Annotated in this window: 45 protein-coding genes and 2 tRNA genes (1 of these 47 running past the window's edge); 17 read left to right on the plus strand and 30 right to left on the minus strand. The window is 59.0% G+C overall.

Features of this window, described 5'->3' with window-relative positions; all coding sequences use genetic code 11:
• From infB to rlmE, 11 genes are all read right to left on the minus strand, one after another.
• Positions 1-2315: the 5' portion of a translation initiation factor IF-2 gene (gene infB / locus A9G06_RS04095; RefSeq protein WP_005338806.1), read on the minus strand. The gene continues 379 nt to the left of window position 1, outside the view; 2315 of the gene's 2694 nt are visible here — the first part of the coding sequence; the start codon lies at positions 2313-2315; its stop codon lies beyond the left edge, outside the window.
• 20 nt (positions 2316-2335) lie between these two features.
• Positions 2336-3838, minus strand: coding sequence for a transcription termination factor NusA (gene nusA, locus A9G06_RS04100; RefSeq protein ID WP_005338808.1), 1503 nt, complete (start codon positions 3836-3838; stop codon positions 2336-2338).
• Between the two features lie 14 nt (positions 3839-3852).
• Complete coding sequence (gene rimP / locus A9G06_RS04105; protein WP_005338809.1) at positions 3853-4311, minus strand: ribosome maturation factor RimP; 459 nt, start codon at positions 4309-4311, stop codon at positions 3853-3855.
• Between the two features lie 166 nt (positions 4312-4477).
• A tRNA-Met gene (locus A9G06_RS04110) sits at positions 4478-4554 on the minus strand.
• A gap of 92 nt (positions 4555-4646) precedes the next feature.
• Positions 4647-4731: transfer RNA gene (locus A9G06_RS04115), tRNA-Leu, on the minus strand.
• A gap of 7 nt (positions 4732-4738) precedes the next feature.
• A complete protein-coding gene (gene secG, locus A9G06_RS04120) occupies positions 4739-5065 on the minus strand; it encodes a preprotein translocase subunit SecG (protein ID WP_069554363.1) in 327 nt (108 codons plus the stop codon).
• On the minus strand, positions 5066-5830 hold the full coding sequence (gene tpiA / locus A9G06_RS04125; protein ID WP_069554364.1) for a triose-phosphate isomerase: 765 nt from the start codon (positions 5828-5830) through the stop codon (positions 5066-5068).
• A 131-nt stretch (positions 5831-5961) separates the two neighbouring features.
• Entirely contained in the window at positions 5962-7296 is a 1335-nt protein-coding gene (gene glmM, locus A9G06_RS04130; RefSeq protein WP_005338823.1) for a phosphoglucosamine mutase, read from the minus strand.
• 15 nt (positions 7297-7311) lie between these two features.
• The gene (folP, locus tag A9G06_RS04135; RefSeq protein WP_069554365.1) at positions 7312-8157 is read right to left on the minus strand and encodes a dihydropteroate synthase; all 846 of its coding nucleotides are present in this window, start codon (positions 8155-8157) and stop codon (positions 7312-7314) included.
• Positions 8158-8216: 59 nt separating this feature from the next.
• On the minus strand, positions 8217-10163 hold the full coding sequence (ftsH, locus tag A9G06_RS04140) for an ATP-dependent zinc metalloprotease FtsH (protein ID WP_069554366.1): 1947 nt from the start codon (positions 10161-10163) through the stop codon (positions 8217-8219).
• Positions 10164-10208: 45 nt separating this feature from the next.
• A complete protein-coding gene (gene rlmE / locus A9G06_RS04145) occupies positions 10209-10838 on the minus strand; it encodes a 23S rRNA (uridine(2552)-2'-O)-methyltransferase RlmE (RefSeq protein WP_005338828.1) in 630 nt (209 codons plus the stop codon).
• A gap of 97 nt (positions 10839-10935) precedes the next feature.
• On the opposite strand from rlmE, the gene yhbY reads away from it, so the two are divergent.
• Together yhbY and A9G06_RS04155 are read left to right on the plus strand one after the other, a co-directional pair.
• Positions 10936-11232, plus strand: a complete 297-nt coding sequence (gene yhbY / locus A9G06_RS04150) for a ribosome assembly RNA-binding protein YhbY (RefSeq protein ID WP_005338829.1) — start codon at positions 10936-10938, stop codon at positions 11230-11232.
• A 103-nt stretch (positions 11233-11335) separates the two neighbouring features.
• Positions 11336-11917, plus strand: coding sequence for a hypothetical protein (locus A9G06_RS04155; protein ID WP_069554367.1), 582 nt, complete (start codon positions 11336-11338; stop codon positions 11915-11917).
• Between the two features lie 76 nt (positions 11918-11993).
• Here the strand turns inward: A9G06_RS04155 and greA are convergent, their stop codons facing one another.
• From greA to pomA, 3 genes are all read right to left on the minus strand, one after another.
• Complete coding sequence (gene greA / locus A9G06_RS04160) at positions 11994-12470, minus strand: transcription elongation factor GreA (protein WP_005338833.1); 477 nt, start codon at positions 12468-12470, stop codon at positions 11994-11996.
• Positions 12471-12626: 156 nt separating this feature from the next.
• Positions 12627-13520, minus strand: a complete 894-nt coding sequence (locus tag A9G06_RS04165) for a flagellar motor protein MotB (RefSeq protein ID WP_005338834.1) — start codon at positions 13518-13520, stop codon at positions 12627-12629.
• Between the two features lie 5 nt (positions 13521-13525).
• Positions 13526-14284, minus strand: coding sequence for a flagellar motor protein PomA (pomA, locus tag A9G06_RS04170; RefSeq protein ID WP_005338837.1), 759 nt, complete (start codon positions 14282-14284; stop codon positions 13526-13528).
• A 211-nt stretch (positions 14285-14495) separates the two neighbouring features.
• Between pomA and xseB the strand changes: the two genes are divergently transcribed.
• From xseB to dxs, 3 genes are read left to right on the plus strand one after another with little or no spacing between them, the layout of a single operon-like run.
• A complete protein-coding gene (gene xseB, locus A9G06_RS04175; RefSeq protein WP_005343524.1) occupies positions 14496-14747 on the plus strand; it encodes an exodeoxyribonuclease VII small subunit in 252 nt (83 codons plus the stop codon).
• Positions 14748-15638, plus strand: a complete 891-nt coding sequence (gene ispA / locus A9G06_RS04180; RefSeq protein ID WP_042080637.1) for a (2E,6E)-farnesyl diphosphate synthase — start codon at positions 14748-14750, stop codon at positions 15636-15638. It abuts the gene before it with no gap.
• Positions 15639-15659: 21 nt separating this feature from the next.
• Positions 15660-17531 carry a 1-deoxy-D-xylulose-5-phosphate synthase gene (dxs, locus tag A9G06_RS04185; RefSeq protein ID WP_069554368.1) on the plus strand — a complete coding sequence of 624 codons (1872 nt, stop codon included), beginning with the start codon at positions 15660-15662 and terminating at the stop codon, positions 17529-17531.
• A 70-nt stretch (positions 17532-17601) separates the two neighbouring features.
• On the opposite strand, the gene A9G06_RS04190 is transcribed toward dxs, so the two are convergent.
• From A9G06_RS04190 to glyA, 13 genes are all read right to left on the minus strand, one after another.
• Entirely contained in the window at positions 17602-18543 is a 942-nt protein-coding gene (locus tag A9G06_RS04190) for an ABC transporter permease (RefSeq protein ID WP_069554369.1), read from the minus strand.
• Positions 18544-18547: 4 nt separating this feature from the next.
• Positions 18548-19522, minus strand: coding sequence for an ABC transporter permease (locus A9G06_RS04195; protein ID WP_069554370.1), 975 nt, complete (start codon positions 19520-19522; stop codon positions 18548-18550).
• Positions 19523-19621: 99 nt separating this feature from the next.
• Positions 19622-21178, minus strand: coding sequence for an ABC transporter substrate-binding protein (locus A9G06_RS04200; RefSeq protein ID WP_069554371.1), 1557 nt, complete (start codon positions 21176-21178; stop codon positions 19622-19624).
• A gap of 70 nt (positions 21179-21248) precedes the next feature.
• Positions 21249-22973: an ABC transporter ATP-binding protein gene (locus A9G06_RS04205; RefSeq protein ID WP_069554372.1), complete on the minus strand. Its 1725-nt coding sequence runs from the start codon at positions 22971-22973 to the stop codon at positions 21249-21251.
• A gap of 487 nt (positions 22974-23460) precedes the next feature.
• Entirely contained in the window at positions 23461-23955 is a 495-nt protein-coding gene (locus tag A9G06_RS04210; RefSeq protein ID WP_069554373.1) for a phosphatidylglycerophosphatase A, read from the minus strand.
• Positions 23952-24911, minus strand: coding sequence for a thiamine-phosphate kinase (gene thiL / locus A9G06_RS04215; protein ID WP_069554392.1), 960 nt, complete (start codon positions 24909-24911; stop codon positions 23952-23954). The genes A9G06_RS04210 and thiL overlap by 4 nt, the downstream gene beginning before the upstream one ends.
• A gap of 57 nt (positions 24912-24968) precedes the next feature.
• The gene (gene nusB, locus A9G06_RS04220) at positions 24969-25382 is read right to left on the minus strand and encodes a transcription antitermination factor NusB (RefSeq protein WP_005343514.1); all 414 of its coding nucleotides are present in this window, start codon (positions 25380-25382) and stop codon (positions 24969-24971) included.
• Positions 25383-25396: 14 nt separating this feature from the next.
• Entirely contained in the window at positions 25397-25867 is a 471-nt protein-coding gene (ribE, locus tag A9G06_RS04225; RefSeq protein ID WP_005338866.1) for a 6,7-dimethyl-8-ribityllumazine synthase, read from the minus strand.
• Positions 25868-26070: 203 nt separating this feature from the next.
• Positions 26071-27180, minus strand: a complete 1110-nt coding sequence (gene ribBA / locus A9G06_RS04230; RefSeq protein WP_005343511.1) for a bifunctional 3,4-dihydroxy-2-butanone-4-phosphate synthase/GTP cyclohydrolase II — start codon at positions 27178-27180, stop codon at positions 26071-26073.
• Between the two features lie 149 nt (positions 27181-27329).
• Entirely contained in the window at positions 27330-27983 is a 654-nt protein-coding gene (locus A9G06_RS04235; RefSeq protein ID WP_069554374.1) for a riboflavin synthase, read from the minus strand.
• 55 nt (positions 27984-28038) lie between these two features.
• Positions 28039-29148 (minus strand): bifunctional diaminohydroxyphosphoribosylaminopyrimidine deaminase/5-amino-6-(5-phosphoribosylamino)uracil reductase RibD, encoded by a 1110-nt coding sequence (gene ribD, locus A9G06_RS04240; RefSeq protein WP_069554375.1) that lies wholly within the window; start codon positions 29146-29148, stop codon positions 28039-28041.
• A 97-nt stretch (positions 29149-29245) separates the two neighbouring features.
• Positions 29246-29695, minus strand: a complete 450-nt coding sequence (nrdR, locus tag A9G06_RS04245; RefSeq protein ID WP_069554376.1) for a transcriptional regulator NrdR — start codon at positions 29693-29695, stop codon at positions 29246-29248.
• A 150-nt stretch (positions 29696-29845) separates the two neighbouring features.
• Positions 29846-31099: a serine hydroxymethyltransferase gene (glyA, locus tag A9G06_RS04250; protein WP_005338884.1), complete on the minus strand. Its 1254-nt coding sequence runs from the start codon at positions 31097-31099 to the stop codon at positions 29846-29848.
• A gap of 324 nt (positions 31100-31423) precedes the next feature.
• Here glyA and A9G06_RS04255 point away from each other — a divergent pair, with 324 nt between their 5' ends.
• On the plus strand, positions 31424-31708 hold the full coding sequence (locus tag A9G06_RS04255; protein ID WP_069554377.1) for a hypothetical protein: 285 nt from the start codon (positions 31424-31426) through the stop codon (positions 31706-31708).
• A gap of 48 nt (positions 31709-31756) precedes the next feature.
• Here A9G06_RS04255 and torS read toward each other — a convergent pair whose 3' ends face one another.
• A complete protein-coding gene (gene torS / locus A9G06_RS04260) occupies positions 31757-34582 on the minus strand; it encodes a TMAO reductase system sensor histidine kinase/response regulator TorS (RefSeq protein ID WP_069554378.1) in 2826 nt (941 codons plus the stop codon).
• Positions 34583-34652: 70 nt separating this feature from the next.
• On the opposite strand from torS, the gene torT reads away from it, so the two are divergent.
• Both torT and A9G06_RS04270 read left to right on the plus strand, forming a co-directional pair.
• The gene (torT, locus tag A9G06_RS04265; RefSeq protein WP_069554379.1) at positions 34653-35699 is read left to right on the plus strand and encodes a TMAO reductase system periplasmic protein TorT; all 1047 of its coding nucleotides are present in this window, start codon (positions 34653-34655) and stop codon (positions 35697-35699) included.
• A 37-nt stretch (positions 35700-35736) separates the two neighbouring features.
• Positions 35737-36141, plus strand: a complete 405-nt coding sequence (locus tag A9G06_RS04270; RefSeq protein ID WP_069554380.1) for a GFA family protein — start codon at positions 35737-35739, stop codon at positions 36139-36141.
• A gap of 36 nt (positions 36142-36177) precedes the next feature.
• Here the strand turns inward: A9G06_RS04270 and torR are convergent, their stop codons facing one another.
• Positions 36178-36891, minus strand: a complete 714-nt coding sequence (gene torR / locus A9G06_RS04275; protein WP_042080622.1) for a two-component system response regulator TorR — start codon at positions 36889-36891, stop codon at positions 36178-36180.
• Positions 36892-37036: 145 nt separating this feature from the next.
• On the opposite strand from torR, the gene torC reads away from it, so the two are divergent.
• From torC to A9G06_RS04300, 5 genes are all read left to right on the plus strand, one after another.
• On the plus strand, positions 37037-38203 hold the full coding sequence (gene torC / locus A9G06_RS04280) for a pentaheme c-type cytochrome TorC (RefSeq protein ID WP_083243727.1): 1167 nt from the start codon (positions 37037-37039) through the stop codon (positions 38201-38203).
• A 27-nt stretch (positions 38204-38230) separates the two neighbouring features.
• Positions 38231-40723 carry a trimethylamine-N-oxide reductase TorA gene (gene torA / locus A9G06_RS04285; protein WP_069554381.1) on the plus strand — a complete coding sequence of 831 codons (2493 nt, stop codon included), beginning with the start codon at positions 38231-38233 and terminating at the stop codon, positions 40721-40723.
• A 99-nt stretch (positions 40724-40822) separates the two neighbouring features.
• Positions 40823-41491, plus strand: a complete 669-nt coding sequence (gene torD / locus A9G06_RS04290; protein WP_069554382.1) for a molecular chaperone TorD — start codon at positions 40823-40825, stop codon at positions 41489-41491.
• A gap of 7 nt (positions 41492-41498) precedes the next feature.
• Entirely contained in the window at positions 41499-41867 is a 369-nt protein-coding gene (locus A9G06_RS04295) for a hypothetical protein (protein ID WP_069554383.1), read from the plus strand.
• A gap of 189 nt (positions 41868-42056) precedes the next feature.
• Complete coding sequence (locus tag A9G06_RS04300) at positions 42057-44465, plus strand: EAL domain-containing protein (RefSeq protein ID WP_253182306.1); 2409 nt, start codon at positions 42057-42059, stop codon at positions 44463-44465.
• Between the two features lie 57 nt (positions 44466-44522).
• Here the strand turns inward: A9G06_RS04300 and A9G06_RS04305 are convergent, their stop codons facing one another.
• Complete coding sequence (locus tag A9G06_RS04305) at positions 44523-44804, minus strand: hypothetical protein (RefSeq protein WP_253182303.1); 282 nt, start codon at positions 44802-44804, stop codon at positions 44523-44525.
• A gap of 166 nt (positions 44805-44970) precedes the next feature.
• On the opposite strand from A9G06_RS04305, the gene acs reads away from it, so the two are divergent.
• The 4 genes from acs (at position 44971) to accC (ending at position 49506) form a co-directional block, all read left to right on the plus strand.
• On the plus strand, positions 44971-46917 hold the full coding sequence (gene acs, locus A9G06_RS04310) for an acetate--CoA ligase (protein WP_069554386.1): 1947 nt from the start codon (positions 44971-44973) through the stop codon (positions 46915-46917).
• Positions 46918-47205: 288 nt separating this feature from the next.
• Positions 47206-47655: a type II 3-dehydroquinate dehydratase gene (aroQ, locus tag A9G06_RS04315; protein WP_005338907.1), complete on the plus strand. Its 450-nt coding sequence runs from the start codon at positions 47206-47208 to the stop codon at positions 47653-47655.
• Between the two features lie 36 nt (positions 47656-47691).
• A complete protein-coding gene (gene accB, locus A9G06_RS04320; RefSeq protein WP_005338908.1) occupies positions 47692-48150 on the plus strand; it encodes an acetyl-CoA carboxylase biotin carboxyl carrier protein in 459 nt (152 codons plus the stop codon).
• A gap of 15 nt (positions 48151-48165) precedes the next feature.
• The gene (gene accC, locus A9G06_RS04325) at positions 48166-49506 is read left to right on the plus strand and encodes an acetyl-CoA carboxylase biotin carboxylase subunit (RefSeq protein WP_005338910.1); all 1341 of its coding nucleotides are present in this window, start codon (positions 48166-48168) and stop codon (positions 49504-49506) included.
• The last annotated feature ends 60 nt before the right edge of the window (positions 49507-49566 follow it).

Genomic DNA, 49566 nt, shown 5'->3' on the forward strand with positions numbered 1-49566 from the left:
TCCAGGCTCTCGGATTCGATGACCTTGCGCGCAGATGCGTCGGCACGGACGTTGAAACCAACCAGGATGGCGCTGGAAGCAGCAGCCAGGGTCGCGTCGGTTTCGGTGATACCACCTACGCCGGAACCCACGATCTTCACCTTCACTTCGTCGGTGGAGAGTTTGACCAGCGCATCGCAGATCGCTTCCACAGAACCTTGTACGTCGGCCTTGATCACCACGTTCACTTCGGACACTTCGCCCTCGGTCATGTTGGCGAACATGTTTTCCAGCTTGGCCTTCTGCTGGCGAGCCAGCTTGACTTCGCGGAACTTGCCCTGACGATAGAGCGCCACTTCACGGGCTTTCTTCTCGTCACGGACAACGGTGGCTTCGTCACCGGCAGAGGGAACGCCGGACAGACCCAGAATTTCCACCGGCAGGGACGGACCCGCCTCCTTGATCTCGCGACCCAGTTCGTCACGCATGGCGCGAACACGGCCGTACTCGAGACCACACAGAACGATGTCGCCCTGACGCAGAGTACCTTCTTGTACCAGTACGGTCGCAACCGGACCACGACCTTTATCCAGGAAGGATTCGATCACGACGCCGTTGGCCATGCCGTCAACCACCGCTTTCAGCTCCAGTACTTCAGCCTGGATCAGGATGGCTTCCAGCAGGTCGTCGATGCCTTCGCCAGACTTGGCGGATACGTGCACGAATTGGCAGTCTCCACCCCAATCTTCGGACATGACGTTGTAACGGGCCAGTTCGGTCTTGACGCGATCCGGATCCGCTTCCGGCTTGTCGATCTTGTTGACTGCAACAACCAGCGGTACACCGGCCGCCTTGGCGTGCTGGATAGCTTCGATGGTTTGCGGCATTACGCCGTCGTCAGCTGCAACAACCAGAACAACGATATCGGTCGCCTTGGCACCACGAGCACGCATGGAGGTAAACGCCGCGTGACCCGGAGTATCCAGGAAGGTGATCATGCCACTGTCAGTCTGGACGTGGTAAGCACCGATATGCTGGGTAATACCACCGGCTTCGCCAGCAGCAACCTTGGCTTTACGAATGTAGTCGAGCAGCGAGGTCTTACCGTGGTCAACGTGACCCATGATGGTAACGACCGGTGCGCGCGGCTTGGCTTCGGAGGTCTCGTCACGATCGGACAGCACCGCCTCTTCCAGCTCGTTCTCACGACGCAGCACAACCTTGTGACCCATCTCCTCGGCGACCAGCTGAGCGGTCTCCTGGTCGATCACCTGGTTGATGGTGGCCATGGCACCCATCTTCATCATCACCTTGATGACTTCAACGCCCTTGACGGCCATCTTGTTGGCCAGCTCGGCCACAGTGATGGTCTCACCGATGACGACGTCGCGGTTCACCACGGCAGCCGGCTTGTTGAAGCCGTGCTTCATGGCGTTCGGCATGGCAACCTTGCCGCGCTTGCCTTTACGGGCACGCGGGTTGCGAGAGTCGCGATCATCTTCACGACGACCGGCTTTCTTCGGTGCCTTGGCAGCTGCGGCAGTGCGGCGGCTGGTCTCTTCTTTCCGATCCAACTCGTCTTCTGCGGCTTGCGCATGCTTGTTGGTGGTCAGATGGTAGTCGCTGCTCTCTTTGGCGCGAGCGGCCTCTTCTTCAGCCCAGCGGGCTGCGTTCTGTTCCGCCATGAGACGAGCCTCTTCGGCTTTCTTCGCGGCGAGTTCTTCAGCTTTTTTCAAAGCTGTTTGTTCCTGTTGGCGCTTCAGTTCTTCTGCTTCGCGCTTGGCCATCTTTTCTGCCTCTTGCTGAGCTGTGCTACTGGCTGCTTTGGCGGGCTGTGAAGCCTGTCGAGCCTTTGATTGTGCCTCGATCCGCGCCTTTTCCTCAGCTTCACGACGAGCTTGCTCAGCCTCACGGCGAGCCTTCTCTTCAGCTTCGAGGCGAGCCTTCTCTTCGGCCTCGCGACGAGCTTTTTCTTCTGCTTCCAAACGCGCTGTTTCCTCGGCTTCCGCCTGACGCTGTTCATCTTCCAGCGCCGAGCGTCTTACATAGGTGCGAGACTTGCGCACTTCTACCTGCACTTCCTTGTTCTTACCGCCAGTCCCCTGAACACTGATGGTGCTCTTGGTCTTGCGCTGCAAGGTCATGCGGGCAGGAGCGGCGACCTCGTCACCTCCATGCTGTTTCTTCAGGTGTGCCAGCAGAGCCTGTTTCTCAGACTCGCTGACCATGTCGTCGGCCTTGCTCTTGCTGATACCGGCATCGACAAACTGCTGGAGAAGACGATCAACCGGTGTGTCGATGTCAGTGGCAAGTTGTTTGACTGATACTTCTGCCATTCATTTTCCTCCGTTTGATCTTACTCGGACTGCTCTTCTCCGAACCAACAGATATTGCGAGCAGCCATAATGAGCTCACCTGCCTTCTCGGCAGTCAGCCCTTCAATATCAGCAAGGTCATCGATACCTTGCTCAGCCAAATCTTCCAGGGTGCCCACACCACGGCCCGCCAGAGCGTAAGCCAGTTCGCGGCTCAGACCGTTCAGATTGAGCAGCTCTTCGGACGGCTCAACGCCATCGAAAGACTCTTCTTTGGCCAGTGCCTTGGTAGTCAGGGCATCTTTCGCGCGCTTGCGCAGCTCTTCGACCATGTCTTCATCCAGACCGTCGATAGCCAGCAGCTCGTTGACCGGTACAAAGGCGATCTCTTCCAGGGTAGAGAAGCCCTCTTCCATCAGCAGACCGGCGAAATCGTCGTCGATGTCCAGGGTGCTGGTGAACAGGTTCATGATGCGGTCGTTTTCGGCCTGGTGCTTGGCACGCATGTCCTCAACGGTCATCACGTTCAGCTCCCAACCGGTCAGCTGGGAGGCCAGACGCACGTTCTGACCATTGCGACCGATGGCCTGAGCCAGGTTGGCAGCTTCCACGGCGATATCCATGGTGTGGTTGTCTTCATCAACGATGATGGAAGCCACATCGGCAGGTGCCATGGCATTGATCACGTACTGGGCTGGGTTGTCATCGTACAGCACGATATCGGCACGCTCACCGCTCAGCTCGGCGGAGACAGCTTGCACACGGGCACCACGCATACCGATACAGGCACCGATCGGGTCGATACGACGATCGTTGGTCTTCACCGCGATCTTGGCGCGGGAACCCGGATCACGGGCGGCGCCCATGATTTCGATCATCTCTTCACCGATCTCCGGTACTTCGATACGGAACAGCTCTTTCAGGAAGTCCGGGCTGGAACGGCTGACAAACAGCTGGGAACCACGGGCTTCCGGGCGTACTGCGTAGAGCAGGCCACGGACACGGTCGCCCGGGCGGAAGGTTTCACGCGGCAGCATGTCATCACGGAAGATCACGGCTTCAGCATTGCTGCCCAGATCCAGGATGACGTTGTCGCGGTTACTCTTCTTGACCACACCACTGATGATGGTGCCTTCTTTATCTTTAAACTGATCAACTACTTGTGAACGCTCGGCTTCACGCACTTTCTGCACGATAACCTGCTTGGCGGTCTGGGTAGTGATACGGTCGAAGGTTACAGAGTCGATCTGGTCTTCAACATACTCACCGATCTGGATCTCCGGCTGATCAATTTGTGCCGCTTCCAGGGTGATTTCAGCATAGGGGTTCTCCATCGCGGCTTGATCCGCAATGACTACCCAGCGGCGATAAGTGTCGTAGTCACCGGTCTTGCGATCGATTTCGACCCGAACTTCAATCTCGCCTTCATATTTCTTCTTGGTCGCAGTCGCCAGCGCGGTTTCCAGAGCCTGGAAGATCTTCTCGCGGGGTACCGCTTTCTCGTTGGATACTGCGTCAACGACCAGCAAAATCTCTTTATTCATATCCGATAGCCTCGTTAACCAAAGTTCGGCACTATGTTCGCTTTTTGGATATTGGTGAAAGCCAACACGTCGTCCTTACCATCTACTGTCAGGGTGATCATGTCGCCTTGCACAGCTTTGATTACGCCTTTGAACTTGCGGCGGTTGTTTGTTGCCATCCGAAGCGTTACCGCCGCCTCTTGGCCAACGTATTTTTCGAAATGGGCAACCTTGAACAGGGGACGATCCAGGCCGGGGGAGGATACCTCGAGGTAATACTCCTCGGTGATGGGATCTTCGACGTCCATGATGGCGCCAACCTGATGGCTGACCTCAGCACAGTTCTCGACAGTCACACCCTGCTCGCCGTCGATATAGACACGCAAGGTGGAGTGTTTACCCGCACGGATAAACTCAATACCCCAAAGTTCAAAACCCAAGGCAACGACCGGAGCCTCGAGCAGATCGGTCAAACGTTGTTCCAACGTAGCCAAAGTCACCCTCCGAAAAACAAAAAAAGGGCATAAAGCCCAGATAGATATCGATTCAGAGTAAATTGCACATAACAAAAAGCCCCGATGTCAAATCGGGGCTTGGCGCTTTACCCTGATTGTCGCCTCGCAGCGACCGCCTTCCTGAGCGTAGGAAATGCGTGAAATTTGGTTGCGGGGGCCGGATTTGAACCGACGACCTTCGGGTTATGAGCCCGACGAGCTACCATGCTGCTCCACCCCGCGTCCGAAATCGTGCGAGATTATAGCCACTTCACTCTCTCGATACAAGACTGACTGACTATAATACACTCGGTTTCCCGAGCTCACTGCTTAATTGGTGCCGTGGGCGGGACTCGAACCCGCACACCCTAGAGCACTACCCCCTCAAGATAGCGTGTCTACCAATTCCACCACCACGGCAAAACTCTTACTCGGGAACGTCAGTATCTTTCTTTACTGGCGATTTGGTCTGCTCAACCTGTTGGGTTTGTTGCAGATTTTCCCACTCACTACCCTGCTTGACCTTGTTGCTGGACATAGATCCGAGCACCAGGCTGATAACGAAAAACAGAGTAGCCAAAATTGCTGTTGTTCGGGTCAGGAAACTGCCTGAACCACCGGAGCCGAATACTGTGTTCGATGCCCCTGCGCCGAAGGAGGCGCCCATATCAGCCCCTTTACCTTGCTGAATCATCACCAGACCAATCAGAGCCAGTGAAACCAGCAGATAAACGACTAAAAGAATCTCGTACATTTAACTTGCACCCTTTGCCGCTTCAACAATTCCTAAAAACGCATCGCTATCGAGGCTTGCTCCGCCAATCAGTCCGCCATCAATGTCGGGCTGGGCAAACAAATCTCTCGCGTTGCTCGGCGTTACGCTCCCACCATAGATGATTCTGACTTTCTCACCTATTACCGGAGTATCCTCCGCCAAGCGACCACGTATAAAGGAATGAACCTCTTGTGCCTGCTCGGGTGTGGCGCATTTACCTGTACCTACAGCCCAAATCGGCTCGTAGGCGATGATAGCATTATCGAAAGCCATCGCGCCATTTTTCTCTATGACGATATCCAGCTCTTCAGCGATCACCTCGAAGGCTCTTCTCGCCTGCCTCGCCGCACCTGATTCACCTAAACAGAGGATGGGAATCAAGCCTGCCAGTCTGGCTGCCGCAAACTTCTCTGCGACGATAAAACTGGTCTCACCAAAGAGACGCCTGCGCTCGGAGTGCCCTACCAATACGTAACGACACCCTGCCTCAACCAGCATCTGACACGAGATTTCTCCAGTGTAAGCGCCAGTCGCGTGCTGACTCACATTCTGAGCCCCCAACTTTATTACTTTCTGCTCGTTGAGCAGTGAAGCGCTAAAGTCGAGATGCACATGGGAAGGACAGAGAACTACATCTACTTTTCCGTCAACGCCGTCTAGGCACTGACTCGTAAACTGCTCTAACTGCGACCTACTACCGTGCAACTTCCAGTTGGCTGCTACAAACGGCTTGCGATGTCCCATCGGCAACTCCCTTGCGAAAGCGGGGCTGATAATATCCAGAGGATGCTCAGCTGACAAGTGCTATTTTTAAATTTTTGAATCGTTTGAACAAGATACAACCAGGGCGGCTAAAAAGCCGCCCTGGTTGTTCATTAAAACGCCGATTCAACCTGCTTGGCGATGCGCTGAGCCATGTCACGCACCTGCTGTTCATGCTCCCCTTCGACCATGACCCGGATCAGCGGTTCGGTACCTGATTTGCGCAACAGTACGCGACCACGGCCAGCCAACTCCTGTTCCACCTTGGCAACCTCAGCCATGACAGCATCAGCGGCCAGCGGATCCTTGCCTTCGGCAAAGCGAACATTCACCAGCACCTGCGGGAACTTGCTCATGCCGGAGCGCAGCTTGGCCAGCGGCATCTCGGCACTGCGCATGGCGGTAAGCACCTGCAAGGCGGCTACGATGCCATCACCCGTAGTGGTTTGATCCAGACAGATTATGTGGCCGGAGTTCTCGCCACCGATGCGCCAGCCCTTCTCTTCCATCATCTCCAGCACATAGCGGTCACCCACCTTGGCACGGGCAAACGGAATGCCCAGGGTTTGCAGCGCCAGCTCCAGACCCATGTTGGCCATCAGGGTGCCGACGACACCGCCTTTGAGGCGACCATTGCGCAGAGCATCGCGTGCGATGATATAGAGCACTTCATCACCGTCGATGAGATAGCCGGTATGGTCAACCATGATCAGACGGTCACCATCACCATCAAAGGCAACCCCCAGATCAGCCTTGCACTCCAGTACCTTGGCAACCAGAGCGTCAGGCGCAGTCGAACCGACACCATCGTTGATGTTGAGACCATCCGGGGCACAGCCCATGGTGATCACTTCAGCACCCAGCTCGCGGAAAACCGACGGCGCAATGTGGTAAGTGGCGCCGTGGCCACAGTCGACCACCATTTTCACCCCATCCAGATTCATGTGGGAGGGGAAGGTGCTTTTGCAAAATTCGATATAGCGACCGGCGGCATCATCAATGCGGACCGCTTTGCCAAGCTCAGCAGATTCGACACACTTGAGCTCGTGATCCAGCTCGGCTTCGATAGCCAGCTCGACATCATCGGGCAGCTTGGTGCCATCGGCGGAGAAGAACTTGATGCCGTTGTCATAGAAGGGGTTGTGTGAGGCGCTGATGACGATGCCAGCTTCGGCACGGAAAGTGCGAGTCAGGTAGGCAACCGCCGGCGTGGGCATCGGCCCCATCAGAATGGCCTTGAGGCCTGCCGCAGAGAGCCCCGCTTCAAGCGCGGATTCCAGCATATAGCCAGAGATGCGGGTATCTTTGCCAATCAGCACCTTTTTGGTGCCCTTCTTGGAGAGCACTTTGCCGGCAGCCCAACCCAATTTCATCACGAAATCAGGGGTGATCGGGTATTCGCCAACCTTGCCGCGCACACCATCGGTACCGAAATACTTTCTTGCCATTGTCTGTTCTCTTTATTATCTGGAAATAAAATCTTGTCCCGTCATTGCCAGCCAACCGACGCGCAATGCGTCCATGGTCTCCCGTACATCGTGTACCCTGATGATGCGGGCTCCATGCTGCATGCCGATAAGGGCGCATGCCAGACTGCCCGCCAGACGCTCATCCACCGGACGGCCCAGCAGGTTGCCTATCATAGACTTTCGCGACATCCCCACCAATAGCGGCAAGCCATATTCAAGCAGTTCCTTTTGAGCCGCCAATAGCTGATAGTTGTGTGCAAGGGTCTTGCCAAAGCCATATCCCGGATCCAGCAACAGCTCATCACGACGGATCCCGGCGGCCAGACAAGCCGCAATGCGTTCATCAAAAAAGGCGCGAACCTCCCCGACCAGATCGTCATAGTGGGGCTCGACCTGCATGGTTCGCGGCTGCCCCTGCATATGCATCAGACAGACTGGAACAGCAGCCTCGGCCGCTGCCTGCAGTGCTCCCGGCTCTTGCAGCGCCCGCACATCGTTGATCAGATGGGCACCCGCCTGGCAACCCTCCCGCATCACCGCCGCTTTGGAAGTATCGAGAGAGATCATCACATCCAGCTCACGGACCATCTGTTCCACGACAGGAATGACCCTGTCCAGCTCCTCCTGCTCGCTCACATCGGGCGCACCAGGGCGGGTAGACTCGCCACCGATGTCGATGAGGGTCGCACCGTCAGAGACCATCTGGCGCGCATGGGCCATGGCCCGTTCAAACTGGTTGAAATTGCCACCATCGGAGAAGGAGTCGGGCGTTACATTGAGGATCCCCATCACATGGGGACGATCGAGAGAGAGGCTAAGCCCCTTGCTGGTTAACTGCATTTTCACGTCCATCTGATAAAGAAAAACCCCGGGCAAGCCCGGGGTTTGGAGAGTCACGATTATTTGGCCGGAGCGTCGTTGGCTTTGTCGATAGTGACATCCGCCACCGGTGCAGCCTCATCGGCCGGCTTGGCCTCTGCAGCCACGGAGGAACCGCCTTGCGGGGTATCACCGTGCTCGTCATGCCAGTTGCTCGGAGCACGTACCTCGCGACGTGCCATCAGATCATCGATCTGTTTGGCATCGATGGTCTCGTACTTCATCAGCGCATCTTTCATGCTGTGCAACACGTCCATATTATCCAGCAGGATCTGCTTGGAACGGGCGTAGTTGCGGTCGATAACCTGCTTGACCTCTGCATCGATAACGCGAGCGGTATCGTCGGACATGTGCTTGGCCTTGGCCATGCTGCGACCGAGGAACACCTCGCCATCTTCTTCCGCATAGAGCATTGGGCCGAGACGCTCGGACATACCCCACTGGGTCACCATCTTGCGTGCAATCTCGGTCGCTCGCTCGATGTCGTTGGACGCGCCAGTCGATACCTTCTCGGCACCGTAGATCAGCTCTTCTGCCAGACGACCGCCATACAGACTGGAGATCATTGACTCCAGATGCTGCTTGGAGTGGCTCCAGCGATCCTGCTCCGGCAGATACATGGTCACACCCAGCGCACGACCGCGCGGAATGATGGAGACCTTGTAAACCGGGTCATGATCCGGAACCAGACGACCAATGATGGCGTGGCCAGCTTCATGATATGCAGTCATCTCTTTCTCGGACTCTTTCATCACCATGGAACGACGCTCCGCACCCATCATGATCTTGTCCTTGGCCTTCTCGAACTCGGCCATGGAGACCACTCGGCGGCTCTCACGGGCAGAGAAGAGGGCTGCTTCGTTGACCAGGTTGGCCAAATCCGCACCGGAGAAACCGGGGGTACCACGGGCGATCAGCGCCGGATTGACGTCATCCGCCAACGGAACTTTGCGCATGTGCACTTTCAGAATTTGCTCGCGGCCACGGACATCCGGCAGACCGACCACAACCTGACGGTCGAAACGGCCCGGACGCAGCAGTGCCGGATCCAGTACGTCAGGACGGTTGGTGGCTGCGATGACGATGATGCCTTCATTGCCTTCAAAACCATCCATCTCGACCAGCATCTGGTTCAGAGTCTGCTCACGTTCATCGTGACCACCACCCAGACCGGCGCCACGCTGGCGACCGACCGCATCAATTTCATCTATGAAGATGATGCAGGGGGAGGATTTCTTGGCCTGTTCGAACATGTCACGCACCCGGGAGGCACCAACACCGACGAACATCTCCACGAAATCGGAACCAGAGATGGTGAAGAACGGCACCTTGGCCTCGCCCGCAATGGCCTTGGCCAGCAAGGTCTTACCGGTACCGGGAGGACCAACCAGCAGCACACCGGTCGGGATCTTGCCACCCAGTTTCTGGAATTTGCTCGGGTCGCGCAGATAGTCGACCAGCTCCTTCACCTCTTCCTTGGCTTCATCGCAACCTGCAACGTCAGCAAAGGTGGTCTTTATCTGATCTTCACTCATCAGGCGAGCCTTGCTCTTGCCGAACGACATGGCACCTTTGCCACCGCCGCCCTGCATCTGGCGCATGAAGAAGACCCAGACACCGATCAGCAACAGCATCGGGAACCAGGAGATGAAGATAGAGGTCAACAGAGACGGCTCTTCCGGCTTCTCGCCCATCACTTTGACATTGTGATTGAGCATGTCGTTGAGCAGCTGGGGATCCGGCGCAGGGATGATGGTGGTGAATCGTTCACCAGTACGCTTGACGCCATTAATGACCTTACCGTCCATCCGCACTTCACGGATCTGCTCTTGGGTCACCTCTTTAACGAAGCTGGAATAGTCCAGCTGGCGACTGGTGGTATCGCTGGGGCTGAAGCTATTGAACACCGACATCAAAACGACGGCGATGACCAGCCACAGGATTAAGTTTTTCGCCATGTCACTCAAATCAGTAACCTCGCAGACTGACAGTTAACGATGAAGGTTAGGGTACTACAGTTTAAAACCGGTAGCCACAATGTAGACTTCCCGTGATCTGGCGCGGGATGAGTCTGGTTTACGAATTTTGACAGCGGAGAAAAGTTTACGAATTTCATTGAGATAGGCATCAAAGCCCTCTCCCTGAAACACCTTCACTACGAAACTGCCGTCACTACGCAATACCTGATTGCACATGTCCAGCGCCAGCTCGACCAGATACATAGCGCGAGCCTGATCCACCTGCTGGGTACCGCTCATGTTGGGCGCCATATCAGACATCACGACATCGACCTTGTCGGGGCCCACTCGTTCCAGCAAGGCGCCGAGTACAGTTTCCTCCCGAAAGTCCCCTTGCAGGAAATCGACACCAGCAATGGGATCCATCGGCAAAATGTCACATGCGATGACGCGACCCGAATCACCAACCTGTTCAACCGCGAACTGGGACCAACCACCGGGGGCTGCACCCAAATCCACTACGGTCATGCCATGTTTCAGCAAGCGATCCTTGCCCTGGATCTCGTCAATCTTGAAAACGGCACGAGAACGCAGGCCCATTTTCTGGGCTTTTTTGACGTATTGATCGTCGAAATGTTCTTTTAACCAGCGAGTTGAACTGGGGGAACGTTTTTTCTGGGTCATGATAATCGACTTTAAAAAACCACAAGGGTTATTAGTATTAAGGGCTAAGTGGGGGTAGAATACGCCCCTTTCAACCCTGACTTATGAAGAAATTGCGATGATTCTCAACAATAAACAGAAACAGTACCTCAAGGGCCTTGCCCATAGCCTCAAGCCTGTCGTCCTGCTGGGTCAGCATGGTCTGACCGAAGGTGTACTGGCCGAGATCGATCTGGCACTGAACCATCACGAGCTGATCAAGGTTAAGGTTGCCTCTGAAGATCGCGAAATGAAACAACTGGTTATGGATGCTATCGTCCGTGAAACCGGTTCAATCAAGGTGCAAAGCATGGGTCATGTGCTGACCATTTATCGTCAAGCCAACGAACCCAAAATCCAGCTGCCCCGCAAGTAAAAGGAAAGAGCATCGCTCTTTCCTTATTCCACTTCTTCCCGAGTCGCTTGCCAAAGTAGTCGCAAAGCCCTTAACCTGCGATGAATACTTCCGGACACGCATTATGGCTCACCATCCTATTCTGACCGACGATGAGCTGGCCATGCTGCGGGACTTGGGGAGCAATCAGGACACCCATGTTCTGAGTGGTTACCTCGATGCCCCCATGCTTGGCTTGCTGCAAAAAGCCGAACACCTTGTACTCGAAGCCCGCTTCGCAGGCCATCAGCTGCGTTTTCCCCTGAGCTTTACCCAAGGGGAAGATGGCTTCGTCGAGCCCCGGTTATCTGCACCGGTCATCAGGGAGCTGGGATTTGCGCAACCGCGCGCCTGGCGTCTCACCCAAAAAGCCAAGCTATGCAGCGAGCTGGGCCTGTTTCAGGTACTCAGCCTCTCCCTCAACGGCCTCATCGTGGAAAATTTGCCAATCGACATGGTGGCCGACACCCCCATCAACGGCGAGCTCTGCATCGAGCAAGAGGCCCCTCTTCCACTGCAGGGACGACTGGTTAGGCGCATTAAAGCCAATGCCGACCATGCTACCTGGGCGCTGAGCTTTCAAATGAGCGAGAGCAACATCGAACGGCTGCGCCACTGGTTGTTTCAGCGTCATCAGGACGCCTTTACCGAGGCGTATCTGTCCTGATTTTTATCAATAATCATATAGATAAAGACAAACAGGGGAGCGCCAGCCCCCCTGTTTCATCGTCTATAGCATTCGCTTAGATATAAGCGACTTCCAGCACTTCGTATTCCACATCACCGCCCGGCGTCTTGACGATTGCAACATCGTCCACTTCCTTGCCAATCAGGGCGCGGGCAATGGGGGAGTTGACAGAGATGAGGTTCTGTTTGATATCAGCCTCATCGTCACCCACGATGCGGTAGACCACCTCTTCCTCTGTCTCGCTCTTGAGCAGAGTCACAGTCGCGCCAAAAATAACGCGGCCGTTGTTGGTCATCTTGGTGACATCGATCACCTGCGCATTGGAGAGCTTGGCTTCAATCTCCTGAATGCGGCCTTCACAGAACCCCTGCTGCTCGCGAGCGGCATGGTATTCGGCGTTTTCCTTCAGATCACCGTGCTCACGGGCATCGGCAATCGCTTCGATAATCTGGGGACGAAGCTCGGTCTTGAGATAATCGAGCTCTTCGCGCAGCTTCTCAGCGCCGCGAACAGTCATCGGAGTATGATTCATAGTCGAAACCTGGGTTGCTTGAAAATAGAAACTGCGGCCATCTGCAAGGAGGCCGCAGCAATCGGTTCGGATGAGGCATCTTAATATGAAGCCAACACAAAATCCACGTCAGCCCCCTGATGCAGATCCCACTTGCGTCATCGACATTCCCCTCGCTTACTTCCCTTCCGGTACGGAAATGGGGGACGAAACAGTCGGTTTGCCCTGCATAATGGCGATCTCCACCCGCCGGTTCATCCGACGATTTTCCGGGGTGGTATTGGGCACCAGTGGTTGGGAGTCCGCCATCCCTTGCACCACCAGTCGCCCCTGATCAAAACCGGGGACCTTCAGCATCTGGTGCGCCACCGCCACCGCCCGTTGCGACGACAGCTCCCAGTTGGACTGGAACAGCTCATCTTCGGTCGCCACGTTGTCGGTGTGACCGGAGATGGTGATTTCACCCGGCACATCCTTAAGCAGGGTCGCTACCTTGCGAATGACTGGCCAGAACTGTGGCTGCAGAAATGCCGAACCGGCCGGGAAAGATGCTTTTTCCCTGATCCGGATGATGATCTGCTGGCCCAACGCTTCAATTTCGATGGCGCCATCCTGGATCTGATCTTTCATCTGCTCGGCGAGTGCTTTGGCCAGCGTATTGGACTGTTCTTGCGCCTTCTTCGCATCCTGCGCGGTATCGCCCCCTGTCTGCTTGCCATCACTCTTGTCCTGACCACCGGCCTGATCCGCCTCACCGGGCAGAAACTCCAGTTCGGTCTGAGTCATATCGATGGTCTGCTGCATCACGGTATCAATCGGCGTGGGTTCCGGGCGACCGGGCCTGAACTCCTGGGCAATCACCGAGGTTCCCTTGGGAATATCTTTCACCTCAAGGATGTTCTGCACTCCGAAAGCATTCTTCATAGAGCCCGCGATCTGCTTGAACTTGAGTACGTCCATCTCGGCAAAGGAGAGCAGCAGCACGAAGAAGCACATCAGCAGCGACATCAGGTCGGCAAAGGTGCCCATATAGGCAGGAAGACCGGGGGGGGGACATTTGCAATCAGACATGGTGCCTACTCCGCGCCGGTATTGCGTTTGGACTGGCTCAGATAGTTCTGCAGCATGGACTGGATCACCCGCGGATTCTGGCCATCCTGAATCCCCATAATGGCATCAAGGATCAGGGTACGACTGAGCTTCTCCTCCCCGCTGCGCAGTTCCAGCTTGTCAGCGATGGGAATCGCTATCATGTTGGCCTCAATCGCACCGTACAGGGTGGTAAGCAAGGCCACCGCCATCGCCGGACCGATCGACTTGGGGTCACTCATATTTGACAACATTGCCACCAGGCCCACCAACGTACCTATCATCCCCATCGCTGGGCCCAGATCCCCAAGGGTACGGAAGACCTTGATGGCAATGACATGGCGCTCGGCTGTCAGGTCGATATCCTTTTCCATCACGGCGCGCACCACTTCGGCATCGTGACCATCCACCAGCATGTCGATCCCTTTTTTCATAAATGCATTGGGGATCTCTGCGGCCTCCAGCGCCAGAAAGCCACCTTTGCGAGCCGCGTCAGCCAGTTCAACGGCTTTGGCGATCAGGTCGTCGAGCTTGTCGCCCTTGTACATAAAGGCTTTGCCCGCCACCTTGAAAGCCAGAAAAAACTGCCCGATATTGAACTTCATCATGGCGATGAAGATTGAGCCAAGAATAGTGATATAGACCGATGGCATATCGATAAACATGCTCAACGAGCCACCAAGGATCATGCCGTAAATCACGACACCAAATCCTAAAACGATACCTAACAAGCTCCCTAGATCCACGTCCCTACTCCTGTCACCGGTTCTTATGCCTAATTATAGTTTGTTGAATTTTCTGCTATTGCGACCCTAGCGGCAAGCATGCATCCACTGAGAATGATGGCTCATTATCGGCCAGTTTAGCGAGAGTTTGAGGAGCCAGTGCTTTTCTGCCTCCCCCCTGTGGACGGTCGATGTTAATATAAGCCGTTTTTTTCAATCCCCGAGGATGGACATGGCCAGTAAAAAAATCGACCGTCTGAGTTTTGATGCCACTCTGGAAGAGCTGGAAACCATCGTTCATCAGTTGGAACAAGGTTCCCTACCCCTGGAAGAGGCACTCAAGCAGTTCGAGCAGGGCGTTCATCTGGTACGGGCCGGTCAGCAGAAGCTGGAGCAAGCCGAACAGAAGATCCAGATCCTGCTCAGTCAAGCCGATGGCAGTGACCAGCTCGCCCCCTTCCAGCCAGAACAAGGAGAGGAGTGAGTGGCGCTGGACCATTTTTCCCGTCTGCATCGTCAGCGTATTGACGACTGTCTGTCAGCACAACTTGAATCCTTGCCCGCCATGGCGCCGCGTCTGCGCGATGCCATGAGTTATGGCCTGCTGCTGGGCGGCAAGCGGGTTCGCCCGTTTCTGGTCTACGCGGTCGGCGAGATGCTGGGCGTCAAGAGCGAACTGCTGGATGGCCCTGCGGCTGCCGTGGAGTGCATCCACGCCTACTCCCTGCTGCACGATGACCTGCCCGCCATGGATAACGACGACCTGCGTCGTGGTCAGCCAACCGTTCACAAGGCGTTTGACGAAGGAACCGCCATTCTGGCCGGTGATGCGCTGCAGACCCTGGCGTTCTCCATTCTGGCCGATCACCCCATGCCCGATACCTTGATGGCCAACCGGGTGCGGATGCTGAGTACCCTCGCCCGCGCCTCCGGCTATCTCGGTATGTGTGGCGGTCAAGCGCTGGATCTGCAGGCCGAAGGGCGCCAGATCACGCTTGCTGAACTGGAGCAGGTACACCGCCACAAGACCGGTGCGCTGATTGAATGCGCCGTGGCACTCGGCGCCCTGTGCAAAGCCGATGTCGATGACGCCACACTGGCAGCACTGCAAACCTACGCCGCTGCGATAGGCCTCGCCTTTCAGGTGCAGGATGACATCCTCGACATCACAGGTGATACCGCCACCCTGGGCAAGCCACAAGGTTCTGACCTGGCGCTGGAGAAAAGTACCTATCCGGCCCTGCTCGGACTCGAAAATGCCCGTGAGCTGGCTCGCGAACTGCATGGGAAAGCCTTAACAGCCCTGCAATCCTTGCCCTACAATACCGACATTCTGGAAGCGTTTGCCGATTACATCATCGAGCGAACCCACTAAACGCTGGATAACAGTAACAATATGAGCGTTGATATTAGCAATTTCCCCAACCTGGCCCTCGCGGACACTCCGGTCGAGCTGCGTTCCTTGCCCAAAGATCGGCTGCCGGTGCTGTGCAACGAGCTGCGCGAATATCTGCTGCGCTCTGTCAGCCGCTCCAGCGGACACTTTGCCTCCGGTCTCGGTACGGTCGAACTGACCGTGGCCCTGCACTACGTCTACAACACCCCGTTCGATCGGCTGATCTGGGACGTGGGCCATCAGGCCTATCCCCACAAGATCCTGACCGGGCGCCGTGATCAGATCCATACCATCCGGCAGAAGGATGGCCTGCACCCCTTCCCCTGGCGCGGCGAGAGCGAGTACGACGTGCTCTCCGTCGGCCACTCCAGCACCTCCATCGGTGCCGCACTCGGTATGGCGGTTGCCGCCGAGAGTGAAGGGCTGGGCCGCAAGGTCGTGGCGGTGATCGGTGATGGCGCCATCACGGCGGGGATGGCCTTTGAAGCACTCAACCACGCCGGCGACGTCCATAAAGACATGCTGGTGATCCTCAACGACAACGAGATGTCCATCTCAGAGAATGTCGGCGCGCTCAACAACCATCTGGCCCGGGTCATGTCCGGCAAGCTCTACACCACCATCCGCGAAGGCGGCAAGAAGGTGCTGGCCGGTCTGCCGCCGGTCAAGGAGCTGGCCAAGCGGGCCGAAGAGCACCTCAAGGGGATGGTGGTGCCCGGCACCCTGTTCGAGGAGTTTGGCTTCAACTACATCGGCCCCATCGACGGTCACGATATAGAAGCGCTGGTCGAGACCCTGCGCAACATGCGCAATCTCAAGGGCCCGCAGCTGCTGCACGTCAAGACCAAGAAGGGCAAGGGCTACGAGCCGGCGGAGAAAGACCCCATCGGTTATCACGCCGTGCCCAAGTTCAATCCGGACGAGTGCGCCCTGCCCAAGGCGAGTAGTGCCAAGCCCACCTTCTCGGCCATCTTCGGCCAGTGGCTGTGTGACATGGCGGCCAAAGACGAGAAGCTGGTCGGCATCACCCCCGCCATGCGTGAAGGCTCCGGGCTGGTGAAATTCAGCCAGCAGTATCCGGATCGCTACTTCGATGTGGCCATTGCCGAGCAGCACGCGGTCACTTTTGCTGCCGGTCTCGCCATCGCCGACAAAAAGCCGGTGGTCGCCATCTATTCGAGCTTCCTGCAACGCGCCTACGATCAGGTGATCCACGACGTAGCGCTGCAAGAGCTGCCTGTGCTGTTCGCCATCGACCGGGCCGGTCTGGTGGGCGCCGATGGCCCGACCCATCAGGGTGCGTTCGACATCAGCTTCCTGCGCACCGTGCCCAACATGGTGGTGATGACGCCATCTGATGAGAATGAGTGCCGCCAGATGCTCTATACCGGCTATCTCCATCAAGGCCCTGCCGCCGTGCGTTACCCGCGCGGCAGCAGCCTGAGCGACGCCCCCATCTCGTCAGAAATGCAGGCACTGGAGCTCGGCAAGGGACGAATCCTGCGAGAGGGCAAGGGCACTGCCATTCTGGCCTTTGGTACTCTGCTGCACCACGCCAAAGCGGCCGCCGAAGTGCTGGATGCCACCTTGGTGGATATGCGCTTTGTCAAACCGATGGATGAGGCACTGGTGCTGTCGCTGGCGGCCAGCCACGATCAGTTCGTCACCATCGAAGACAACGCCATCATGGGCGGCGCCGGTTCGGCGGTGAACGAGCTGCTGATGCGCAGCAAACAGTGCAAGTCGGTGCTCAACCTCGGCCTGCCGGATCGCTTCGTGGAACAGGGTACCCAGCAGGAGATCTATGCCCTGCTCGGTCTGGACGATGCAGGCATCCAGCGCAGCATCGAAAGCTGGCTGCAAGCCTCATAACGCTTAAAGCTATCAAGCAAAAGAAGGGCGCCTCACTGGCGCCCTTCTTATTTTGCGTTTCTGACTTGGATTACCCTTTGTAGATCTTGGGGTTAAACACATCCCGCAGCCAGTCACCCAGCAGGTTGATGACCAGCACCAGCACCACCAGACAGATACCCGGGAAGGCGGTGATCCACCAGGAGCCGGAGAAGATGTAGTTGAAGCCGACGCTGATAAGCGAACCGAGCGAGGGCTGATCAACCGGCATCCCCAGACCGAGGAAGGAGAGCGCCGCTTCACTCATGATGGCGTTGGCCACCTGCACGGTGGAGATCACCAGAATCGGCGACAAACAGTTGGGCAGAATGTGGCGGAACATGATGCGCGGGGCGCGGAACCCCATCACCTTGGCCGCTTCCACATACTCCTTCTTCTTCTCCGCCAGCACAGAGGCGCGCACGGTACGGGCATACTGCGGCCACTCGGCGATACCGATGATCACCACCAGCATCATGATGGCGAACTTCGAGTAGAACTCGGAACCAAAGGTTGCCTGAAAGATGGCGGAGATGATGATCGCCACCATCATGGTGGAGAACGACAGTTGCACATCGGCAAAGCGCATCAGCAGGTTGTCGATACGGCCACCGAAATAACCGGCAATCAGACCGATGACGATACCGAGCACCAGCTGCAGCGCCACCGCAAACAGGCCGATGGTGAGGGAGATACGGGCGCCATAGAGGATGGTGCTCCAGATATCCCGCCCCTGGTTGTCGGTGCCGAGCCAGAAGCGCTCCTCGCCGCCATCCAGCCATGAAGGAGGCAGTTCGGCATCCATCAGGTCGAAGCTGGTCTGGTCATAGACGTTGTGCGGAGCGATCCAGGGGGCCAGCAAGGCGGCCACCACGAACACCACGAACACCGCAAAGCTGAACATGGCTACCTTGTCCCGCAGGAAGTAGTAGACGATGTCGGAGTTCTTGAAACGTGCCCAACGGCTTGGGCTTGCAGTTACAGCATTAGTCATGCGCTTACCCCTTGGCAGTCAGGTTAACGGTCGGGTTGATCAACCCGTAGAGCAGGTCGACCAGGGTGTTGGTCACCACGAAGATCAAGCCCACGAAGATGACGTAGGCGGTGATCAGCGGGGTATCGACCCGGTGGATCGCTTCGAGGAACAGGAAGCCGGTCCCCGGCCACTGGAACACGCTCTCGGTCAGGATGGTGTAGGCCACCATGGTGCCGATCTGCACCCCACCGACGGTAATGACCGGCAGCATGGTGTTTTTGAGGGCGTGCTGATAGTAGACCTTGTTGTTGTCCAGCCCTTTGGCGCGGGCGAATTTGACGTACTCGGAGGAGAGCTGCTCCAGCATCTCGGAGCGTACCAGCCGGATAAACAGCGGCAGCATGATGGAAGAGAGTGACACCGCAGGCAGGATCAGGTGCTTGATGCCGTCCCAGGTGAAGAAGCCCGACTCCCAGCCCATCAGGTTACGGGTCTCGCCACGGCCATAGGCCGGCAGCCAGCCCAGCTGGATGGAGAAGAGGTACATCAGCATGATGGCGGTCAGGAACACAGGGATCGAGATACCGATGCTGCTCCCCGCCATGATGATCTTGGTGGGAATGCTGCGCGGGCGGATCGCCGAATAGACACCGAGTGGAATGGAGACCACCACGATGATGAGTGCGGCAGCAAACACCAGCTCAAGGGTAGCCACCAGCTTGTCGAGGATCACCTCGAGAGCGGGTCGCTTGAAGAAATAGGAGGTGCCCAAATCCCCATGCACCGCATTTTTCAAAAAACGGCTGTATTTGATGAGGAAGGGATCGTTGAGGCCCATCTTCTCGCGCAACTCGTGACGCTGGGCTTCGGAGACGGATTGTCCCACCAGCTCACGCAACGGGTCACCCAGGTTGTCCTGGATGGAGAAGGCGACCAGGCTGATGACGAACATCACTATCACGGCCTGATAGAACCGTTTCAGCAGGAATGTAAACATGCTTGTCCTTCTACGTGGCCTGTGTCGTGGCACAGGCTTCTGTTAGTGGGCGGAGTGGCCAGCTGACCACCCCGCCCCGTCCTTCCTTGCGACGTTCTCTTACTTGCTGACCACCAGGTCACCCAGGTAAGGGAAGTTCATCACGTTGACCACCGGCTTGATATCGACGTTCTTCTTGGCGCCATAGGCCAGATCTTCCCAGTGCAACGGCACGTAGGCAGCATCTTCGATCAGCATGGCTTCGACCTTCTTCAGCATCTCGGCACGCTTGGCCGGATCGGTCTCGGCGTTGGCATCCATCACCAGCTTGTCAGCTTCGGCGTTGGCATAACCGGCGCAGTTGTACTGACCCATACCGGTCTTGGCGTCCTTGGTGAAGGTCAGGAACTCGAAGAAGTTCGCGGTATCTTCGGTGTCGGAGTGCCAGCCGATCAGCTGCATGTCCGCGGCGCACTTGTCAAACTCGGGCCAGTACTGGGCCACCGGCATGGTCTTCAGATCCACCTTGATGTTGATCTTGGCCAGCATGGCGGAGACAGCCTGGGCAATCTTGACGTCGTTGACGTAGCGGGCTGCCGGGGAGATGAAGGTCATCTTGAAGCCTTTCTCGTAACCGGCCTCTTTCATCAGCTCCTTGGCCTTGGCCAGATCATACTGGGGTACCAGCGCCTCGTTGTGACCGGCATAGCCTTTCGGGCTCAGCTGACCAGCAGGGGTACCGAAGCCCTTGTTGATCTTCTCGACGATACCCACCTGGTTGATGGCGTAGTTGATCGCCTGACGCACGCGCTTGTCTTTCAGCGCCGGGTTGGTGTTCTGGTTCAGCTCGATGATGATGGCACGGGTACCGGACAGGGTAACCAGCTGGGAGTCCTTGCCATTCTTCACGCGCTCCAGATCGTTCGGCGCAACCGGATAGATCATGTCCACGTCGCCACCCAGCAGGGCTGCAACACGGGTCGCATCTTCCTTGATGGGCACCACGGTCAGGTTCTCGACGTTACCCTTGGAGGCTTTATCCCAGTAGTTGGCGTTGCGGGCATAATCCAGCTTCACACCCTGCTCGCGGAACTTGACAGTGAACGGGCCAGTACCGGAGACGTGGCTAGAGGCATAGGAGTCGCCGTTTTTGACGATCTCGGCCTTGTCTTTGCCCGCTTCGGTCTTGCCGGTGTAGAACTTGGAGTCCATCGGGAAGATGTAGGTGACGGTCTGCAGCACCAGCGGGAACGGCTTGGCGGTGACGAGATCCACGGTGTAGTCATCGACCTTCTTCACTTCGCTGATGGGATCGAAGATCGCCTTGAAGTCGACGGAGGATTTCAGGCGGTTGACGGTCCACACCACGTCGTCAGCGGTGAAGTCGTTACCGGAGTGGAACTTGACCCCCTTGCGCAGGTGGAAGCGGACGGTCTTGTCATCGACACGCTCGAACTTCTCGGCCAGACGGGGCTCGAACTGCAGGTCCTGGGTGTAACGCATCAGGGGATCGAATACCAGGTGCGACATCTCCAGAGTCTGACCGGAGAGCTGCTCCTGCGGATCCAGCGAAGTGGCGTCAGAGGCGACACCCACCTTGATATCAGCGGCTGAGACACTGAAGGCGAAACCGGCGGCAAACAGCGCCAGGGCAATCTTGGACAATCCTTTCTTCATCTTGTTCTCCATGCTTTTGGCTTTCTTATGACACTTTTTTTGACAAGCAGACCGGCGCACCGGCGCTCTCCTAGCTTGCGATTTCCAGCCCCTCGCGGGACATTCCCTTGAACTCCGGCATGAGGGAGATCAGCTTGCGGCTGTACTCATGCTCGGCATTGGTAAAGAGTTTCTCGGTCTCGGCCACTTCCACCAGATGACCGTGCTGCATCACTCCGATGCGGTCGCACATCTGGCGGATCACCGGCAGATCGTGGCTGATAAACAGCATGGTGAGCTTGAGCTCCTGCTGCAGATCCTTGAGCAGGTTGAGGATCTGGGCCTGCACCGACACATCCAGCGCCGAGGTCGGCTCGTCACAGATGAGGAAGCGCGGGCGAGTGGCCAGGGCGCGGGCAATGGAGATGCGTTGGCGCTGACCGCCGGAGAACTCGTGGGGATACTTGACCCCGGCACCACGACCGAGACCCACGTGATCCAGCAGATCGCCGACAATCCCCTCGATCTGGCTCTCGCTGCTCGCCAGCTGATGGAAGCGGATCGGCTCGGCAATGATGTCGCGCACCTTCATCCGCGGGTTCATCGACGAATAGGGGTTCTGGAACACCATCTGCATCTGGCGACGCAACGGGCGACGCTCGCGCTCGCTCTTGAGGGCGGTCAGATCGATCCCCTCGAAGAAAATCTTGCCGGTATCAGGCGGATAGAGACCGGTGATGGCGCGGGCAATGGTCGATTTGCCGGAGCCCGACTCCCCCACCAGACCGAAGGTCTCCCCTTCGAAGATCTCGAAGCTGATGTTGTTGCAGGCGCGCACATACTGGCGGCGGCTCGGGAAGATGGAGTCCTTGGTGACGAACTTCAGATCGACGTTCTCCACCCGCAACAGCGCCCCTTCATAGGCACGCTCGTCCTGACTCTGGCCGAGCCAGTGGGTCTTGAGGTCGATATTGGTATCCGGCGCACTGGCATCCTCGATATAGGAGACCAGCGGGAAACGCACCAGCTTCACATCGGAGCGGGGTACCGCCGAGATGAGGCTGCGGGTATAGGGGTGATTGGGGCTGCCCAGCACCTGTTCGGTCAGGCCGAACTCCACCAGATCGCCGCGATACATCACCGCCACCTTGTCGGTAACGTTGGAGACCACCCCCATGTCGTGGGTCACCAGCATGCAGCCTACCTGACGCTCTTTGCAGAGGGCGCGGATAAGCTGGAGGATCTGATCCTGAATGGAAACGTCCAGCGCCGTGGTCGGCTCATCGGCGATGATCAGCTCTGGATCGCAGGAGAGCGCGATGGCGATAACCACCCGCTGACGCATGCCACCGGAGAACTGGTGTGGATACTGCTTGATGCGCAGCTCCGGCTGCGGAATCCCCACCGCCCCCATCAGCTCCAATGCCTTGGCAAAAGCGGCTTCGCGAGAGAGGTCGGTATTGGCCAGAATGGTCTCCACCAGCTGATGCTCAACGGTGAACAACGGGTTGAGGGAGGTCATGGGGTCCTGGAAGATGAACCCGATACGGGAGCCACGCATGGCCCGCATCTCATTCTGGCTCTTGCCGGAGATGAGCTCGCCATTGAGATAGATATCGCCACGGGCGATGCGACCCGGCGGGCTCAGCAGATCGATAACGGCGTTGCCGATGGTGGACTTGCCGGCGCCGGATTCACCGACCACCCCGACAATCTCACCCTTTTCGATAGAGAAAGAGAGATCCTTCACCGCGGCCAGTACCCCGTAGCGGGAGGGGTACTCGATCCGCAAGTTCTTTACTTCGAGCAAGGACATGTTTACCTCTGCGGGGGACATCCGTCCCAAATAATTCGTCCGTAAATCAGCCGCAGATGCCGGTTGTTACCTTGGGCAATATTTGCTCAATCCATGAGGCAGCGAAACCAGCGATCCGGGCGGGTTTTTTGCATTTTTTTGGAATAACCCGCGAGTAACTTAGACGGTTTGACCACGGGTGTAAATGATTGAGTTATACAATTCCGCAATGTTTTGTGCAGACAACCATCAATTCGGCAGAGATAAATGATGATTTTCATCACAAAAATGGCCAGTGCGTCCGTACATCTATTGGTATCATTACTTTAATTTCAACAACAACGCAACAAGCAGCATTTATCACTATTTCCAAAACAATCACGAGCCCCGAATGAGTAGTGAATATTTATGTGAAATGGATGATAAACGGCAGCATATGCCGATGAATGAAAATTAAGCAGATATAAATCGGGGGATGCCAGAACGGTCATCCCCCGGAAGGTGGCTCTCAACCGAGCCAGAATACCAGTAATTGCATACAAAACAGGGCGAACAGGCCAGCGATCAGATCGTCCAGCATGATACCCAGGCCACCGTGGATCCGGCGATCAAACCAGGAGATGGGCCAGGGCTTGAGCACGTCAAACAACCGGAACAGCGCGAAGCCCGCCACCACCCACTCCCAACCGGCTGGCGCGGCGATCATGGTGACACCAAAACCGATCACCTCGTCCCAGACGATGGCGCCGTGATCCGGCATGCCGATGGCATCGGTGGCGCTCTGGCAGATACGGATCCCCACAACAAAACCCACCGCCAGCAAGGCGATAAACCAGTGGGTCGGCAGCCCGCTCACCAGCAGATAGAGCGGAATGGCCGCCAGGGTGCCCATGGTGCCCGGCGCTTTGGGGCTGAGACCGGAACCAAACCCCACCGCCAAAAAATGAAGCGGATTTTTCAGATCCAGTCGTGTCAGCTCGGGCTTTATCCTGAACAAACTCATGCGAAGTGATCCCACCCTTTCAGTTGCAACTCGACCGCCTGGTCGCCACGCAGGTAGTCGATGCCCGGCTCGCCCGCCACGATGCGGCCGATGCGGCTGAACTTGACCCCGCTGTGGGCCAACGCCGTATCGAGCGCGCCGCGGTGCTCCTCCGGTACGGTAAAGCAGAGCTCGTAGTCATCGCCACCGGCCAGCGCCAGTTGCCACGCCTCCTGCTCGCTCACCGCATCCTGCAGCACCGGCGAGAGCGGTAGCAGATCGAGATCGATCTGAGCACGTATACCGGAGGCCTTGAGGATATGGCCGAGATCCGATGCCAGCCCGTCGGAGAGATCCAGCGCACTGCCCGCCAGCCCTCGCAGTGCCTGACCGGCCAGAATGCGGGGATGGGGGTGGTCGAGCCGTGGCAGCACAGCTGCCAGCTGGTTCTCGTTGAGGGTGCGTTTGCCCAGCAGGTGGGAAAGCGCCAGCGCGGCATCACCCAGAGTGCCGGTGACATAGATGCCGTCACCCGCTTTGGCACCGCTGCGCATCAGGGCGCGACCGGCAGGCACCGATCCCTTCACCGAGATGGTGATGGAGAGCGGCCCGCGGGTCATGTCTCCACCCACCAGCGCCACATTGTAGTACTCGGCCAGCTCCAGAAACCCTTCGGCAAAACCGGCGACCCAGCCTTCGTTGATGGCAGGCAGGGTCAGCGCCAGCGACACCCAGCGCGGCTCGGCCCCCATGGCGGCGAGATCGGAGAGATTGACCGCCAGCGCCTTGTAGCCGAGATCCACCGGATCCATGTCGGGAAAGAAGTGTACGCCGCTCACCAGAGTGTCGGTGCTCACCGCCAGCTGGGTATCGGGGGGCAGGGTCAGCAGGGCACAGTCATCTCCAGGGCCCATCACCACGTCCTTGCGGGCGTGGGGGACCTTGAAGTACTTATCAATCAGCTCAAATTCACCCATACAGTAAAAAGCCAGCAATAAGCTGGCTCCTCTCTTAGATGCTGACGGACAGCAGGATCAACGCTTGTTCAGCGACTTGATCACCTTGTCCAGTACACCGTTGACAAACTTGTGGCTGTCATCGGCAGCAAAAGCTTTGGCCAGCTCGATCGCTTCGTTGATGACCACGCGCGGCGGTACATCATCACGACGGGTCAGCTCGTAGGTCGCCAGACGCAGGATCGCCTTGTCCACCATGTCCACTTCTTCCAGCGGACGGGAGAGGAAAGGTGCAAACACCTTGTCCAGCTCGCTGCAGTGGAGGGCTACCCCGAACAGCAGATCGCGGAAATAGTTCAGGTCTACACCCTTGGTGTCCTGATCGATCTTGAACTGCTCTTCGATGTCACCCACGTTAGCCTTGGTCATCTGCCACTGGTAGATGGCCTGGGTGGCGCAATGGCGGGCTTTACGGCGCTCAGACGGTTTCAATGTACTTCTCCTCGTTACACGTCCAGTTCTTTCAGGACGTTGATCATTTCGAGCGCTGCCAGTGCAGCCTCTGCACCCTTGTTACCCGCCTTGGTACCTGCACGCTCGATGGCTTGTTCAATGTTTTCAGTGGTCAGCACACCGAAGGCAACGGGAATTTCATATTCCATCATTACCTGGGCCATGCCCTTGCTGTTCTCGTTTGCCACCAGGTCGAAGTGGTAGGTGCCGCCACGGATGACAGTACCGACCGCCACGATGGCGTCGTATTGACCACTCTTGGCCAGCTTCTTGATGACCAATGGCATTTCAACCGCGCCCGGCACTTTTACCAGTGTCAGGTTGCTGTCCTGCACTTGACCTTGACGCTTCAGTACGTCCACCGCGCCGTTCACCAGACTGTCGTTGATGAAGCTGTTGAAACGGGCAACAACAATAGCAACGCGCGCCTCAGGAGCGGCGATATTTCCTTCGATAACCTTCATTGGAAATCCTGTATCTGTGCAATCAAAAGGGCCGGAGTCAAAAGTGCGCACATTCTAGCACAACAGACCCACGACAAAAACCATGGCCGCAATAGACGGCCATGATCGCGATGTAACCAGTCCGGCGCACTTGCTCGCCGGTAAATTCCACGACTTCCAGACCGAAACCGCCCGGAAGGGGATGGTACTTCTCTGGTAGTACGTTACTCGCCGACGTACTCAACCACTTCCAGACCGAAACCGCCGAGGGCATGGTACTTCTTCGGCGAGCTCAGCAGGCGCATCTTGCTTACACCAAGGGCCTTGAGGATCTGGGAACCCACACCAACCCGGCGCGAGGTGCCCTGCCACTTGGCTCCTTCCGGCGCCAACCCCTTGTCGGCGGCTTCAAAACCCTTGACCCGGGCCAGCAGCTCGGCGCCATGGGATTCCGCCCCCAAAATCACCAGCACCCCGCCTTCGTCGGCGATGCGGGCCATGGATTTGGGCAGCGGCCAGCTGCGGGCGGCGTGGCGGTCGGTCAGCAGCAGATCGCTCAGCACATCGTGCAGGTGCACCCGCACCAGGGTCGGCTGGTCGGCCTGCACCTCACCCTTTTTCAGGGCAAAGTGAACCTGATTATCGATGGTGTCGCGGAAGGTGATGAGGTCGAACTCGCCAAATTCGGTGGGCAGCTTGCACTCGGCCACCTTCTCGACCGTGGTCTCGTGCTGGTTGCGGTACTCGATAAGGTCGGCGATGGTGCCAAGCTTGATGCCGTGCTCCTCGGCGAAGATCTCCAGGTCAGGACGGCGCGCCATGGTGCCATCTTCATTGAGGATCTCGACGATGACGGCGGCAGGCTCGAAACCGGCCAGACGGGCCAGATCGCAGCCCGCTTCGGTGTGACCGGCACGGGTCAGCACGCCGCCATCCTGCGCCATCAGCGGGAAGATGTGGCCCGGCTGCACCAGATCGGCCGCCTTGGCATTGGCCGCCACAGCCGCCTGCACGGTCACCGCGCGATCAGCGGCGGAGATACCTGTGGTCACCCCTTCTGCCGCCTCGATGGAGACGGTAAAGGCGGTGGAGAACTGGGCATTGTTGCGATCCACCATCAGCGGCAGCGCCAATTGCTTGCAGCGATCCCGGGTCAGGGTCAGGCAGATGAGGCCACGGCCGTAGCGGGCCATGAAGTTGATATCCTCCGGACGGACACAGGAGGCGGCCATGATGAGGTCCCCTTCGTTCTCCCTGTCTTCGTCATCCATCAGGATCACCATCTTGCCAGCCTTGATATCGGCAATGATTTCCTGGGTTGTGCTCAGCGCCATGGGCTACTCCATCAGTGTGCTTGGGGGTTGAGCCCGCAGGCTCAACGCAAATGCGAGTGTATGTTGCTCTAGATTGGGGCTAGCGGCCCCATTTCAATCAGAGCGGGATCACAGAAAATCGTTTTGGTGGCCAGATTCAGCGCACACCGTCAGAGAAAACCGGCCTTGGCCAGGGTCTCCATAGTCAGGGTCGAGGCGCTGCTCTCCTGACTTTTCCCCATCATCAGCCGCTCCAGATAGCGGGCGATCTGATCCACCTCGAGGTTGACCTTGTGACCCGGCTTCCAGCTGGCGATGGTGGTTTCCTGGGCGGTATGAGGCACTATGGTCAGGCGAAACAGGTCCCCCTGCACCGCGTTGACGGTGAGGCTGATGCCATCCACCGCAATGGAGCCTTTCTCGGCGATATAGCGGGAGAGCTCCCCCGGCGCCTTGATCCAGTACTCGATGGCGCGGCCGCTGCTGGAGACGCTTTTCACTTCCCCTACCCCATCCACGTGGCCGGAGACCAGATGGCCGCCGAGGCGAGAGGTGGGCATCAGCGCCTTCTCGAGGTTGACCCGATCACCCACTCTGGCGGCGGCAAAGCCGGTACGGGAGAGGGTTTCCAGCGACACGTCGGCGGTATAACTCTTGTCGCCCAACGCCACCACGGTGAGGCAGACGCCGTTGGTGGCGATGGAGTCGCCTAGTTTGACGTCACTGAAGTCGAGATGCGGCGCATGGACGATGAGTGCCATGTCGTCGCCCTGACGGCGCAGCTCGGCCAGGGTTCCCACCGCTTCGATAATTCCGGTAAACATGCAGATCACCTTGCTGATGACGGGGGCTGATTATGCCCCCTTGAACATTGATAAATCAGGCTATTTTGGCGGTAATGCGAATATCCGGCCCCACCATGCGCACATCCTTAATGGCGAGCTTGGGGGCCTGGAACAGCCGGGTCAGGCCCGGCAGATGGAACAGGCCGCGCCCCTCGTCGCCCATCAGTTTGGGCGCCTGATAGAGCACCAGCTCATCCACCAGCCCTTTTTCCAGCAGGGCGCCGCACAGCCGCGGGCCAGCCTCAACCAGCACCGAGTTGACGTTCTGCTTGGCCAGCAGCATGAAGAGGCTGACCAGATCCAGCTTGCCATCCAGCAGCGGCAGCTCCAGCTGCTGCACCCACTCGGGCCACTCGCCGGATGCCTTGTGACGGGCCAGCAGCACCGGACTCTCGCTCTGGAATAGCGGCAAGTCGGGAGTGAGGCGGTTTTGTGAATCGACGATGACTCGCAGCGGCTGGCGCAGGGTCTCTTTGGGATAGCTCGCCTTGACCGAGGGGGGCAGCTCGTCCCAACGCACGGTCAGAGAGGCACCATCGGCCAGCACGGTTTCGGCGCTGGAGAGCACCGCATCGTGGCGGGCCCGCAGTCGCTGCACGTCGCGGCGCGCATCCGGGGAGGTGATCCACTGGCTCTCGCCGCTCGCCATGGCGGTGCGGCCATCGAGGCTGGCCCCCAGCTTGACGGTCACCCGCGGGAAGGCGGTCCGCATCCGCTTGAAAAAGCCCGGGTTGAGCGCTTCGGCTTCGCTCGCCAGCAGGCCGAAATCGGTCTTGATCCCCGCTTCGGAGAGCATCCGCAGGCCACGTCCGCCCACCTGGGGATTGGGATCGACCATGGCCGCCACCACCCGGGCCACACCGGCCTTGATCAGCGCCTCGGCGCAGGGGGGAGTACGACCGTGGTGGGAGCAGGGTTCGAGGGTCACATAGGCGGTAGCGCCACGGGCGTTGTCACCGGCGGCGCGCAGGGCGTAAACCTCGGCATGGGGCTCGCCCGCCTTCTGATGCCACCCTTCGCCAACTATCACGCCATCTTTGACCAGCACGGCGCCGACGCAGGGGTTGGGGGCCGTGGTGTAGCGGCCGCGGCGGGCCAGTTCGAGGGCCCGACTCATCCATTGGTAATCATCTTGACTAAACATTCGGGCTCCTTTGACAACACATCTCGACTTTACGCAGTATCGTAGGTTCGATTAGCGCAGCGTAATCGGACGCGGCAACATGGGTGAGAATGGCGGTTTACTTCTCCAGCTTGGCGATCTCTTCACCGAACTCGCGAATATCTTCGAAGCTGCGATAGACGGAGGCAAAGCGGATATAGGCCACCTTGTCCAGACTCTTGAGCTCATCCATCACCAGATTGCCTACCAGCTCGGAGGCGACTTCGCGCTCGCCGGTGGCACGCAGGCGGGATTTGATATGGTTGACCCCCTTTTCGATGGCCTCCATGCTCACCGGCCGCTTCTCCAGCGCTCGCAGGATGCCGGCACGCAGCTTGTCTTCGTTGAACGGCTCGCGGGAACCGTTGGACTTGATGACGCGGGGCATCACCAGCTCGGCCATCTCGAAGGTGGTAAAACGCTCGTGACAGAGCAGACACTCACGACGGCGGCGCACCTGATGGCCTTCTGCCACCAGACGGGAATCGATCACCTTGGTATCAACCGCACTACAGAATGGGCAATGCATCGGACCTCCGGCGTTAATGGAACAGGGACCGGCCCGGCGGGCCAGGATCTAGGTCGGCCAGTGTAGCACGGCCATCCAAAACCGGTAAAAGCCAGAAAAAACAATGCCACCCGCAGGTGGCATTGGTCTCAAACCGGACGGTCTGGTTTATCAGCCATAAACCGGGAAGCGGCGGCAGATATCCAGCACCTTCTCGCGTACGGTGGCCAGCACGGCATCGTTGTCGTGGTTGTCCAGTACGTCGCAGATCCAGTGAGTCAGCTCGATGGACTCGGCTTCCTTGAAACCACGGCGGGTGATGGCCGGGGTACCGATACGCACACCGGAGGTGACGAACGGGGAGCGCGGGTCGTTGGGCACGGAGTTCTTGTTGACGGTGATGTTGGCTTTGCCCAGCGCAGCGTCAGCATCCTTACCGGTCAGCTCGCGGCCGATCAGATCAACCAGCATCAGGTGGTTGTCGGTACCGCCGGAGACGATCTTGTAACCGCGCTCGATAAAGGTCGCAGCCATCGCCTTGGCGTTTTTCACGACCTGAGCCTGATAGGTCTTAAACTCCGGCTCCAGCGCCTCTTTGAAGGCAACGGCTTTACCGGCGATGACGTGCATCAGCGGGCCACCCTGACCACCCGGGAAGACGGCAGAGTTGAGCTTCTTGTAGAGCTCCTCGTCGTCAGCGGCGGAGAGGATCAGACCACCGCGCGGACCGGCCAGGGTCTTGTGGGTGGTGGAGGTGACCACGTGAGCGTGGGGAACCGGGTTCGGGTAGACGCCAGCGGCAATCAGACCAGCCACGTGGGCCATGTCGACGAACAGGTAGGCACCGACCTTGTCGGCGATTTCGCGCATGCGGGCCCAGTCAACGATACCGGAGTAGGCGGAGAAGCCACCGATCATCATCTTCGGCTTGTGCTCGACAGCCTGACGTTCCATGTCGTCGTAGTCGATCTTACCGGACTCATCGATACCGTAAGGCACGATGTTGTACAGCTTGCCGGAGAAGTTGACCGGAGAGCCGTGGGTCAGGTGACCGCCGTGTGCCAGGTTCATGCCCAGTACGGTGTCGCCCGGCTGCAGCAGAGCCATGTAAACGGCGCTGTTGGCCTGAGAGCCGGAGTGCGGCTGCACGTTGGCGTAAGTGGCACCGAACAGCTCTTTGGCGCGCTCGATAGCCAGGGTTTCGACCACATCCACATACTCGCAACCACCGTAGTAACGCTTGGAGGGGTAACCTTCGGCGTACTTGTTGGTCAGCTGGGAGCCCTGGGCTTCCATGACACGGGGGCTGGTGTAGTTCTCAGACGCAATCAGCTCGATATGCTCTTCCTGACGACGGGTTTCGTCTGTGATGGCCTGCCACAATTGCGGATCATAATTGGCGATGGTCATGTCACGTTTCAACATCCGTTTCTCTCCTGAAAATCGTTTGCGCGTTAGGTGAAGTGGGCGCGGGCATTGTAACGTGAGCTGGATCAAAGAGACAGTCCAACCACCTAAAAAAATGTTGAATTTATGTTGTAAAAAACAAGATTCCCTCCCCGTTCAATACCCTGGCCGCTCCGCCAAACGGCACATTTTTCATCCCGCTGCGGGCGGGCAAAACCCGAAGGGGATCACAACGCCCTCTTTATCCATCCTGTAACATATTCATTCGAAACAAATTTAATGATGATGGAGCTGATTGCAGCCATGCATCCGAGGGGCTGCACCTAACCGGAGGAGTTCAAGATGGACCATTTGCTGACATTCGAGATCCTGGCTGTCTTTTTTCTGTTCTACTGGGTCTACTACACCAGCCAACGAAAACATGTTTCCACCACCTCGTGGGAGCAGCTCCCCACCAAAGCCGACTATCTGGCGGCCCACCCTGAATCAGTCGATGGCGACATCATCTTCTGTTATCACTGCGGCCACCACGAGTTGCTGGAGGTAGGAATGGTGCACCTGACCGATTTTCGCCGGGAATGGGTCTGCGCCAAGTGCAAGCAGGTGCTGTTTCGCGAGATCGAATAACGGCGCAGGGGCTGGCCTCCTCTGAACGTTGTGCATCGCCAGCAGGGATCAGAACGGCGCATCCCTGTTGGCCGCCAGCCACTGCTGCAACCCGCTCACCGCCGCGTCAAATTGCGCCCCGATTGCCGCAGGCTCCCCGCCTCCCGCCTCAAGAGCCGCACAGTGGCTGGCAAATTCGGTCAACCCCAGCGCCAGCGCACTCCCCTTGAGCTTGTGCGCCAGCTGACGTTGCTCACTCCCCTCCCCCTGAGCCAACTTATCTACCAACACCCGCCCTTGCGACTCAAACAGCGCGACCAGCTGGCGGATCCGCGCCATGCCGAGCAGGGGCAGATCGGCATCCAGCACCGGATTGGCCAACTCGGGCTGGTTAGTTGAGGACGCGGCTGCAGATAATTGCACCTGCGGCTCAATAGCGGCGCCCTCTTGCCGAAATAGTTGATCGATGGCGTTCGCCAGCACCGCCAGCCGCACCGGCTTGCCGACAAAATCGACAAACCCGGCGGCAAGGCAGTGGCGGATATCCTCCGGATACATCTGGGCCGAGATGGCGATGGCGGGCAGCGGCCGTTCATGCATCTCCTCGCTGATGGCGGACAGATCCTCGCGCAGGGTCATGCCGTCCATATCGGGCAGATTGATATCGAGCAGCGCCAGCTCGAAGGGGCGCTCGGTCACCAGCGCCAGCGCGCTGCGACCATCCTCCGCCAGAGTGACGCGATGGCCGAGGCGGGTCAGCATGCCGTGCGCCACCAACCGGTTGATCTCGTTATCCTCCACCAGCAGGATGTCGCGGGACTGGCCAAGGTGCAGCGGTTGCGCCTCGGCAGGCAACTGGGCGCTCGAGCGCTGCAAGGGCAGGCTGAAGCTGAATTCACACCCCTTGCCCGGTTCGCTGACAAGGATCAGCTCGCCTCCCATGGCGGCCACCAGCTTGCGGCTGATCGCCAGTCCCAACCCGGTGCCGCCCTGATGGCCTATATCACGCTTGCGCTGGCGAAACGCCTCGAACACTGCCTCCTGCTCATCGGCCGGAATGCCGGGGCCGGTATCGCGCACCACGAAGCGGATGCAGGGCTCGGCGCAAGGGCCTTGGCAGGCAAGAGGCGCTACCATCAGGGTAATCTGGCCACGGGCGGTAAACTTGACCGCATTGCCGAGCAAGTTGCCGAGCACCTGCCGCAGCTTGCCCAGATCTCCCTCGACCACAGGCGCCAGCCCGGGCGCATATTCCAGCGCCAGGGTGACCCCCTTGGCCGCTGCCTTTGGCCGAAACAACGCGCTGAGCTCATCCACCAGCTGGAACAGGGGGAAGGGCTCGCGGCGCGCCTCCACATGGCCCGCTTCTATCTTGGAGTAGTCGAGAATGTCGTTGAGGATCTCCAGCAGGGATTCGCCACTGTGCTCGATGGCGGCCAGATAGCGCTGCTGGGTATCGCTCAGGTGGGTATCTTCCAGCAGCGTCAGGCCCCCGAGAATGCCGTTCATGGGGGTGCGGATCTCGTGGCTCATGGTGGCGAGAAACACCGACTTGGCGCGGTTGGCCTGCTCGGCCTCGGCGCGGGCCTGCCGCTGCTTCTCCACCTCCTCATTGAGCCGCTCGTTGGCGTGGCTGAGCTGGCCGGTGCGCTCCTCGACCCGCGACTCCAGCTCTCGCTGATAGCGGCCCAACTCGACCGCATTGTCACGAAACACCTGCAGGGCCCGCCCCAACTCCGCCAGCTCATCGCGCCCGGTACTGGCGATCGGCTCAAGGGGGGCCAGATCCCCGCGCGCCAACCGGCTCATCCCCGCCACCGCCCGTTGCAGCGGCCAGACGATCCGGCCGTAGACCATGCGCCACATCAGCAGCATCAGTAGTAGCAGGGTGAGCAGGCCAATGGCCATCAACGCCTGCTCCAGCAGTCTGAGGCGCTGACTTAGCGCCTGCTGGCTCTGCCCCAGTGAATCGCGGGCACGGCTGACCAGCTCACCGACCTGCTGATTGAGGCTGCTCATCAGGGCGTCGTTGGCACTGGCCAGCACCCGCAGTGCCTCCCCCTTGCCGAGCCAGTCGCTGCGCAGTTGCACCAGCTTGTCGCTCTGCGCCAGCACGGTCAGCGCCTGCTCTACCGCCTGACGGCGGGCCGGGTCGGTCACTGCCCCGGCTCGTAGTTGCAAGATAGCCAGCTCCCGCTGTCCCTCCTGCAACAGGGCCTGCAATTGCCCCTGCTGTTCGCTGCGCCACATCTCCTCGATGCGCTGCTGCTGCATCAGGGTGCGATGACGCAGCTCGGTCATCTGCTCCAGCCAATCGAGATCCTGCTCCAGCAGGCGGTCCAGCGTCCGGGTCGCCTGCGCACCTTGTTGTTGGTAGAGGGAACCCAATCCCGCCACCATCACGGTTTCGGCGTTCTCCATCTGACTGCGCGCCAGCTCGGCAATCTGTCCGGCCGCCGCCACCAGACGGGCCCGCTGCGCCTCCCCCTGCGCCATCAGGGTTAACCTTTCCCCCACAAGCCAGCCCTGCTGGCCCAGATTGCCGATGATGCTCTGGCTGAGCTGATCGAGGCTTGTTGAACCCTGCCCACGGCCAAGTTGCGCCAGCACCTGTTGTAGCTGTTGCCCCTGCAGAGTGAGCAAGCGCCCCTGATGCTCCCGCTCCTGCTCGCTGGTTGCGGTGGCCAGCAGCCGTGACGCGCTCTGGATCTCGCCGCTGAGGCGAGAGAGCGTGCGGGCCAGCTCCTGATCGGCCAGGGTCTGCTGCACCCCTTGCTCCAGCTGGCGCAGATGGCTAAGCCCCACCCAGCCCAGCAGGGAGGCACTCAGGGTCAACAACGCCATCAGGGAGAAGGCCAGCAGCAACTTGCCACCCAGGCCGGAAAAGATTCTCACGGGAAGTCCCTTGGTTGTGGTCGGCTTTGACCGGATAATATGGCCCAACACTTTAACAAAACCCTTGACCATGCGAAGCGTCTATCTCTCCCCGTTGTTGCTGATCTGGTTGCTAATGCTTCCCCGCGCCGCCCTCGCCTTTGCGGTCGATATCTGGCCCGGCGGCGAATTCAGCGGCCAGCCGCTGCGCCAGCAGTGGCCGGAACCCGCCGCCGCAACCCAACCGCTGACCCTCTGTGCCCTCTACCCCCATCTGCGCGATGCCTACTGGCTTTCGGTCAATCAGGGCATGGTTGACGAGGCGAAGCGGCTGGGAGTCAAGTTGCAGATCCACGAAGCAGGGGGTTACGGTGCCCTCGTCGAGCAGCGTCAGCAGTTGCAGCGCTGCGTGCAGGAAGGGAGCGACGCCATCTTGCTCGGCGCAGTGAGCTATCAGGGCTTGCGCGAGGCCATCAAGGCCACGCCGCTGCCGCTCTTTGGGTTGGTCAACGATCTGCCCAGCGGTCTGGTGCAGGCCAAGGTGGGGGTCTCCTGGTACCAGATGGGCTGGCAAATCGGCCACTGGCTGGCGCAGCGCCACCCCGCCGGCAGCAAGCCGGTCTCGGTCGCCCTCTTCCCCGGCCCGCAGGCCAGTGGTGGCAACAACTTCGTCGAGCCGGGCTTTGCCGATGCCATCAAGGGGAGCGCCATCAAGCTGGTCACCACCGAGCGCGGCGACAACAGCCGGGAAATCCAGCGCACGCTGGTGCAGCAGACGCTGGCCCGCTATCCCGACCTCGACTATCTGGTGGGGGGCGCCATCGCCGCCGAAGTGGCGGTCAACGAGCTGGCGCAGCGCCATCTCGACAGGCCCCAGGTGCTGAGCACCTACTTCAGCCACGGGGTACAGCGGGGCCTGCGCCGGGGCAAGATCTTGGCCGCCAACAGCGATCAGATGCGGCTGCAGGGGCGCCTTGCTGTCGCTCAGGCGGTCTGCCTGCTGCAACACCCTGATGCCAATGCCGAGCAGTGCCCTCGGGTGATGGGGCCACCCATTCGGACGCTGTCTGCACCGCTGGCCGACCCCGCAGATTCCCTCTCGGATGGCGCTTTTCGTCCCGTCTATCGGGTCGAATAGCCGTTCCAAATCCGATCAGCACACTCAAGGAGAAGAGATGAAAGAGTTACATGCCAGCTGCCTGTGCGGCGCCGTCGCCCTGACCCTGCCGGATCAGTTCGACTATATGGGGAACTGCCACTGCAGCGAATGCCGCAAGTTTTCAGGGGGAGATTACGCCTCGGTCGGCGGACTGGATGGCAGCAAGGTCACCATAGTGAAGGGGGAAGAGGCCATCGGCCGCTACCGGAAATCGGCAGAGACCACCCTGGCCTTCTGTCGTCACTGCGGCTCCAGCCTGTTCAGCCAGAAGAGCAGCAGCGGCAAGATCAATCTGCGCCTCGGGGTATTGGACGATTTGCCGAGCCAGCGGCCCGCGTTTCACATTTTCGTTGGCTCCAAGGCGCCCTGGCACCAGATTGGCGACGACTGCCCGCAATTTGATACCCGCCCGCCGGTCTGATACCCGGTCAAACAGGTCAAGGCCACCGTAACGGGCTCAGGAGGCTATCTCACCGGCAAACAGATAGCCTTCACCATGGACGGTGACAAACAGCTGGGGATCCCGCGGATCCGCTTCCATCTTGCCGCGCAGCCTCCGGATCAACACGTCGATGGTGCGATCGCTCGGGCCATCGCCGCGATGGCTGATGAGGGTCAGGATCCGCTCCCGACTGAGCACCCGCCCGGCATGGGCGACAAAGGCCACCAGCACTTCATATTCTGCCTTGGTCAAACGCACCGGCACCCCGTCCTTGCTGAGCTGGCGACGGGGAATGTCAAAACGCCAGGGGCCGAAGCGCACCGCATCGTCAGCGACCGCAGGCTCGCTCGGCGCGGCGGCCGCCAGCGAGATCCGCCACAGCAGATTCTTGACCCGCACCAGCAACTCCCGTAGCTCGAACGGCTTGGTGACATAGTCATCGGCCCCCATCTCGAGGCCGACAATCCGGTCCACCGCATCGCTGCGGCCGGTGACCAGAATGATCCCCACCGTGCTGCGCGCCCTCAGCTCGCGCGTCAGCAGCAGGCCGTCTTCCCCCGGCAGGTTGATGTCCAGCATCACCAGATCGACCGTCTGCTCCGCCAGCACGGCGCGCATCTCCTGGCCGTTTTCGACCGCCGTCACCCGATAGCCCTCCCGCTCGAAATAGCCGGTCAGCTTCTCGCGGGTAACCGCATCATCTTCAACAACCAGAATGTGGTAGCTCATGGGCAGGGTTCACGATGGTCGACAAGGGAGGATTATTCTATTCACATTTTGTCATAAATACCCCTATTTCATTAATTTGTGGCGGCAGCCCTGTTCACAACGCCTCCCTATCATGGCTCCCATCAAAAAAGTGATGTGAGAGAGCATGATGAAAAAACTGTGGCACTTCCTGCGCACCCCCAGCCGTCGCTGGTCGGTACTGGCGCTGCTTCTGGTGGGCGTCGGCGTCACCCTAGCGGGCACCGTCGGCCTGCACTACGGCTTTGAGAAAACCAGCAGCCTCGAATTCTGTATCTCCTGCCACTCCATGAAAGACACCGTCTATCCGGAGTACAAGGAGTCCATCCACTTCAAGAATGCCTCAGGGGTACAGGCGGTCTGTACCGACTGTCACCAGCCGAAGGATTTCGTCGGCAAGGTGGCCCGCAAGATGGAGGCAGCCAACGACCTCTATCAGGAGTACATAGGCCACAGCATCGACACCCAGGAGAAGTTCGAGGACCGGCGCCTGCATCTGGCCGAGAAGGTGTGGGCACGGATGAGTAGCCAGAACTCCAAGACCTGCAAGTCCTGCCACAGCTACGACAACATGGATCACGCCAAGCAGTCCCCGGCGGCTGCGCTGGCGATGAAAGATGCGGCGGCGAAGAACATGAACTGCATCGAGTGCCACAAGGGCATCGCCCACGAACTGCCCAACATGGCGGGCGGCTTCCGGGCCACTTACGCCACCCTGGTCAACGACGCGCAAGAGGCGCCAGCCACCGAGACCCTCTACAACCTGGGTGAAAAAGATCTCTATGCCAGCGAACAGAGCAGCGACCCGGTCGGCAAACTGCTGCCCGCCTCCCGCATCGACGTGGTGGACCGCAGCGGCGATCGCCTCAAGGTGACCATCGAAGGGTGGCGCGAGAGCGATGGCAAGGGCCGGGTGCTGAGCGAATACATGGGCAAGCGGGTCTTCGTCGCCACCATCCGTGACGAACTGAAAGCGAGCGAGAAAGTGCTCAAACAGGAGACCGACAGCGCCACCCATATCAAGTGGGAACAGGTTCAGGTGCAAGCCTGGGTCGATGGCAAGGGCTTTGAGTCCTCGCTCAAGCCGATCTGGGATTACGCCGGCGAGATGTACAAATCCACCTGCAACTCCTGCCACGGCGCGCCGGATCCCGCTCACTTCACTGCCAACGGCTGGATCTCGGGGCTCAAGGCGATGTCTGCCTACTATCGCCTGAGCAAGGAAGAGGAGCGCACCCTGCTCAAATACCTGCAAAACCATGCCGCCGATACCGGTGGTCAGGGCAGCCACTAAGTCCGGATTCGAAAGAGGAATAACAAGATGATCAATATTTCCCGTCGTGGTTTTCTGGGTGGCTTGCTGGCCAGCGGTGCCTCTGCCCTGATCGGCCCCTCCCTGCTCGGTCGCACCGTGATGGCCGCCGAGTCAGGCGAAAAACTGGTGCAGTCCGGCTCCCACTGGGGCGCCTTCCGTGCCAGGGTGGTCGATGGCCGCTGGGTCGAGACCCTGCCGTTCGAGCACGACAAGCACCCCACAGACATGCTCAAGGCCTTGAGTGAAGTGGTCTACAACCCCTCCCGCATCCGCTACCCCATGGTGCGACTGGACTGGCTGCGCAAGGGCCACCAGTCCGACACCAGCGAACGTGGCCAGAACCGCTTCGTGCGGGTCACCTGGTCCCAGGCGCTCGATTTTTTCTATCACGAGCTGGAGCGGGTGCAGAAAACTTATGGCCCGAGCGCCCTCTATGCCGGCCACTCCGGCTGGCAGTCGGTGGGCAAGCTGCACTCCGCTGGCGCCATGCTGGGGCGTGCCATGAACCTGCACGGCACCTATCTGGCCAAGGCCGGTGACTACTCCACCGGTGCCGCCCAGGTGATCCTGCCCCACGTGGCGGGCGCCATGGAGGTGTATGAGCAGCAAACCTCTTGGCCGCTGGTGCTGGAACACAGCAAGACTATCGTCATCTGGGGCTCCGATCCCATCAAGAACCTGCAGGTGGGCTGGCTGGTGCCGGATCACAGCGTCTACGACTACTGGGCGCAGCTCAAAGAGAAGGTGGCCAAGGGCGAGATCCGGGTGATCAGTGTCGATCCGGTCAAATCCAAGACCCAGAAGTACCTCAATTGCGATCAGGTGACCCTGAATCCGCAAACCGACGTACCGCTGATGCTGGGCATCGCCCACACCCTCTACAGCGAGAAGCGCCACGACGAGGCGTTCCTGAAGAACTACACCACCGGCTTTGACAAGTTCCTGCCCTATCTGCTGGGCACCAGCGATGGTCAGGTGAAGGATGCCAAGTGGGCCGCGGCCATCTGTGGCGTACCAGCCGAGACCATCCGCGAGCTGGCACGCGCCATGAGCAGCGGCCGCACCCAGCTTATCGGCGGCTGGTGCGTGCAGCGTATGCACCACGGCGAACAGTACGCCTGGATGCTGGTGGTTCTGGCCTCCATGCTTGGCCAGATCGGCCTGCCGGGGGGCGGTTACGGCTTTGGCTGGCACTACAACGGAGCGGGCACCATCACCTCCAGCGGCCCCATCATGTCCGGTTTCAGCTCGGTCATTCCCGGGGTCAAGCCGCTCCATGATGGCGACTGGAAGGGCTACTCCAAATACATTCCGGTGGCCCGTTTCGTCGACTGCATCCTCAATCCGGGCAAGCAGATCGCCTTCAACGGCCAGACCATCACCTACCCCCATATGAAGATGGCAGTGTTCTGCGGCAACAACCCCTTCCACCACCAGCAGGATCGCAACAAGATGGTCGCCGCCTGGCGCAAGCTGGAAACAGTGATCAGCATCGATCACCAGTGGACCGCCAGCTGCCGCTTCGCCGATATCGTGCTGCCCGCCACCACCACCTATGAGCGGGATGATATCGAGCAGTGGGGTTCTCACTCCAACGCGGGCATTCTGGCCATGTACAAGGTAGTGGAGCCGCTGTTCGAGGCGCGCGATGACTACGACATCTTCGCCGATCTCTGCCGTCGCTTCGGTCGCGAGGCCGAGTTCACCGGTGGCAAGAGCAAGCTGGAGTGGATCCAGAGCATCTATGACGACGCCCGCCTGCAGGGTCGCGGTATCGGCATTCGTCTGCCCCGTTTCAGCCAGTTCTGGCACGGGGAAGGCTTCGTCACCTTCCCGGCGGGCCAACCCTGGGTACGCCACGAGTCGTTCCGTCAGGAGCCGGATCTGGAACCGCTGGGTACCCCGTCCGGTCTCATCGAGATCTACTCCAAGACCATCGCCGACTACGGCTATGGGGATTGCCCGGGCCACCCGGTCTGGATCGAACCCTACGAGCGCTCTCACGGCGGGCCGGGCAGCAAACAGTACCCGCTGCACCTGCAATCCTGCCACCCGGACAAGCGGCTACACAGCCAGCTCTGCTCCTCCGACAACTACCGCGCCACCTACACGGTGCAGGATCGCGAGCCAGTCTATATGAATCCGCAGGATGCCAAATCCCGCGGCCTCAAGGACGGCGATCTGGTGCGGGTATTTAACGGTCGCGGTCAGGTATTGGCCGGGCTGGTGGTGAGTGATGACTACGCCCCCGGCGTGGTGCGCATTCAGGAAGGAGCCTGGTATGGCCCGCAAGAGGGTGGCAAGGTAGGGACTCTCTGTACCTACGGCGATCCCAACGTGCTGACCGCCGACATCGGCTCCTCCAGCCTGGCGCAGGCCACCACGGCCCATACCGCGCTGGTGGAGATCGAGAAGTTCCGCGGACAGGCGCCCGCCGTCACTGCCTTCGGCGCGCCGGAATCGGCCAAGGGCATCGACCCCATGTTCCCGGCACTCTGACCCCGGGGGGACGAAAGCGCCCCCTTGAGTTTCCTTTATTTTTAAAGTCGTTAGAATCGGGAGCCATCAAGGCTCCCGATTGCCATCCACGGAGGAAAAATGCAGGAATTTATGGCTACCAGCGAACGCCGGGCCGAACTCTACTGGTGGTTCTCCACCCTGTTCGCCGCCGAACTCAGTGATGAGCAGATCGCCGAATATGACACCTATGATGTGCGAAGCTTCCTGAAAAGCCTCTCTACCCTGGATCCGATGCGCGAAGCCGTGGCCGAGCTCAACGATGCCATCGCCCGCCTGCTGGTGCGCCCGGATCGCCAGCTGGAACTGGCCGCCGACTTCGCCGGCCTGTTTCTGGTGGATCCCAAACAGGGCGCCCTGCCCTATGAATCGCTCTACCGCGGCGATGCCAAGCTACTGATGCAGGCCCCGATGGCCGAGATGCAGGCCCGCCTCGATCGCCTTGGTATCAATGTCAGCGATAAATACAAAGAGCCTGCGGATCATCTAGCCATCGAGCTGGATCTGATGGGCAATCTCATCATCCGTGCGGCGGAAGCCAAGAGCGCAGCCGAGCGGGAACGCTGGCTCGACGAGCAGGAAGCGCTGCTGCACGGTCATCTGCTGGGCTGGTTTGACAAGTTCGAAAGCGCCTGTCGCGCCGCCGACCGGTTTGGCTTCTACGGCGCCAGTGCCCGTCTGCTGGGGGTCTTCCTCAAGATGGATGCCAACTACCTCTCTCTGGTCAAACCGGCACAGTCCGCCGACTGAGGCCGCGATGAAGACAGCCCTGCTTCTGATTGCATGCTGGCTGCTGGCCCTGATCCCGCTGGATCAGGGCATTACTCCCCTGATCGCGCTGCTGTTCAACCCGGATCGCGAGCTCTACGGCACCGCCCAGCTCACCGGATTTGCCGGCATCCTGCTCACCCTCTACCTTGCCAATCTCGGCGTCGAGGTGGTGTTGCGCCGCCGCTTCCAGATTGCCGGCATGCTGGCGCTGCTGGCCGCCTGGATAGACTTCATCAACAGCAGCGGCAGCGAGTCGCACTTCCTGCTGCTCTATCTGCTTGCCCTCCCGTTCCATCTGATCGGCTGGCTGGTATTTGTGCGCGGTATTCAGGCGTTTGGTCGCCAGAAGGGATAACCACTCGCCCCCTTTTTCCATCCTTTTTATCAGGTTTTTCTGCCTATTCTTGCCGTCAAAACAACCAGATAACTCCGCTTGACTCCCGGCCAAACAGTTCGTGCCATACTGACAACTGATGCAAGTGATAAAACAATCAATGCCGAGGTCATCATGGATGGGAAGCTTTTCAACGCCGACACCGAGGCAATGTTGACCCAGCTGTCAGATCACACCGTCCTGGAACAGCTGATGGATAATGCCCCTCTGGGCATCGGCGTCTTTGACTGCGAATTCCGCTACCGTAAAGTCAATCAGGTGCTGGCCGACATCAATGGCAAAAGCATCGAGGAGCATCAGGGCAAGCACCTCAGAGAGGTGGTTCCCAAGCTGGCCCCGACCCTGGAGCCCATGTTTCAGCAGATCATGCGAAGCGGCATGCCCTACGTGGATATCGCCATCACGGGCCAAACCGCGGCGTACGACAGCAGCTCCCGCCGCTTTCAGGCCACCTACAGCCCGATGCGTGATGAGAAAGGGGAGCTGAACGGCATCCTCGCCATCGTACGGGACATCACCGAGCAGTACGAAACCGAACAACGGCTGCAGCTGGCAATGCGAGCGGCCCAAATCGGGGTGTGGGAGTGGCACGTGGCGGAGGACAGATTACTGTTCGACGGCCAGATTGAGCCGCTGCTCGGTATCGAGGCCAACCAGTTCCACGGCGGGCTGCAAGCGTTCGTCGACTGTTTTGAACCGGAATCCGGCAGCCAGCTCAAGGCCGCCCTGCAAAGTCATGACCCCATCCATCTCACCCTGAGCTACCTCACCGCGCTCAAGGAGCGCCACTGGGTCGATATTCATGCCGACCATGTCCCCGCCACCGAGTCGGTCGGCCACCGGGTCATGGGGGTCATTCACAATGCCACCGCCCGCCGCCGTCAGGAGGAGCGACTTCATCAGGCCAACGTGGTATTCGATACCACGGCCGAGGGGATCATCATCCTCGACAGCGAGCACCATATTCTGTCGGTCAACCCGGCCTTCACCATGCTGACCCAATACAATGCCGAGGAGGTGATAGGCCACACCCCGGATATCATCATGCATCCCAGGCGCTACACCGACCTCGACTATCCCTGGTATCACCTGCGCCCCGGCAACAACGCCTGGCATGGCGAGATGGTTTGTCTGCGCAAAGATGGCAGCTACTTCTCCTCCTGGCAGCAGATCAGTGCTGTCTATGACAACTTCAACAACACCACTCACTATGTGATCGCCCTTTCCGACATCAGCGCGATTCGCAAGGTGGAGGCCGAGCTGAACCACCTTGCCTATCATGATCCCCTGACCGAGCTGGGCAATCGCCATCTGTTGCAGGAGCGGCTGGCCCTTGAGCTGAAAACCGCGCAGCTCAATCGCAAACGGTTGGGGCTGCTCTTTATCGATCTGGATGGCTTCAAGCTGATCAACGACAGCCTGGGCCACGGAGTTGGCGATGAGCTGCTCAAGCGGCTGGCAGAGCGGATCCGCGGCTGCCTGCAGCACAACGATCTGGCGACCCGCCTCGGGGGAGACGAGTTTCTGGTGCTGATCCCCTATCTGGAGGAGCCTGACGAGCTGGCAACCCTGGCCAATACCCTGCTGACCGTGTTGCGTGAACCGGTTGAGCTGGCCCATGAGCTGGTGGCAATCTCGGCAAGTATCGGTATCGCTATCTATCCGGATCATGCAGACAGCCCGGAAACCCTGGTCAGCGCCGCCGACAGCGCCATGTACGAGGCGAAAAGTCAGGGGCGCAACGGCTTCCAGTTCTATACCCCCTGCATGGCGGCTCGAGCCCGCGAGCGGATGCAAATTGAGCAGGGTCTGCTCAAGGCCCTGGAGCTCGAACAGCTCTGCATTTTCTATCAACCCATGACCAATCTGGCCAACGGCCACCTGAGCGGACTGGAAGCCCTGCTGCGCTGGCAGCATCCCAATGAGGGGATGATAGCGCCGACCCGCTTTATTCCTGTGGCAGAGGAGTGCGGCCTGATCGAGAAAATTGGGGAGTGGGTGATGCGCAACGCCTGCGAGCAGGGACAACACTGGCTGGCCGCCGGCCTGCCGGTGCCCCGCTTGTCAGTCAACGTCTCGGTGCGGGAGATGCGCTCCCCGGGCTACGTTGAACGGGTCGCCGCTATTCTGGCAGAGACCGGATTTCCGCCAGAACGGCTCGAGATCGAGGTGACGGAGAGCATCATCCAGCGGGTCGAACAGAGTCTGGATCTCTTTACCCGCCTGAAAAATCTCGGCGTGCAGATTGCCATCGATGACTTTGGCACCGGCTTCTCGTCACTGAGTCTGCTCAAGACCCTGCCGATCGATCGCATCAAGATCGACCGGGCGTTTGTGCAGGCATTACCGGAAGACAAGAACAGTCGGGAGCTCTGCCGCACCATCATCAATCTGGCCGACAGTCTGGATATGGAGGTCACCGCCGAGGGAATTGAAACCAAGGCACAACACGCCTTCTTGCAGTCACTCAACTGCGGCGAAGGACAGGGTTATCTGTTCAGCAAACCACTGCATGTCGAACATATGGGAGATCGCCTGCATCAACGCTACGTCTCATAGCGGCAGGCAATCATCATCACCAGCCGGGAGGCATCCGCCTCCTGGCTGCCGACCGGATTACCACTCGATCTGCAAGCGGGATTCCCAACCATCATCACGATCATTGAGCATGCGCGTCAGCGGTGATTCGCCAGCATAACGGGGAGCTGGCTCGCTGAAGGTTAGCTTGGTACCGGGCTCTTTGGCCTGCCATGCATGACCAAGCTGATCGGCCACCCGATCCCGCAGCGCAGGTGAAGCCTCCTGATGGGTGATCGCAAACTCTTTCGGAGGTTCGCCAGCGGGCACTGGCGCATCAAACTGCCAGAGGGATGCACAGAGCAACAAAGAAAACATCATGACCTCCAATTAATCGACACGCCCCCTTTTACCCACTCGCCGATTAATTGTCACTCTTTGTCCTGTAACCAACTGTTGCCGCCTATCCAAAAGTCTAATTGCCCCCCGCCACCAAAGGTATAAGTTGTTAAGAAACCATTAAAAGATCTATTCAAAGGAGTGACAGATGAGCGAGAGCAAGGTCTACCCGGTCAAACCCCACATCAGCAGCAATGCACTGCTCGATAAGGGCGACTACGCCGCCATGTATCAGGCCTCCGTCGAGGATCCGGACGCCTTCTGGGGAGAGCAGGGAAAAATTCTCGACTGGATGACACCCTATACCAAGGTCAAGAACACCTCCTACGATCCGGGCCATGTCTCCATCAAATGGTTTGAAGATGGTCAGCTCAACGTCTCGGCCAACTGTCTCGACCGCCATCTCGCCGAACGGGGTGACAAGGTCGCCATCATCTGGGAAGGGGACAACCCCGCCGAAGATCGCAAACTCACTTACCGTGAGCTGCACAGCGAAGTGTGCAAGTTTGCCAACGTCTTGAAAGCACAAGGGGTTCACCGCGGCGATGTGGTCTGCCTCTATATGCCCATGGTGCCCGAAGCCGCCATCGCCATGCTGGCCTGTACCCGCATCGGCGCGGTACACAGCATCGTCTTCGGCGGCTTCTCGCCGGAAGCGCTGGCCGGTCGCATCATCGACTCGGGCTCGCGCATCGTGATCACCGCCGACGAGGGACTGCGTGGCGGCCGTCCGGTGCCACTCAAGAAAAATGTGGATGAAGCGCTCACCAACCCGGATACCCAGGTCAACAAGGTGATCGTGCTCAAGCGCACCGGCGGCAATGTCGCCTGGCACAACCACCGCGACATCTGGTGGCATGAAGCGACCGCAGCCGTCAGCAGCGACTGCCCGCCCGAGGCGATGAACGCCGAAGATCCGCTCTTTATCCTCTATACCTCCGGCTCCACCGGCAAACCCAAGGGGGTGCTGCACACCACAGGCGGCTATCTGGTTTATGCCACCCTCACCTTCAAATATGTGTTCGACTACCACGAAGAGGATATCTACTGGTGTACCGCCGATGTGGGCTGGGTAACCGGTCACTCCTATCTGGTCTACGGGCCGCTTGCCAACGGTGCCACCACCATCATGTTCGAAGGGGTGCCCAACTACCCGGCCACCAACCGCATGAGTCAGGTGGTGGACAAGCACAAGGTCACCATCCTCTATACCGCCCCTACCGCCATCCGCGCCCTGATGGCCAAAGGCAACGAAGCGGTCACCGGCACCTCGCGCCAGAGCCTGCGCATCATGGGCTCGGTGGGTGAACCCATCAACCCTGAAGCCTGGGAGTGGTACTACCGCACCATTGGCGATGAGCGCTGCCCCATTGTCGATACCTGGTGGCAGACCGAGACCGGCGGCATCCTGATTACGCCGCTGCCCGGCGTCACCGACCTGAAACCGGGCTCGGCGACTCGTCCCTTCTTCGGGGTGCAACCGGCGCTGGTGGACAACATGGGCGAGCCGCTGGAGGGGGCCACCGAGGGCAATCTGGTGATCACTGACTCCTGGCCGGGCCAGATGCGCACCGTATTCGGCGATCACGAGCGCTTCGAGCAGACCTACTTCTCCACCTTCCCGGGCCGCTACTTCACCGGCGACGGTGCCCGTCGCGACGAGGACGGCTACTACTGGATCACCGGTCGGGTGGATGATGTACTGAACGTCTCCGGCCACCGCATGGGTACCGCCGAAATTGAATCGGCGCTGGTGGCCCATCCCAAGATCGCCGAAGCCGCGGTGGTGGGGGTTCCTCACGAGATCAAGGGTCAGGGCATCTATGCCTATGTCACCCTGATCGCCGGGGAAGAGCCGAGCCGCGAGCTGCACAAAGAGATGAAGGAGTGGGTGCGCAAGGAGATTGGCGCCATCGCTACGCCAGATGTCATTCACTGGGCGGAGGGGCTGCCGAAGACCCGTTCCGGCAAGATCATGCGGCGAATTCTGCGCAAAATCGCCACCGGCGAGACCGACAGTCTGGGGGATATCTCCACCCTGGCGGATCCGGGGGTAGTAGACAAACTCATCCGCGAGAAGTCGGAAGCAGCCTGATCCCGCTTCGTTTGTTGCCCAATAAAGCCGGCCCTGTGCCGGCTTTGTCGTTTCTCATCCGCCAGCAAACAGCAAGGTGGCAGCCACGGAGCCTTGTCGACCGAAGCGAGCAATAAATAGCCAGATGTAGAGATTAGACCAGTAAAATGCTGCTAATTTTCACGAAATCAATATAATTGCGAAATCTGTGTGCCAGGGCACACCGATTTGCGCAGAAAATGGCTAGATTTCTGGTAGTCCACAAGATAGCTGATAGATAGCAGCATTATCATCGAGGATGTACTCAATATGTCGCAAAATCACCGCATTCTCCTGCTCAACGGACCAAACCTGAATCTGCTGGGCAAACGGGAACCGGGTATCTACGGCAGCAAGACGCTTGATGAGATCGTCGCCGATCTGAAGCTTAACGCCAGCGAACTCGGTGTCACTCTGGAACATCTGCAATCCAACGCCGAACATGAGTTGGTCGGCCGCATCCATCAGGCCATGGGCCAGGTGGATTTTATCATCATCAATCCGGCCGCCTTCACCCACACCAGCGTCGCCATTCGCGATGCGCTGCTGGGCGTTGCCATCCCTTTTATCGAGGTTCACCTGTCAAATGTCCATGCCAGGGAGCCGTTCCGTCATCACTCCTATCTGTCTGATGTCGCAAAAGGGGTCATTTGTGGTCTGGGGGCCGATGGCTACCAATTCGCTTTAACCGCGGCCGTGCACCATCTGCGCGCGGCTTGATAATCACTGATCAGACAAAGAAGAAAGAGAATGCTAATGGATATCCGCAAAATCAAGAAGCTGATTGAACTGGTTGAAGAGTCCGGCATCGCCGAACTGGAGATCTCCGAAGGTGAAGAGTCCGTTCGCATCAGCCGCAACTTCTCCGGTCAGGTGACCACCGCCATGCCGCAGATGATGATGCAGCAAGCCGCTCCGGTTGCCGCACCTGCCGCTGCCGCCCCGGTTGCCGCCGCACCGGCCGCCGATGCAGCCCCGAGCGGTCACCTGATGCGCTCCCCGATGGTTGGCTCCTTCTACCGCTCCTCCAGCCCGGATGCCAAGCCGTTCGCGGAAGTGGGTCAGCAAGTCAATGTCGGCGACACCCTGTGCATCGTCGAAGCCATGAAAATGATGAACCAAATCGAGTCTGACAAGGCCGGTGTGATCAAAGCAATCCTGGTTGAAAATGGTCAGGCCGTCGAATTTGACGAGCCGCTGTTCATCATCGAATAAGGGAAATCGCCACCCATGTTGGACAAAGTAGTCATCGCCAACCGCGGTGAAATTGCCCTGCGGATCCTGCGCGCCTGTAAAGAGCTCGGGATCAAGACAGTGGCCGTTCACTCCACCGCCGACCGGGAGCTCAAACATGTGCTGCTGGCCGACGAATCCATCTGTATCGGCAGACCGGCCAGTACCGAATCCTACCTCAACGTCCCGGCCATCATCGCCGCCGCCGAGGTAACCGGTGCCGTGGCCATCCACCCGGGTTACGGCTTCCTCTCCGAGAACGCCGATTTCGCCGAAGTGGTCGAAAAATCCGGCTTCATCTTCATCGGCCCGCGCGCCGAGACCATTCGCCTGATGGGTGACAAGGTCTCCGCCATCGAAGCGATGAAGAAAGCGGGCGTACCGTGTGTACCGGGCTCTGACGGCCCCGTCGACAACGACGCCAAGCACAACGCCGCCATTGCCAAGCGCATCGGCTATCCGGTGATCATCAAGGCCGCCGGTGGCGGTGGTGGTCGCGGTATGCGCGTGGTGCGCAATGAAGCGGAACTGGCGGGCGCCATAGCCCTGACCAAATCCGAAGCAGGCCAGTTCTTCAAGAACGACATGGTCTACATGGAGAAGTACCTGGAAAACCCGCGCCACATCGAAATTCAGGTGTTGGCAGACGGCCAGGGCAACGCCCTCTATCTGGGCGAGCGTGACTGCTCCATGCAGCGTCGCCACCAGAAAGTGGTGGAAGAGGCGCCGGCACCCGGCATCACCGCCGAAATGCGCAAGTTCATCGGCGAGCGCTGTGTGCGCGCCTGTATCGAGATCGGCTACCGCGGCGCGGGTACTTTCGAGTTCCTGTACGAGAACGGCGAGTTCTATTTCATCGAGATGAACACCCGTATTCAGGTTGAGCATCCGGTCACCGAGATGGTCACCGGTATCGATCTGATCAAGGAGCAGCTGCGCATCGCCGCCGGTCAGCCCCTGTCGATCACCCAGCAGGATATCCGCATCCGTGGCCATGCCATCGAGTGCCGGATCAACGCCGAAGATCCGGCCACCTTCATGCCCTCTCCGGGTCTGGTGCAGCGCTTCCACGCGCCGGGTGGTCTGGGCGTGCGCTGGGACTCCCACATTTATGCCGGTTACAAGGTACCGCCCCACTACGATTCAATGATCGGCAAGCTGATCTGCTACGGTGAGAATCGTGACATTGCCATCGCCCGCATGCGCCATGCGCTGGATGAGCTGGTGGTGGAAGGGATCAAGACCAACGTACCGCTGCAAAAAGAGATCATGAAAGACGAAAACTTCCAGCACGGTGGCACCAATATCCACTATCTGCACAAGAAGTTGGGTCTGTAAGGATCGCTGATAGAGACCGGACTTCCGATAGAAGTCTGCTCCGCAAGGAGCCTCTGTCTA

Origin of the sequence: Aeromonas sp. DNP9, assembly GCF_001728955.1 — a bacterium.
GTDB classification, from domain to species: domain Bacteria; phylum Pseudomonadota; class Gammaproteobacteria; order Enterobacterales; family Aeromonadaceae; genus Aeromonas; species Aeromonas veronii.

Excerpts from the sequence above, each read along its gene's own strand:
- nusA (WP_005338808.1), bottom strand. The coding sequence starts at position 3,838 with ATGAATAAAGAGATTTTGCTGGTCGTTGACGCAGTATCCAACGAGAAA.
- secG (WP_069554363.1), bottom strand. The coding sequence starts at position 5,065 with ATGTACGAGATTCTTTTAGTCGTTTATCTGCTGGTTTCACTGGCTCTG.
- tpiA (WP_069554364.1), bottom strand. The coding sequence starts at position 5,830 with ATGGGACATCGCAAGCCGTTTGTAGCAGCCAACTGGAAGTTGCACGGT.
- glmM (WP_005338823.1), bottom strand. The coding sequence starts at position 7,296 with ATGGCAAGAAAGTATTTCGGTACCGATGGTGTGCGCGGCAAGGTTGGC.
- folP (WP_069554365.1), bottom strand. The coding sequence starts at position 8,157 with ATGCAGTTAACCAGCAAGGGGCTTAGCCTCTCTCTCGATCGTCCCCAT.
- rlmE (WP_005338828.1), bottom strand. The coding sequence starts at position 10,838 with ATGACCCAGAAAAAACGTTCCCCCAGTTCAACTCGCTGGTTAAAAGAA.
- yhbY (WP_005338829.1), top strand. The coding sequence starts at position 10,936 with ATGATTCTCAACAATAAACAGAAACAGTACCTCAAGGGCCTTGCCCAT.
- A9G06_RS04155 (WP_069554367.1), top strand. The coding sequence starts at position 11,336 with ATGGCTCACCATCCTATTCTGACCGACGATGAGCTGGCCATGCTGCGG.
- greA (WP_005338833.1), bottom strand. The coding sequence starts at position 12,470 with ATGAATCATACTCCGATGACTGTTCGCGGCGCTGAGAAGCTGCGCGAA.
- A9G06_RS04165 (WP_005338834.1), bottom strand. The coding sequence starts at position 13,520 with ATGTCTGATTGCAAATGTCCCCCCCCCGGTCTTCCTGCCTATATGGGC.
- xseB (WP_005343524.1), top strand. The coding sequence starts at position 14,496 with ATGGCCAGTAAAAAAATCGACCGTCTGAGTTTTGATGCCACTCTGGAA.
- dxs (WP_069554368.1), top strand. The coding sequence starts at position 15,660 with ATGAGCGTTGATATTAGCAATTTCCCCAACCTGGCCCTCGCGGACACT.
- A9G06_RS04190 (WP_069554369.1), bottom strand. The coding sequence starts at position 18,543 with ATGACTAATGCTGTAACTGCAAGCCCAAGCCGTTGGGCACGTTTCAAG.
- A9G06_RS04195 (WP_069554370.1), bottom strand. The coding sequence starts at position 19,522 with ATGTTTACATTCCTGCTGAAACGGTTCTATCAGGCCGTGATAGTGATG.
- A9G06_RS04200 (WP_069554371.1), bottom strand. The coding sequence starts at position 21,178 with ATGAAGAAAGGATTGTCCAAGATTGCCCTGGCGCTGTTTGCCGCCGGT.
- A9G06_RS04205 (WP_069554372.1), bottom strand. The coding sequence starts at position 22,973 with ATGTCCTTGCTCGAAGTAAAGAACTTGCGGATCGAGTACCCCTCCCGC.
- A9G06_RS04210 (WP_069554373.1), bottom strand. The coding sequence starts at position 23,955 with ATGAGTTTGTTCAGGATAAAGCCCGAGCTGACACGACTGGATCTGAAA.
- thiL (WP_069554392.1), bottom strand. The coding sequence starts at position 24,911 with ATGGGTGAATTTGAGCTGATTGATAAGTACTTCAAGGTCCCCCACGCC.
- ribE (WP_005338866.1), bottom strand. The coding sequence starts at position 25,867 with ATGAAGGTTATCGAAGGAAATATCGCCGCTCCTGAGGCGCGCGTTGCT.
- ribBA (WP_005343511.1), bottom strand. The coding sequence starts at position 27,180 with ATGGCGCTGAGCACAACCCAGGAAATCATTGCCGATATCAAGGCTGGC.
- A9G06_RS04235 (WP_069554374.1), bottom strand. The coding sequence starts at position 27,983 with ATGTTTACCGGAATTATCGAAGCGGTGGGAACCCTGGCCGAGCTGCGC.
- ribD (WP_069554375.1), bottom strand. The coding sequence starts at position 29,148 with ATGTTTAGTCAAGATGATTACCAATGGATGAGTCGGGCCCTCGAACTG.
- nrdR (WP_069554376.1), bottom strand. The coding sequence starts at position 29,695 with ATGCATTGCCCATTCTGTAGTGCGGTTGATACCAAGGTGATCGATTCC.
- glyA (WP_005338884.1), bottom strand. The coding sequence starts at position 31,099 with ATGTTGAAACGTGACATGACCATCGCCAATTATGATCCGCAATTGTGG.
- A9G06_RS04255 (WP_069554377.1), top strand. The coding sequence starts at position 31,424 with ATGGACCATTTGCTGACATTCGAGATCCTGGCTGTCTTTTTTCTGTTC.
- torT (WP_069554379.1), top strand. The coding sequence starts at position 34,653 with ATGCGAAGCGTCTATCTCTCCCCGTTGTTGCTGATCTGGTTGCTAATG.
- A9G06_RS04270 (WP_069554380.1), top strand. The coding sequence starts at position 35,737 with ATGAAAGAGTTACATGCCAGCTGCCTGTGCGGCGCCGTCGCCCTGACC.
- torR (WP_042080622.1), bottom strand. The coding sequence starts at position 36,891 with ATGAGCTACCACATTCTGGTTGTTGAAGATGATGCGGTTACCCGCGAG.
- torC (WP_083243727.1), top strand. The coding sequence starts at position 37,037 with ATGATGAAAAAACTGTGGCACTTCCTGCGCACCCCCAGCCGTCGCTGG.
- torA (WP_069554381.1), top strand. The coding sequence starts at position 38,231 with ATGATCAATATTTCCCGTCGTGGTTTTCTGGGTGGCTTGCTGGCCAGC.
- torD (WP_069554382.1), top strand. The coding sequence starts at position 40,823 with ATGCAGGAATTTATGGCTACCAGCGAACGCCGGGCCGAACTCTACTGG.
- A9G06_RS04295 (WP_069554383.1), top strand. The coding sequence starts at position 41,499 with ATGAAGACAGCCCTGCTTCTGATTGCATGCTGGCTGCTGGCCCTGATC.
- A9G06_RS04300 (WP_253182306.1), top strand. The coding sequence starts at position 42,057 with ATGTTGACCCAGCTGTCAGATCACACCGTCCTGGAACAGCTGATGGAT.
- A9G06_RS04305 (WP_253182303.1), bottom strand. The coding sequence starts at position 44,804 with ATGATGTTTTCTTTGTTGCTCTGTGCATCCCTCTGGCAGTTTGATGCG.
- acs (WP_069554386.1), top strand. The coding sequence starts at position 44,971 with ATGAGCGAGAGCAAGGTCTACCCGGTCAAACCCCACATCAGCAGCAAT.
- aroQ (WP_005338907.1), top strand. The coding sequence starts at position 47,206 with ATGTCGCAAAATCACCGCATTCTCCTGCTCAACGGACCAAACCTGAAT.
- accB (WP_005338908.1), top strand. The coding sequence starts at position 47,692 with ATGGATATCCGCAAAATCAAGAAGCTGATTGAACTGGTTGAAGAGTCC.
- accC (WP_005338910.1), top strand. The coding sequence starts at position 48,166 with ATGTTGGACAAAGTAGTCATCGCCAACCGCGGTGAAATTGCCCTGCGG.